The following is a 55696-nucleotide window of genomic DNA, read 5'->3' as shown; positions in this document are numbered from 1 at the left end:
CGCGGAAGCCCGAAGCGTGTGCGGCGGTGAGGATTCCGGACGACAGCACCGCCAGGGTGGTGTCATCGATGTCGTCGCCGTAGGAGTGCAGGGCGTCGGAGAGCATGTGCCAGCCGCGCGGGGTGGAGAAGGGCTGTTCGGTCTTGGGCGGCTGCGCCCACAGGTGGTCGGGCCGCTGCATGACGTACTCGATCACCCAGGCATGAATGTCATTGCCGGCGGCCCATTTCAGCCAGTCGTCGACGTCGGCGCGCAGGTGCACGTGCACCATGCGGTTGACCAGCGCGGAGGCCATGGGGCGGGCGAGGGCGTTGTCGGTGGCGCGGTTGCCCGCACCGATCACCACCGATCCGGCGGGCAGTTCGTAGGCGCCCACGCGCCGGTCGAGAATCAGTGAGTAGAACGACTTCTGGACTTCCGCGGGCGCGGCATTGAGTTCATCGAGGAACAGGCAGTACGGCTGCTCGCGGGCGATCATCTCGGGCGGCGCGAACCGGCTGCGGTTCTCGACGATCTGCGGCACGCCGATGAGGTCCTCGGGGGCCAGCTGCGTGCCCAGCAGGGTGACGCAGTCCAGGCCGAGGGCCTCGGCGAAACCGCGCACCAGCGAGCTCTTCCCGATTCCGGGCGCTCCCCACAGAAATACCGGACGCACCACCGCGACGTGCAGCAGCAGCTCCGGCAACTGGTCCGGAGTCACCGTGACAGTCGCTTCCAAATCGTCCTTTCGGGTCGGATGTGGACCCAGGTTAGGAGCGCACACCCGAAAGCGGCCAATGATTTTCGGCGTGAGACGACGTCGATGGAGCAGCGGGGCGAGTCAGTAGAGGAGCGGGCCCAGGCGGGCGGCGCAATCACGGGCCGGATCGCGGTGGGTCTCGAGCGCCGGAAGGCGGTTGCTGGGGCCGCTCAGGCACAGCGCACCCGCGAGGCTGCCCAGGGCGTTGTAGATGGGCAGGGCCAGACAGGCGACACCGGGCACGAGTTCGTCTGCGGCCCTGGCATATCCGGACTCGCGGACGGTCCGTAGATCCTCGGCGAGGGCGGTGTGATCGATCTTGGTGCGCGCCGCGATACGCACCGGGTGCGCGACCAGCGTGCGCCATTCGGTCCGTGCGGCGAGCAGTAGTTTGCCCGCGGCGGAGGCGTGCAGATGCCGTGACAGCTCCCGCTCGCCCGGAATCGGATGGTCCGGGTCCTCGCTGAGCACCTGGACCGCGGCCGGGCGGAAGTTCATGAGGTGCACCGCGAATCGGGTGGACGCACGGAATTCGCCGAGCAGCCTGTCCGCGGCCGCAGGCACCACCGGCATCCGGATGGCGGCCGCGAACCCGTGCAGCCGCGCACCCAGCGCGAAGCCGCGCAGATCGGCGGTGCGGACCAGATACTCGTCGGCGACAAGGGAATTCAGCAGCCGGTAGGTGGTGGCGGGGGCGATGCCGAGGCGTTCGGCGATCTCCTTGGCGGTGACGCCCACGCCGCAGTCGGCGACCGCCTCGAGAATGGCGATGGAGTTGGAGACGGTGGTGGTGCGGCGGGAGTCCTTCATCGCGCCTACCGGAAGGTCGCGGTGGGCAGCAGGTCCGCGCGCTGCGGTTCGTCATAGATGCCGAGGCCGCGCAACCGACCCGGCGCGCAGACCCGCAGCGCGACGGTGAAGAGCGCGGCGGCCGCAAGCACCGCGGCGTAGGCGATCACGACGGTGACATTGTCGCTGCGGGCCGATACCGCGGCGGCGACCATGAGGATTCCGAGCAGGGTCGCGGTGACCGTGCCGAGCAGCGCCATGCCACGGCTGGGTTCGCCGATGCGGCGCAGCAGCGCCGGAGTGGCCAGGCAGGCGGGCAGATACGAACCCAGATAGCCGAGCGCGCTCAGGGTGAGGAAGCTTCGAATCCCGTCCTGCGGTTCGGCTCCCGACAGCAGGTACCAGACCGCGCAGGCTGTCACCGCGCCGACCGCCGCGACGATCGCGGGCGCGGGCGTATGGAAGCGCGGGTGCGTGCGACCGGCCGCGGCCGGGGCGATGCCCTCGCGGCCCATGGTGAACAGCACACGGACCAGGGCATTGATCGAGGCGACCGTGCAGGCGAAGAACGATGCCGCCACCCCGAGATCCAGCAACGCGCTCAAAAATCGCGAATTGTCCTGCAGCACCAGGTCCGTCACCGGTGTGGAACCGGCGGCCAGGCCCGGCGGCGCGGCGGCCAGCGCCACCGCCTGCGCGGACACCGTGATCAGATAGATGACCGCGGCGGCGACCGGCGTCCACGCCAGCGTGCGCGGCACCGACCGGAACGGCCGGTAGGCCTCGGCGGACAGCGTTGTCGCACTCTCGAACCCGACGAAAGCGCTGATGGCCACCACCGCACTCATGGCGAGACCACCGGTGCCACCGTGCCATTCGAAGGCGCGGCCGGCCTGCGCGCCGACGCCGTCGCGGGTCAGCAGGTAGCCCATCAGAGCCAGGACCGTCACCACCGAGACGCATTCGATCAGCAGGGTCACCGAGGCGGACAGCCGGATCCCCCGCACCATGAGCACGGCCGCGGCCGAGGCCGCGATCAGCAGCAGCGCGACAATCGTTGCGGTCCCGCCGAATCCGCCGAGTCCGGCGGTTACCGCGACCTGGTCCAGATACGTGCCGACCGCGATCAGCCCCGCCACGCTGACGCTCGCGTACCCGGCGATCGCCGACCAGCCGACCGGTACGGCCACCGCGGGGCCGAGCCCCTTGGCCACATACGTGTACAGCCCACCGGTCACCGCCAGCCGCTGCGCCATCGGCCGGATCACCAGCGCCACACCCCAGGCCAGCAGCGCCGCCGCCAGGAACGCGGCCACGCTCGCCCCGCCCCCGGCCGCGCCGATCACGAACGCCGGGGTGACCACGGCCGTTCCCGACGGGGCGATGGCCGCGACCGACTGCGCGAACACCGGTACGAAAGGCAGTTCGCGCCGGGTCAATCCGCGCACCGGCGAACGTCCGGACACCGGGGGCCGACTCGGCGCAGCCGATCTCATACGTGCGCCTCTCTCTGGACCGGTTCCCTGACAACGGGTTGCCACAGCGTCGCCGATCCATATTGCACGGGCGTAAACACAGGTAACATCGGCTTGTCTCGAGGCGAGAGAAAAATCTTGCGCCTTTCCCGCCGACGGTCACCGTCGCACACCCGCCGCTGTTACAGACCGTCTATAGCGTTCCGCGCCATCGGAAAAGACCCCGCCACCCGGTGATTCCGGGGCGGGCGCAGCAGAGAGACGGATCCATGACGCAGCAGATCGAACGCGCCACCGCCGCGCCGCCCGGCGCCAATCCACCCGACGGGGTGCACCGCCTCAAAGCCAATGCCGTGGGTTTGCTCGGGGTGGTGTTCATGGCCATCGCCACCGCCGCGCCGATCACCGCCATGACCGGCAATGTGCCGTTCATGATCTCGGCCGGGACCGGGACGGGCACGCCCGCCGCGTTCCTGATCGCCATGGTGGTGCTCGCGGTGTTCTCGGTGGGCTTCACCACCATGTCCAAGCACATCACCGCGACCGGCGCGTTCTACGGGTTCATCTCGTTCGGACTGGGCCGCTCGGCCGGGCTGGCGGCGGGACTGCTGGCCACCTTCGCGTACATGGTGTTCGAGGGATCGCTGGTCGGGATCTTCTCCAGCTTCGGCACGAATACCGTTGCGGCACAGTTCGGCGTGCACGTGCCCTGGTGGGTGTTCGCGATCGTCATGCTGGCGATCAATGCCCTGGGCACCTGGTTCGGGGTGGCTGTCGCGGAGAAGTTCCTGGTCGTGCTGCTGGGCACCGAGTGCGCGGTGCTGGCCATCATGGGTATCGCGGTGGCGCTGCACGGCGGTGGGCCGCACGGATTCTCGTTCGCGCCGCTCAATCCGGTCAATGCCTTCACCGGGCCGTCGGCGGGCCTGGGCTTGTTCTTCGCGTTCTGGTCGTGGGTGGGATTCGAGTCGACGGCCATGTACGGCGAGGAATCCCGTGACCCCAAACGGATCATCCCCAAGGCCACCATGATCGCGGTCATCGGCGTGGGCGTGTTCTATGTACTCGTGTCGTGGATGGCCATGTCCGGCAACGGCAGCGGGGAATCGGCGGCGCTGGCGTCCTCCGACAACCCGATGGACCTGTTCTTCCACCCCACCCAGACCTACGTCGGGCATTGGGCGGTGAGCGCCATGCAGTGGCTCATGATGACCGGATCCCTGGCCTGCGGCATGGCATTCCACAACTGCGCCGCCCGCTACCTCTACGCGCTCGGCCGGGAAGGCGTCTTCCCCGTGCTCGAGCGCACCGTCGGCCGCACCCATCCTCGGCACGGGTCACCGCACATCGCGGGCGTGGTCCAGACGGTCATCGCCTGCGCGCTGGTCGCGGGATTCGGAATCGCGGGCAAGGATCCCTATTCCGGTACCTACACGCTGCTCGCGATCCTCGGCACCATGGCCATCCTGGTGGTCCAGGCCGCCTGTTCCTTCGCGGTACTCAATTACTTCCGCACCCATCACCCCGAGAGCCGGCACTGGTTCCGCACCGTGCTGGCTCCGCTGGTGGGCGGCCTCGCCATGGCCGGGGTGGTCGGGTTGCTGGTCCTCAATATGGGTACCGCCGCGGGCGCCGAATCCAGCTCCCTGGTCCTGAAGGCCACCCCGTGGCTGGTTGCCGCAATCGCCCTGGGCGGCTTCGGATTCGCCGAATATCTGAAGCGTCGCTCCCCCGCCCGGTACGCGCGGGTCGGCCGGACCGTCCTGGAGGAAACCCACGAACGCTGACCCGCCCTGATCGGGGCCATTCCGGAACTCGCGGCATGTGAGGTCCGGCGGCGTGGAAACGGCCCGGAGCCTTGCGGCTTCCGGGCCGTCTTCAGCTTCGAGTCGGCGTGCACGTATCCGACGCCCCGCGATAGCACCCTCGGAACCGTGCCATTGCGGTTCGCCCCACGACGGCCCGAACAGCCGAGCCGGATAACCCGAAATGATCACGAAACCCGGCCGACCACACCGAGTCTCACCGGTCGCAGGAGTGCACACGCACCACACCGGAACGGACGGCACGGTAGGTCGGCGGGTTGGCGCGTGTGGTCAGTACCCGGATCCGGCGGTGCGGCCCAGGCAGTCATGGTCCCGAGCTCGGCCGATAACCTGGCGGCATGCGCATTGTGATCGACGATCTGAGCGGGGACGAGGTGATCGGACTGCTCGAGGCCCACGTTGCCGAGATGCTGGCGAACTCGCCCGAGGACAGCATGCACGCGCTCGATGTGGCGGCGCTGCGCAAGCCGGAGATCACCTTCTGGTCCGCGTGGGAGGGCACGGAACTGGCCGGGTGCGGGGCGCTCAAGGAGCTGGATCCGGTGCACGGTGAGATCAAGTCCATGCGGACCGCGGCGAGTCACCGGGGGCGCGGGGTGGCGTCACAGTTGTTGCGGCACATCCTCGCCGAGGCCGCCGCGCGCGGATACGCGCGGTTGAGCCTGGAGACCGGGGCGTCGGAGTTCTATCGGCCCGCGGTGCGGCTGTACGAGCGCTATGGGTTCGAAGAGTGCGGGCCGTTCGCGGATTACGCGGCGGACCCGCACAGTGTCTTCATGACCCGGGCACTCTGAGCCGGAGTCAGCACCCGACGGCCCTGGGTACCAGCCCGTTCAGCGCCGCCGCGATCACGCCCAGGATGGCGAAGATCACGGCCATGGTCACCAGCCCGCCGGACAGCTGGGCGTAGCCCTGGCCGCGGGGGTCGATGAAGGGGTAGGGGTACCAATCGGCGAACGGCCCGCGCAACAGCGTGTAGGCGCCGTAGGCCAGCGGGTAGGCCAGCCAGCCCATGATGAGCCGGATGGTCGGCTTCAGACCGGCGGCCACCAGCAACCAGTCCGCGATCAGCACGATCGGGATCACCCGGTGCAGGGTGTCGTTGATCCACCGTTCGGTCAGCTGCACATCGATATCGGCCAGCAGCACCGCGTAGATGACGAAGGTGATGGTCAGGTAGAGGGTGGCCGCGCCGCGCAGCACCTGCCAGCGCCGGCCGGCCGGGTCACGCAGCCCGCCGACCAGCAGCACGATGATGCCCAGGATGTTGGACTGGATGGTGAAGTAGCTGAAGAAGTTGAGATACGAATAGTTCGGGTTGCCCACATTGCGCAGCGGAATCCAGACCAGCGCGACCAAGCCCAGGATTCCGAAGACGATGCGCAGCACCCGGATCCACGCGGGCGTTCCACCTCTGACTGCCATGGCCCGATGGTCGCATGCCGAACTGCCCGACCGCGGACGATACGCCGGTGCGGCACACTTCCGGCAAGCGCGAGATCGGGCCGCCGGATACCGCGCCGACCGGCCCGGACCGACTCTTCGCTATCGTTGACGATGCAATGACCAGGACCGCCGCCACCTCTCGCGAGCTTCGTTCCCGCCTGGCCGATCTCTCGATCCGCGACGAGCACCGGTTGCGTCGCAGGCTCGACAAGGCCCGCGGCGGCGATCTCACCGACCTCGAAACAGATATCGACGCCGCGCAACGCCGGGTGGACGCCCGCCGCGCCGCCGTCCCGACCATCCGGTATCCCGAGCAGCTACCGGTCTCCGCGCGCCGCGACGACATCGCCGACGCCATCGCCGCACACCAGGTCGTGATCGTGGCCGGTGAGACCGGCTCCGGCAAGACCACCCAGATCCCCAAGATCTGTCTCGAGCTCGGGCGCGGAATCCGCGGCACCGTCGGCCACACCCAGCCGCGGCGACTGGCCGCCCGCACCGTGGCCGAGCGCATCGCCGAGGAACTCGGCACCGAACTGGGCGACGTGGTCGGCTACACGGTCCGGTTCACCGATCAGGCGTCGGACCGCACGCTGGTCAAACTCATGACCGACGGCATCCTGCTCGCCGAGATCCAGCGCGACCGGCTGCTGCGCCGCTACGACACGATCATCATCGACGAGGCGCACGAGCGCAGCCTCAATATCGACTTCCTGCTCGGGTATCTCAAGCAGCTGCTACCCAAGCGGCCGGATCTGAAGATCATCATCACCTCCGCGACCATCGACCCGGAGCTGTTCGCACGGCACTTCAGTGACGAGAACGGCACGCCCGCACCGATTGTCGAGGTGTCGGGACGGTCGTATCCGGTAGAGGTCCGATACCGGCCGCTGTCGCTGGAGCTTCCGGTCACCTCCGAGGACCCCGACGACGAGGACACCCGGATCGTCGACCGCGACCCCACCGACGCCATCGGCGACGCGGTGCGGGAACTGCAGGCCGAGGGCGACGGCGACATTCTGGTCTTCCTCTCCGGCGAGCGCGAGATCCGCGATACCGCGGATTCGCTGCGGGACATGCGGCTGCCGCGCACCGAGATACTGCCGCTGTACGCGCGGCTGTCGGCGGCCGAGCAGCACCGGGTATTCGAATCGCACACCGGCCGGCGCGTGGTGCTCGCCACCAATGTGGCCGAGACCTCGCTCACGGTGCCGGGCATCCGCTACGTGATCGACCCTGGCACCGCACGCATTTCGCGCTACTCCATGCGCACGAAGGTGCAGCGGCTGCCCATCGAGTCCATCTCGCAGGCATCGGCGCGGCAGCGGTCCGGTCGCTGCGGCCGTGTCGCGGACGGTATCGCCATCCGGCTGTACTCCGAGGACGACTTCGAATCCCGGTCGCAGTTCACCGAACCCGAGATCCTGCGCACCAACCTGGCCGCCGTCATTCTCCAGATGACCGCGCTCGGACTCGGCGATATCGAGAGCTTCCCGTTCGTCGAGGCCCCTGACGCCCGCGCCATTCGCGACGGCATCGCGCTGCTCGAGGAGCTCGGCGCGCTGGCCCGGGCGGAGGCCGAAGCCGGTGCGCGCAAGGACATTCCCGACGCCGGTCTGATCCTCACCCCCATCGGCCGCGAAATGGCGCAGATCCCGGTCGATCCGCGCATGGCCCGCATGCTGGTCGAGGCCAACCGTGGCGGCTGCCTCGCCGAGGTCCTCATCATCGTCGCGGCCCTGTCCATCCAGGACGTCCGCGAACGGCCCGTCGAACACAAGCAGGCCGCCGACACCAAACACGCGCGCTTCACCGTCGAGGGCTCCGACTTCCTGGCCTACCTGCGCCTCTGGGACTACCTCCGCGAACAGCGGAACGCCCTCTCCTCCAACCAGTTCCGCCGCCTGTGCCGCGACGAGTTCCTGCACTACCTTCGCATTCGCGAATGGCAGGACCTGCACGGCCAGCTCCGCACCATCACCCGTGGCCTCGGCTGGAACACCGCGGGCTCGGACACCCAATTCGACCGCACCGCAACGCCTTCCGACGACGCCGGAAACAACCCGCGCAACCGCCGCGGCCGTAACCCAGGCCGTGGCAGCAGTGCCGAGCGCGACGGGAACGGCTCCGGAACCGAATCCGCCGAGCGCGGCGGTGCCGCCGCAAGCTCGGTGCAGGGCCGCAACATCAACGGCGGCAATGCCACTCAGCGCGGTGGGCAGAGCTCCGAGGCCGGGCGTGCGGAGTCGGCATCGGTCGCTGACGACACGCGCCGCAGCGGATCAGTGCGCGGCCGGGATTCGCGTAGCGCCGATGACAGTGGGCGCGGCAGTTCCAGCGGACGCGGCAACGATTCGGGCCGCCGGGGCGGCGCGGGATCGAGCGGGCAGTCCGGCCTGGCCGAATCGCTCGCGGCGAAGGCAGGGCTGGACAATGACTCGCTGCCGTGGGATGTGACGTCGATCCACCAGGCGTTGCTGGCCGGCATGCTGTCGCATATCGGCGTGCGGGAGGCGGAGACCCGGGAGTTCCTGGGCGCCCGCAATGCCAAGTTCATGATCTTCCCCGGATCGTCGCTGGCCAAGAAGCCGCCGCGGTGGGTGATGGCGGCGGAATTGGTCGAGACCTCGCGGTTGTGGGGGCGAACCGCGGCCAGAATCGAGCCGGAGTGGGCCGAGCGGCTGGCCGGGGACCTGGTGAAACGCACATACTCCGAACCGCACTGGTCGGCGAAACGGGGTGCGGCGGCGGCCTACGAGCGGGTGACGCTGTACGGCATTCCGCTGGTGACGCAGCGGCGGGTGGACTTCGGGCGGATCGATCCGGAGTTGTCGCGGGAGCTGTTCATCCGGCATGCGCTGGTGCAGGGCGAGTGGCAGACCAAGCACGACTTCTTCGCGCGGAATCGCGAATTGCTCGACGATGTCGCGGATCTGGAGCATCGGGCCCGACGGCGCGACATCCTGGTCGACGGCCAGGTGCTGTTCGGCTTCTACGACCAGCGCATCCCGTCGGACATCGTGTCGGTGCGGCACTTCGACAGCTGGTGGCGCAAGACCCAGCGCACCGATCCGAACCTGCTGGACTTCACCGCCTCCACGGTGGTGAACGAGGATGCGGCGCTGCTGGATCCGACCGCCTACCCCGACAGCTGGCGGCAGGGCGAGCTGACCTTCCCGCTCACCTACCAGTTCGAGCCCGGTCAGGCCGACGACGGTGTCACCGTGCACATACCGATCGCCCAGCTCGCGCACGTGCGCTCGGTCGGCTTCGACTGGCTGGTCCCCGGCATGCGTGAGGAGCTGGCCGCCGCGTTCATCAAGACGCTGCCGAAACAGCTGCGCCGCACCGTGGTTCCCGCACCCGACTTCGCCAAGGCCGCCCTGGACCGCCTCACCCCGCGCGCCGAACCACTGCGCACCGGGCTGGCCCGGGAACTGTCGAAGCTCGGCTCGGTGACCATCGCCGCCACCATGCTCGATCCGGCGGGCCTGCCCGACCACCTGCGCATGACCTTCGCCGCCACCGACCCGACCGGCGCCGTCGTGGCCCGCAGCAAGAGCCTCGCCGAACTGAAATCCACCCTGGCGGAACAGGTCTCGAAATCGGTGGCGCGCGCCAACAACGCCGCCGAGCGGGCCCCGTCCACGGTGTGGACCTCCGAATCCCTGGGCACCCTGCCGTCCTCGGTGAAGCGCCAGGTCAGCGGTCAGACCATTACCGGCTATCCGGCCCTGGTCGCGGAAGCGGACGGCGTGGCGGTACGCGTCCTCAGCTCCCCCGCCGCCCAGGCCACCGCCATGCGCACCGGCACCCGCGCCCTGCTGCTGGGCGCGATCACCACCAATACCCGCGCCGTCACCGCGGGCCTGCCGCCCACCGATCGCCTTGCGCTGAGCCAGAATCCGTACGGCACCCTCGACGCCCTGGTCGAGGACTGCCGCGCCTGCGCCGCCGACGAACTCATCGCCGCCAATGGCGGACCGGTGCGCAGCCCCGAGCAATTCCAGGCGCTGGTGGAGAAGGTCCGCCCGCAGTTCACCACGGCCGTCGTGACCATCGTCCGCTCGGTCGTCCCGGTTCTCGCCGAGGCGCACCGGCTGCGCGCCGCCCTCGCCGAATCCCGCGACCGCGACGCCATCGACGATGTCACGCACCAGCTCGACGACCTGATCTTCCCCGGATTCATCGCCGAGTGGGGCAGCGCCCGGCTGCGGGAACTCCCCCGCTATCTGGAAGCCGCCCGCCTGCGCCTGGAGGCGCTCCCCGCCTCCGCCAACCGCGACCGCGCCGGCCTGGCCGAACTCGACCGCGTCCACGCCGCCTACGACCGGCTCGTCGGCAATCTCCCCGAGGCGCGCCGGGGCGGCCGCGACATCGTCGAAATCTGGTGGATGATCGAGGAACTCCGGGTCAGCCTCTTCGCCCAGCAACTCGGCACCCCCTACCCGGTGTCGGCGAAGCGCATCGAGAAGGCGATCGACATCGCCCGCCGCCCACCCCAGCAAAAGCGCTGACGGGGCGCGATCTTCCGTGCGACACCATGGGCATGCACTGGCGCACAAGCCTTCTCGGAAACCGGTTGCGGGCCAGCGCATCGCCCCTCCACCGGGCATGAGGCGCCGGGAAAGGAAGCGGTCCGGCTCCGAATTGCTCGGGGCCGGACCGGGAATCGATGTGTGGTGACCGGTAGCGGTCGCCCGTTTATTTGGTTGCCGCGCCCACGGTGTGGTCGGCGCGGTGCTTGCGCAAGTCGGCGATCTCGCGTTCGAAATCCTCGGCGGAGCTGAAGGATCGGTAGACCGAGGCGAAGCGGAGGTAGGCGACCTCGTCGAGATCACGCAGCGGGCCGAGGATGGCGAGGCCGACCTCGTGGCTGGGCACCTCGGGGGAACCCTTGGCGCGCACCGCATCCTCCACCTGCTGCGCGAGCAGGTTCAGCGCATCGGAATCGACCTCGCGGCCCTGGCAGGCGCGGCTGACGCCGCGGATGACCTTCTCGCGGCTGAACGGCTCGGTGACACCGCTGCGCTTCACGACCGACAGGATCGCGGTTTCGACCGTGGTGAACCTGCGCCCACACTCCGGACAGGCACGTCGCCTCCTGATGGCGGTGCCTTCCTCGGCCTCACGCGAGTCGACCACCCTCGAATCGGGATGACGACAGTACGGGCAATGCATCCGGGATCCTTCGTCGATGCCTGGGCTTCCACAGCAACCTCGAGCAATCTCGAGGATACCGTGACGGACCCGATCGGCGGCGTCCGCCCGTGTCCGCAGGCCCGAATCAGGTGGTCACCTGCCACTGGGAGGTCAGGTCGGCGAGCAGATCCGGCAAGCGCTGCACCAGCCGCCCATTGGTCAGCATGACCGGGAACGGCACGGCCAGAACCGGTCTCGCGGCGCCCGGATTCGCACACAGTTCCAGGTAGCGCGGCAGCAGATCGTGGGTGATGTAGTTCCACCGCGTATCGCGGTCGGCCCAGTTGAAGTCGGGCAGCGGGGCCCGCAGCGACATCGCGCCCGTGGTGAGGGTGGTGGGAGCGAAGACGCCGGGCGCGCGGACGCCGGGAACGGCGGCCTTGCCCGCGATCGTGCTCACGTAGGTCATGACCCGGCCCATGTCGCCGCGGCCGTGCGAGGTGACATCCCACTGGTCGGCGATGATCTGGTTCTGTTCCCGGTCGGTCATGCGCAGCGCGGCGTCGGCCAGGCCGTCGGGAGTGCCCGCGCCGATCTCGCGCCAGGCGGTGATGGCGTTCTCGTCCAGCACGCCGGCCCGGTACATCTCCTCGACGCCGGCCAGGCCCGCGGCCGCGTAGGCCTCGTGCATGGGCACCTGGTCGATGAAGATGTGCTTCTGCATGATCATCAGCCGGGTCTGGTACCAGGCCAGATCGTCGGCGGTGAGCCGCTCGCCCGCGGTGCCGAGGGTCCGGATGTCGGCGGGCAGGATGTCCAGCAGCTGCGGCGGGGTGCCGCGCACTAGATCGGCCACCGAGTCACCGAGCTGATGGATGCCCGGCACAGTGAGAATCGCCGACATATCGCCCATGTCGAAGAAGCCCGACGCGAACGACCCGCCGGCCAGCCCGGCCAGACCGGTCCACCAGTAGTCCGGGTGAGCGTTGTTGAGCCGCAGGTAGTTCACGTAGACCTGGGTGAAGGTGCGGGTATTCGCCGCGACGCCGCGCCCGGGATCCCAGGCCGCCAGGTCGATATCGGCGTTCTGGGTCGCGGTGACCAGCCAGTACTGATGCAGCAGGGTCGCGTAGTGCCGCGGCTCGACACCCGCGGCGCGCGCGTCGTCGAGCGCGACACGCAGGGTATCCGGATCCAGCGGCAGTGCGGGATTCAATCCGCCGCCGCCCGCGCCGTCACCATTGACCGATGGCAGATCCAGATACGCGGCATAGGCGGACTCCGGATGCGCGGCCGGTGCGATCACCAGCCCGATCATCAGGCAGGTGAGGACACCGGCCACCCGGATCAGCCCTCGAACTCTCGGCATTGACGCCCCCTGTCGCTGTGCGCGCGGGCCGGAGCACGGCCCGCGCGGATGTAGCCTCTGTCACATCCAGGGGGACGCTAGCAACACGTTTCAGTTTTCAATCTGCATTTTCGGCCACGCCCATGGCCGTCGAGCTCTATCCCGAATAACGGCTATGACCGGGCAACTACCGCAGCAGCGGGCTCGCTATCGCACCGGCGCCTGGACCAGCTGGACCGAGGACGGGCTGGTCTGCGAATCGGAGTCACCGGAACGCAAGTGGGCCAGACCGATCAGACCGGCCACGGCCAGCGCGCTCATCAATGCGGTGATGGCCAGGGCCGCGAGACCGATCTGGGCGCGCTGCACCCGGTCCAGTGGATGCGCGCCACGGGCGCGCCGGGCCGCGTGTCGCACGACGACATGGTCGCGTCGAACACCTGCGCCGGCGACGGGCCGGACCCGCGCGCGGCAGGGGCGGCGGTCCAGGGCGGGACGGCCCGCAGCCGCGGGCGCCCCGGTCCGGAACCGATCCGAACGCAGCTCCAAGGGGATGCTGTCGAATCCCAGATCGCTTCCCAGAGTGTCGATTTCGCTGACCACGGCGCGCATCGAAGAAACCTCCAAAGTAGGGCGGACCGAATGATGCTGGACAACTGACTCGATCATGTGTTCGAAGAACTGATGTTCGAATTTCTACCACGGCCCACCGACAATGTCACTGATTTCCCCGACATGCGTCGAACAGATGTTTGATCACACGCGTCACACGGACTACAGTCGAGACACGAGTTCCCCGGACGCACGATGAACCGCATCCGGGAACGAATTCCGGTGAGCGACAGCAGTGAACGGAGGACGGCGGCGGTGAGCGAACACGGCGGCGCGGATGGTGAGAACGGACCCCTTGGTCCCGACGGTAACGGCCCCCTGTCCGAATCGTCCGGTGTCGGCGCCGATCTGACCGTGCGCCAGCGCAAGGTGCTGGAGGTCATCCGCACCTCGGTGCACGACCGCGGCTATCCACCCAGCATCCGCGAGATCGGCGATGCCGTCGGCCTCACCTCGACTTCCTCGGTGGCACACCAGCTCCGGGCGCTCGAGCGCAAGGGCTATCTACGCCGCGACCCCAATCGCCCACGTGCCGTGGATGTCCGGGGCCTGGACGAGACGGCGATGCGCGCCACCGCCGGCGTGTCGCAGCTACGCGCGGTCAATACCGAGGCCGACGCCTCCGACGAGCACCCCGCCCCGACCTACGTCCCGGTGCTGGGCCGGATCGCCGCCGGTGGTCCGATCCTGGCCGAGCAGGCGGTGGAGGATGTCTTCCCGCTGCCGCGCGAACTGGTCGGCGAGGGTTCGCTGTTCCTGCTGAAGGTCGTCGGTCAGTCCATGATCGACGCCGCTATCTGCGACGGCGACTGGGTGGTCGTGCGGCAGCAGAACGTGGCCGACAACGGGGACATCGTGGCCGCCATGATCGAGGGCGAGGCCACCGTGAAGACCTTCAAGCGCACCGGATCCCAGGTGTGGCTGATGCCGCACAACCCCCTGTTCGAGCCGATTCCGGGCAATGACGCCCAGATTCTCGGCAAGGTCGTCACGGTCATCCGCAAGATCTGACCGTGCCCGCACTGCCGTGGCCCGGCGACCGCCCCGCAGACCGGCCGCCGGGTCACGACAGTCGTCTCCCTCAGTGGTTGAGCACGCCGTTCCACACCGCGTGCGCCCCCGAGTCCCCGACCCGGTAGGTCTGCCACCCGGCCGCCGCGCCGCTCGCGATCACCAGCAGTGCGATCACCGCCGGCACCGCCCGGCCCAGCGGCTTCCCACGACCGCGCCGCAGGTGCACGAAGACCAGCAACACGGTCGAAACCAGCAGCGGCGCAACGAAATACAGCATCTGATGGCCGAGCCGCGCGTGCTCGTCCACCACCGGGGGATTACCGAGCTGCCGCTGGAACCACTCCCCCGCCTCCACGGTCACCGGCGTCAACGCCGTCACCAGTACCGCCAGGACGGCCGTCGGCCAGATCAACCGGCTGCGGGCCGCGGGCCACAGTGCGCACAGGATCAGCAGCCCCGCGGTCAGCGGAACCAGCACGACAATCACGTGCACCAGCAGGACATGGGCGGGTAGCCCATTGAATGTCGACATATATCGGCTCTTTCGAACTCGGCGAACGAAGCCCGGCGTATCAGAACAACGTAAGCCGGGCCCGGCCGGTTCGGTTCGGACCCACGGTCATCCGGCGAGTTCGGATCGGGACCGTGGGTCGCGCGAGCAGTCAGTCGGTTTCGGTGGGCACCACGATGCGAGAGATGAGCTGGGTGGGCGCCTCGTCGCGCCCGGGCATCGGCTGGGCGGCGACCGGCGCGGCGCCCTTCGGGGCGACGGTCTCGGGCGCCGCGGACGCGGAAGGCTCGAGCGCTGCGGGCTCGGGGGCGGCGACCGCCTCCGGCGCGGGAACCTGTAGCACATCCACGATCTGGGGTGCCGGCTTGTCCTGGGCGGGCGTCGCGGGCAGATCCGGCATGGAGGCCAGCGCAGCGGCCGGGTCCAGGTCGCGAGCCGCAGGTGCGTCGGAGTTCAGCGCGGCCAGGCGGCGGGCCCGCAGGTCGCCGCTGAGCGCCGTGGTCACCTGATCCGGCGATCCCGCGGGGGCCTGGACGATACGGCGGGTCGGGACGTCCTCGACCGGCGTGACCTCGGCCCCACTCGGCAGGCCGGCGACGAAGCCGAGCACCTCGTACTGCGTGCCAATGGTCATGACGGCCGAGTTCTTATCGTGCGCAATGTATCCCTGATTGGTGCCCATGACGCGGCGCAGCGACTCCAGCCAGCGATGGTCGAGGACGCGGCAGTCGGCCCAGGGGAAGTACTCCAGCCCGGTGCGTAGGTAGAAGCGGTCGCCGATGCGCGCACCGCGCAACAGCTCCAGCAGCCAGGCGTCGATGAGATTCGGCTGCGCATTGCGATAGATGCGGGACTGCGGGGGCACGGAACCGTTCGCGAATTCCCCGAAGGAGTTCAGCAACTCACCCGGAAACTCTTCTAACTTCCCAAAACCCACGACATCTAAACCAAGAAGTTGCTCTGGAAGTTGGGCGGCAATCCTGCGCTCGTCGTGCAGTTTGAACTTTCTATTGATGTTCTCAGTGCGCATTTGTCTCCGACTTCCCATTCCAACCTGACGGAACCCTAGCATGAACCCGACCGTTTCAAACCAGTTTGGTCGGCCGCCCAGAGCCGTGGTACGGACACTCCCGCAACCAATCCGCAACCAGCAGTTACGGCTATCACGACGCAACGAACCGCCCGTTCGGGATCATTGGCCATAGCGTCCGGCGATGATTTCCCCCTGATGCCGCAAGCCCGGATTCGCAGGCTCCCAGTAGTTTCCGTGTGACACGACATCGAACGGCAGGGCCCGCAACACGGGAAGGTCGATAGTGGCCCCGGAAGAAGTGAAAGCCGTTGCGCGAAATTCGCGATCGACCGGATCGACCCCATGGAGAAACTGTCCGAACTTGGGCACCGGATCAGCGGGGTCGGCGGTGGCATAGACATGCGCACCGTTGTGGCCCGCAGGAATACCCGTCAAATGCAATTCCGAAACATCATCAACACCTACCCCAGGACTTCCCACGAACACCACATCGTCGGCCGCCAGAGAGTTCGCTCCGCTGGCCGCCGCTCCGATCACGGCGCTCCCGTAGCTGTGCCCGACGACCGTCTGGTGGGCCGCGAGCCCCGGGTGGCCGGCCCGCAAGCCACTCTCGAACCGATCCAGCGCGGGCGCGCCCGCCCGAGCCCGGCGATCACGCGCCGCCTCGGCCAGATCCGGCGGTGCGTCGTACCCGTACCACGCGATGACCGACGTCCGCGCGGCCGGATCGGCTCGCTCGGCCGCATCGAGCAGCGCTCGCGCGCGGTCGACCCCGACACCGATACCGGTCAGCGACGATCCGGTACCGGGAACGAAGGTCGCGACATTGACGGCGAGATCCGGATTGTTCAGTGCGATCGCGCCGTGCCCGTTCCGGTCCACCGCCAGTACCAATCGGCCCGAGCCCGGATCCCCGGCCTGATTCGCGAGCGCCGCGTACCCGGCATCGCGCGTCTGCGCCTCCTCCCGCGCGGCTTCCCACTCCCGCAACCGAATCCAGCCCGCGCTGGTGGTCGGCAGGTTCTCGTGCTGCGTCCAGTCCCGGTGCCGGTCGGCCAGCCGCCGATCCTCCGCCGCGGCCTCGGACTGCAACCGCCGTAAGGTGATCCGGTTGTAGTGGTCGCGAGCCAATGCCGGTATCCCATCGCGGTCCCCGAGCAGCGGATCGGCCGCGAACAGCGCGTCCTGGTCCGCGGGCGTGAGCGACTTCCACAGCGCGCAGAGCGCTGTGGGATCTTCCGGAAGACTCGCGGTCCCGTCGAGAATCCCGGCGACCCGAGTGCTCGGCCCGCCACCCGTCGGATCCACGGCCAACCCCGCCAGCGCCTCCGCCACCGCGCCGAGGCGGGCCCCGACCCGCTCGTCGATCTCCCCCGCGAGATCCAGCAGGGGCACCAGCCGGGCCTGCACCTGCTTCGCCTTCGCGTCGAAGCCCGCCTGGAAGATCAAGTCCAGCGCCGAGTTCCCGGTCTCGGAGCGCGGCCCGCGGACCGTGCCGTCCTCCGCGATCCGGCAGCCGGTGGCCCGCGCCTCGTCCGCGAGCTGCCCGACCAGCGCGCACACCCGCTCGAGCGCGCCCGCCTCGGCGAACGCGTCGGCGATGTCGAGCAGTGCCGCACCGATATGGTTCGCCGCCAGCTGCGACTCCCATGCCCGCAGCGCGGCCGCCGTCCCCGCCGCCCCCTGCCACCCGGCGACCGTGACATCGGCCAGGCGCCCCACCCGTGTCATGGCCCCGGAGAACGCCGAATCAGCCACCGCCACATCCGAACTGGCGCGGATCGCAGCGCCCGGCTTCCACCCTCGCACTTGCGAAAACCCCGCTCGCACCATCGCGCCTCCCCACGCAATCCCTTCGTATTCGCGAAATCCGCACTGCCGCCCGGCGCAAGCGCCCCCGCGCCGGGCACCCGACCCGTCCAGCGCGCCACTGGTCACCCTCGGCGCGGAACGCCGCACGGTAGGTGCCAACGGCGAATACCGTTCAGCAGGAGGCGAGTTCGTTGTTGGTGCGGCCGCCGAACCGGGGGGCCGGTCAGGACGCGCCGTGCAGGTAGCCGTCCAGCTGGGTTTCGAGGGCTAGTTCGGTGGCCTCATAGGTGGTTGCGGTGTGGGCGGTGGTGCCGGCGAAGGTGTGGAGGTGGGTGGCCAGCCTGCGGAGGGCGGCGAGGAGTGGGTCGCCGACGGTGACGGCGGCGGCGGCGATCGCGGAATTCGGCATGGCCCGACCGACTTTCGCGATCAGGTCGACCGGGTCGATGGCCGAGATGGCCGCGGCTTCGTAGTGGATGCCCGCCGCCATGACTCGAAGCGCCGTGATGTCGGCGCGCAGCATGTCTGTCATGCCTCCCCCTTCGTGTGGACACACCCTAGCGGCGGCGGGACGGGAGGGCTCGGCGAAAAGGCGGGGGCTGTGGAGAGCGCGGTGGCTGTTCACATGGGTGGGTTCAGGTGGTCGCGGCGGGCGGCATCGCGGGCGAGCGCACGGTCGCGCTGCTCTTCGAACCGGACCACGTCCTTGCCGAGTTTGTCCAGGTACGTGGCCAGACTGTCCCGGATCCGCTCGCCGCGCGCGGTGAAGTCGGTGCGCTCGAAGATGTTCCATTTGCGCAGCACCGGGAGGATCACCTCGTCGAGATGCTGGCGCAGATCGTAGATGCCGTGCTTAGCGATAAGGACGCTGTTGCGGCGGAAGTCGGGCATGCCGGCACCGGGCATGCGGAAGTTCTCGATGACCGCGGTGATTGCCGCGAGGGCGTCGTCGGGGACCAGGTCCAGGGCCGCGCCGCAGATATTGCGGTAGAAGACCATGTGCAGGTTCTCGTCGGTGGCGATCCGGGCGAGCAGCCGATCGGCGACCGGATCGTGGCAGGCCTTGCCCGTATTGCGGTGCGAGACACGGGTGGCCAGCTCCTGGAACGTCACATAGGCCACGCCGTGCAGAACGGCGTGGTCACCGGTGCCGGTGGGGTCGTCGACGCCGGTCCCGACACAGATCATGCGGGCGTGCTCGAGCGCCACCGGATCGACGCCGCGGGTGACCACCAGGTAGTCGCGCATGGCGATCCCGTGCCGGTTCTCCTCGGCGGTCCAGCGGTCCACCCAGGTGCCCCAGGCACGCTCGCGGGTGAACGAGTCGGAGATGAGCCGGTGGTAGGAGGGCAGATTGTCCTCGGTGAGCAGATTGGTGATCATGGCGGCCCGCGCCGCCGGGCTGAGCCGGGACTGCCCGGGTTCCCAGTCGATTCCGCCCAGGGCGGCGAAGTTGCGCCCCTCGTCCCAGGGCACGTAGTCGTGCGGATGCCACTCCTTGGCCACTGAGAGGTGCCGGTTCAGATTCGCTTCCGCCACCGGTTCGAGTTCGGCAAGCACTGCGCTCGCGGTCATGGAATTCGCCACGTCGTGTCCCTGCCCTACGACTTGATCTCGGCACTCCCCATTGCCAGCGAGCCTACCCGGATCTGCGGTGAATCGCGCTGGCGCTCTTGGAAGACGACCGTTCTGTCGATTGGCGGAATCCGGGTGATCGATACCGATGGGCTGTAAAGATTTTCTCCGTCTGCAACACCGCACTCGTTTTCGATCTTCAAATCGTGTTCAATGAACCCGGCAATCCATTGCCTTCGGTTCGAATCACCGATGGGTCCGCGACCGCGGTCCGGACCAGGTAGTCCTCGCCCGCCAGGTGCCGGCTACACCCAACGCCAGCAGAACGACCAGCCCGATAGGAAGCGCCGGTCCGGCAGCGCCGTGATCAGGAGGCGGGTCCCCGGCAACACGCCACGGACCAATCGGGCGACGCGAGTCCACGCGCCACCGACCGCGTTGATGTTGATCTGCGCAAATGCGATTCACCGGCGAAAAAAGATATCTGCGATAGCTAGGAGGGCAGATGGCGGCCGTTCCCGCATCTGCGAGAAAGGCACTACCCACCATCGTCTTCACCGTGCTGGTGATGGCCGCGGCGTTCTGGCAGCGGGATGCGGTCCTGACCGGAGTCCACGCCCTCGCCGGAGCCGACCCGCGCTGGCTGCTCCTGGCCGCGCTCGCCACCCTCGCCCTCTGGCCCACCTCGGTTTTCATGCTGCGTGGTTCGATACCCGCCGACACCTCCGCCCGGCAGCTGTTCGCCCTCCAGCTCGCCGTGCCCGCCATCGGCTTGGTGCCCGCCGCCTCACTGCTGCTGCGGATGCGGTTTCTGCGCCGCACCGGACTCAGTCATGCCGGCGCGGTGGCGTCCATCGCGCTGATGGGATTCGCCGCGCTCGTGGTTCGGGTTCCGCTGGTGGTGATCGCGGCGCTGGCCGCGCCTGGCCTGATGAGCCGCAATGGCGCGCCACCCCCGTGGCACGACCTGGGTGCCCGCGCTTCGGCGTGGTGGCACCACCTGATCGGCGGAAATCTCTGGCACACAGCCGCCATCATGATCATCGCCGTCCTCGTGGGAGGCATCGTCCTGGCGGTGGCCGCCCGGGCGATGAACCGCCGGGTGCAGGCGCACGGCGGCTGGCGGCAGCTGCCCGGCCGCATGCGGCACGCGCGCTCGGACGCCGAACTGGCCTGGAAATCGGTGGCCGCCACCGCGGTCCGTCCCCGCCGCGCGGCGGCCCTGTGGATCTGTGCGCTGATCCAGCCGCTGCTCATGGTGGTGGCGCTGTGGGCGGTGCTGCACGCGGTCGGCGCGAACCTCAGCCTGCCCGACACGTTCGTGGTGGAACTGGTAACCGTGGCCCTGGCCCCGCTGCTGCCCTCCCCGAACGGGGTCGCCACCAAGGAGATCACCATCGCGGCCGGCCTCACCGCCGTCGCGGGCCTGACCGGCGGAGTGGCGGTCGGCGCGGCCCTGGGATTCCGGCTCCTCACCTTCTGGTGCCAGATCCCGCTGGGCCTCGCCTCCTTCGCCTATCTGAACCATCGCCGCGCCATCTGAGCGCGGGCTCGGATTCGGTTACCGATCGCGGGGTATCAGTTGCCGATCTTGCAATCGATGGTCGCGAACTTGGCGACCCCGCCCCACATGGTCTGTGCGACGCCCTGCGCCTGATACTTCCCGTGTTTGGCCTCGACCGTCACCGCGGGCAACTGCTCCCCCGCCCACGTCTGCGCGGTACAGGTGTAGGTCGGAACGGCGGCCTGGGCGGTCGCGGCATCGACGGCCGCCAGGGCCGGTGACATGGCGGCGACGGCCAGGGGCAGGCCGACCAGATACTTCTTGCTCACGGCGACTCCTTGTGCGATCTCGGGTGAGCTGGGCGAACAGCAGCCCAGATTCTCGCACGGTTGCGGCGAGCCCGCCGCCGAACCTGCCCGATCATGGTCGACGATGAGGGCACTTTCGCCGGCGTTGCAGCGTTGATCAGCCTGAGGGCGGCCACTACGAAGGAGTTCGCCATGTCATTCCTCGGTTCCCTGCTCGGGCTCGCCCTGACGCTGTTCATGCTGCTGCTGCTGGCCCGCCTCATCATTGACTGGATCGGCGTGCTCGGCGACACCCCGCCGGCCCTGCGGAAGGCCCGGGATGTCGTCCATCGCCTCACCGAGCCGGTGATCGCGCCGGTGCGCAGGGTCCTGAAACCGGTCCGGCTCGGCGGCGTCTCGATCGATCTCGCCTTCACCGTGGTGTTCATCGCGGTGCTCGTGCTGCGCGCGATCGCCTTCAGCTTGTAGCGGCGGCTACGGGTTCCGCGGCGGGGAGGTCGGGAAAACTGTTGGGGCGCAACAGCGGAATCGTGGCGAGCATGAGTAGTCCGGCGTGCGCGACGGCGGTGCGGGGGCCGGTGACGGCGGCGAGGAGGCCCCAGAGGGCCGTCATGGCCGCGGTATTCATGTTGCTGGTGATGGACCAGGCGGAGAGCATGCGGGTGGTGCGGTCGGCTGCGGCGCGTTCGAGGCGGAAGGTCGCGTAGACCGGGTTGAAGACTCCGCAGCAGGTGATGAGGCCGAATTCCACCACGATCACCACCAGCAGGCCGGCGAGGCCGGGGCCGATGCAGGCGAGGGCGGGCACCCAGCAGGCGCGCAGCATCCCGGCGGCGATGAGCACCCGGCGCTGACCGAACCGGCCGACCAGCGGTGTCGCCAGCCGCGAGCCGATCAGGCCGCCGAGGCAGGGAATGCCGAACGCGAGCCCGTACTGCCAGGGCGCGAAGCCGAGATCGCGCAGCATGATGACGGCCAGCAGCGGTTGGGTCGCCAGGATCAGGCCGTTGACCAGGATCGTGTTGACGAACAGCGGCCGCAGCGCGCGGTGGGTCAGGATGTAGCGCCAGCCCTCGACCAGGTCGCCCATCCGGAAGCCCCCGCTCCCGCTCGGCGCGGGCTGCGGCTCGCCGCCGCCGATGGCCCGGATTCCCAAGGCGGACAACAGGAAGCTGACGGCATTGGCCGCCACGGTGACCACCGGTCCGAAGATCCCGATCGCCGCGCCCCCGAGCGGCGGGCCCAGCACGGCCGCCGTTCACATGGTCGATTCGAATCACCCGTTCGCCAGGAGCAGGTCCTCCTTGGGCAGCAGGGTTTTCAGGTATGCCCCCGACGCCGCCCGGAATGCGATGTCCGAGGCCGCGACGATCACCGAAACCAGCACCAGCTGCGCGAAACTCAGCACGCCCGCCGCGAATGCCAGCGGCACGCTCAGTGACCGCCTGCCCGTCATACAGCCCGCCTCGTGCTGTCCCGCCGTCGTTGTCCGGCAAGATCGAAGCAGACCCGCGACCTCGGGATCAAACAACCGAGCCGCCCGCGAGCCACAACCGGACGTTGTGCGCATACTCTCGTCGCATGGATCTCGAGGCCGTGCGCACCTTCGTCGCGGTGGCGGACACGGAACGTTTCCAGGACGCCGCCACCGATCTGTCGATCAGCCAGCAGGCGGTCTCGAAACGCATTGCGGCCCTGGAGAAGACGTTGGGCGCCCGGTTGTTCACCCGCACGGCGCGCGGCGCCCGCCTGACCCTAGACGGGCAAGCCTTCCTCCCCCATGCCCGCACCCTGCTCCACGCCGCCGAACGCGCCCTGACCTCGGTGAGCCCGGGCCGGCGGGCGCTGCGCGTGGATGTGGTGGGTCGCCAGCTCGCCCCGGCCGGGCTGCTGCGCGACTTCCACCGCGCCCATCCCGATTTCGAACTGGACGTGGTGCGGCTCCCGCACGCGAGCGCGACCATGGAGGCGCTGCTGGAGGGCTCGGTCGACGCCGCGTTCCGCTGTGTACCCGCGCCGGGGCACGCGCTGCCCGAGGGCCTGCAGGCGACGCCGATCTTCGACGAACCACTGGAGTTGCTCGTCGGCCCGGCCCACCGGCTGGCCAAGGCGCGGACAGTGTCGCCGGAAGATCTGGCCGGCCATCGCATCTGGATGCCGAGCCTAGTGAGCGGTACCGAATGGTCGGCCTATTACGCGTCACTCGCCACGGCCTTCGATCTCACCATCGATTCGGTCGGCCCGAATTTCGGCCTGGAGCCGCTCCTGGACGCGGTCTCCGATTCCCCGGAGGTCGCAACGCTGGTCGGCGAGGACACCCGCTTCCTCTGGCCCGACACCCACGGCCTGCGGCGGGTGCCGCTGCGTGACCCCACGCCCGTCTACCCGCACTCCCTGCTCCAGCGCGCCGCGGACCCCCATCCCACGCTGGCCGCGCTGCACGGCCATCTGGCCGGCGCGGGCGTGGACCGCCCCGGCACCTGGGTTCCGGATTGGGCGCGCGCCTCGGAATAACCTCCGGCCCGTGGTGATTGGATGAGGGCATGACGAGCGCTGACTTGCTGGTGGACGCATTCGGACGGATCAAGGAGAACGTGCACGGCGCGGTGGACGGGCTCACCCCGGCGGAACTGGCCACGCGGCCGGACGGGGAAGCCAATTCCATCGCCTGGCTGATCTGGCATCTGACCCGCGTGCAGGACGATCACATCGCGGATGTCGCGGGCCTCGAACAGGTATGGACGGCGCAGGGCTGGGCGAAGCGATTCGACCTGCCGTTCGACGATTCCGCCACCGGATACGCGCACAGTTCGGCCGAAGTGGCGCGGCTGGACGGCGTTTCCCCCGACCTGCTGCTCGGCTACTTCGACGCGGTGCACGACCAGACCATCGGGTACGTGTCCGCGCTCACCGACGCCGATCTCCCCCGCATCGTCGACACCCGCTGGGATCCGCCGGTCACCCTGGGAGTCCGCCTGATCAGCGTGGTCGACGACGATATTCAGCATTCCGGCCAGGCGGCCTACATTCGCGGAATGCTGTTGCGCCGCCGTTGATCTCGCTGCGGGACGCACGGAGAATGCGGACATGGCATTCACCGTGGACCGTTTCGATCATGTGGTCATCAACTGTCTCGATCCGGTGGCGACAGCCGACTGGTACGCCCGTGTGCTGGGCATGAGCGTAGAGCGGTTCGGCCCCGCCGGGCGGCTCGCGCTCACCTTCGGGAATCAGAAGATCAATCTCCGGCCGGTCGGTGCGATGGCACCGACCCGAACTGGACCACCGGGGCCACCGAAGCCGCTGGGGCACAGGACCTCTGCTTCGTGACCACGGCCGCGCCCGAGGCGGTCGCGGAACACCTGACCGCGTGCGGGGTCGAGATCGTCAACGGCCCGGTGGTCAAGATCGGCGCGCTGGGCGAGATGGTTTCGCACTACTGCCGCGATCTCGACGGGAATCTCATCGAGATCGCGGTCTACCCGTCCTAGCTCCGGCCGCCGGTCAGGCCCACCGGTAGTCGACGCCGGTCAGCTCCGTGCTGAGCTCCCAGAGCTTACGGGCCTGGAATCGGCTGTAGGCGAGAGGATTTCGCAGGGTGCGGCGGGGATATCCGAAGGCCTCGAAGGCCGGGCCGCAGTAGGAGTTGCCCGCCAGGCCGGGCATGGTCGCCGCATACAGTTGCGGCAGCGCGCCCTTGGCGTCGGATTGCGCCAGCGAGAAGAGCATTCGCTGCTGGACGGCCGCGAAGGCCGCCGCCACGCCTTTTTCCGGGCCGGAATCGTAGAGATTCGTCGCCGACAGACCCGGGTGCGCGGCCACGGCGGTCAGCGTCGATCCAGCGGCGCGGGCCCGCCGCTGCAGTTCGGCGGTGAACAGGAGGTTGGCGAGTTTGGATTGGCTGTAGGCCAGCCAACGGCTGTACACCACACGCCAATTCGGATCCAGCCAGTTGATCAGGCCGCCCCAGGCGGCGATGGACGACACGGTCACCACGCGCGCTTCGGGTGCGCGCAGCAACTGGGGCAGCAGTAGTCCGGTCAATGCGTAGTGGCCCAGGTGATTGGTGCCGAACTGCGCGTCGAAGCCGTCGGCGGTGCGCTGATGCCGCGGCAGCGCCATCACGCCCGCATTGTTGACCAGGATGTCGATGGGTGTGCCGCGCACATCGAGGTGGTCGGCGGCGCGGCGGATGGAGGTCAGGTCGGCCAGATCCAGCGGCAGCACTTCGGGTTCGGGGCCGGTGGCCGCGGCACCCACCTGCTCCAGCGCGGTCGCGGCCTTGAGCTCGTTGCGGCAAGCGAGCAGGACGTGGGCGCCCTTGGCGGCCAGGGCTTCCGCGGTGCGCAGACCGAGTCCGCTGTTGGCGCCGGTGACCACGGCGGTCCGGCCGGTCTGATCGGGGATGTCGTCGATGGTCCAGCGGCGGGCGAGCAGGGGCGGGCTGGTCACGGTCGGCCGGTCGGGCAGCGCCTCGGTCATACGGTCGTTCTCCTCGCTCGAATTTCCGTCTGGGACAATGTACCTGGCGACGTGGGACCCCGCAGTTCCGCGAGCGGAGTCGACTAGCCGGGATCCGATCCCGTCCCTATCCTGTCTGAGACAATCCAGCGGAAGAGAGTCCGTCATGCTCGCCACCATCATCGTCATCGTCACAGTGGGAGCGATACCGTCCGGCGCGAATTCCCCTCCCCGCCGCACCAGGTGTGGGATGCCCTCCAAGTCGACGGCACATTTTCCTGGCTCCCGTTCATCAACGGCATCCGATACCGCGACGACTGTCGCCGCGAAGGCGCCGCCCGCGACTTCGACGGAATGCTGTTCGCCTGTGCGGAAAACCGAATACTGGCTGGTCTACCGGCTCACCCGCGCCTGCCCCGCATCTACTGGACCCTCATGGGGGTGACGAGCGGACCCGAGGTTGAGCGGGTGGCGCGTTTCCTCATCGACCACCCCGGTTTCCTCGGCGTGGCCAGGGAAGCGGCCGAGATAATGCCCCAACGTCGAGGACTCCAAACATATTGGGAGCCCCCGGAATACGATGGCCTCCACCACCCACATCGATGAGGAGACAGATCCATGACCGTCCATCCACCCGCCGAGCCACCCACCAAAGGCAACCGGGTGATCCTGGCGGTGCTAGCGCTGGCCATCATCGGCGCGCTCGTGGCGGCGGCCATGGCGACCGCCGTCTGATCAGGCGGACACGCTCTGCCGGTGCACCCCGGAACCCAGGCCCACACCCAGCAGTTCGTCGAATCTGGCCAGCACCTTCTCGTGGTACATGGCGAACAGATCCTCGAACAGCGCCAGCTGTGCCTGGGACGGACCGGCCGTGGATTCCCACACCGCCAGCAGCGCCCGCCACACCAGTACGTGCAGATCGGCGGAGGCCGCGAAGTACGCCTCCACCGCCTCCGGCACCTCGAACAGCATCTCCCCCACCGAATTGAGCACCGCACGCTGCATGGTGTGGCCCAGATCGGTCAGCACCAGGCGCACCAGGCCGACCTCGAGCTCGAGCATCCGGGTGTGATCGGGTTCGGCGCTGCGGGCCTGGGTTTCGAGTTGGTCGACCGCGGCGGTCAGCACCGCGGGTTCGATGCCGCGCTCGGCGGCGGTGTAGTCGAGCAGTGCCTCCAGCACGATGGCGCGCTCGGCCGCCACGATATTGCCGAACATCTCGGCGGCCACCCCGGGCGCGTGCATGGACAGCCGGAACAGCCGCCGGTACACATCCACCCCGCCCGCGCGGCGCACATCCCGGACGGTGAAACCGCGGCCGCGATGCGCGTCCACGAAGCCGTAGGACTCCAGCCGGCCCAGCACCAATTGCGCTGTGGCCCGGTTCATATCGAATTCCTCGGCGACCTGGCGGACCGACGGCATCAGATCACCGGGCGCGTACTCACCGGTCGCGACGCGGCGAGCGAGCTCGTCCGCGACATCGGACACGACCGTCTGGGCACCCATCCTGTCACCTTTCGACAACTTTCGGATACGTCCCAGACAGTTTAGACTTTCGTGTGCCAAACTGCACGTGCATGCGCCGGGGCGGGCCACTCATCGGACCTGGTGAGGGCCACACCGGACGCCGGCGCGGTGCCGCGCACACGACGAGGTGAGCAATGTCGATTCGGCGTATCGGGGAACGGTCGGGGGACGACGGGGGCAGGCCGCCGGTTCGCGGCGCGGTCCGCAATGCGCGAATCGCCAGTCTTCCGGTCGCATTCGCGGGCCGGCAGGCCGCCGGGGTCGGCAAGCGGGCCCTCGGCCGATCCGCGGCCGAGGTGGACTTCGAGATCCGGATGCGCACCGCCCAGCACATTTTCGAGGTACTCGGCGAATTGAAGGGCTGCGCCACCAAACTCGGGCAGTTGCTCTCACTCTACGAACTCGCGCTGCCCTCGGAGATCGCGTTGCCGTACCGGACCGCGCTCACCCAGCTGCAGGATGCCGTGCCCACCATGCTGCCCGGCACCGTGCACGAGGCCATGGTCGCGGGCATGGGCGAGAACTGGCGCTGGCACTTCACCGAATTCGACGATCGGCGGGCCGCGGCGGCCTCCATCGGACAGGTGCATCGCGCGGTGTGGCGCGACGGGCGGCCGGTGGCGGTCAAGGTCATGTATCCGGGCGCGCACCAGGCGGTGCTCGCGGATCTGGAACAGCTGCGCCGACTCTCGGTGCTGGCCACGGTGTTCGCGCCCGGCGCGGACGTACCCGCGGTGACCGAGGCCATCTGCACCTGTGTGGCCGACGAACTCGACTATGCGGCCGAGGCCGACCATCAGCGGCGCTTCGCCGAGGCGTACGCCGGCGATCCGGATTTCGCGGTGCCCGGCGTGATCACGCAGCGCGGCGATGTGATCGTGACCGAATGGCTCACCGGCACACCGGTTTCGCGGATCATCGAATCCGGTGCGCCCGAGGAGCGCAGCCGGGTCGGGATGCTCATCATCCGATTCCTGCTGTCGACCTGGTCGCGCACCGGCCTCCTGTACTGCGACCCGCACCCGGGCAATTTCCGGGTGCTGCCCGACGGGCGGCTGGGCGTGGTGGATTTCGGGGCCTGCACGCCCTGGCCGCCCCCGGGCTTCGAGGCGTTGGTGGGCGAGGTGATGGGGGCCGCGTTCAATGGCGGCATACCGGAATTGGACGCGGCGGTGCGGCGCCACGGCTTCGTGCGGCCCGGACGCAACTACGACGTGGCCGCCTTGGCCGAGGGGCTCGACGCGGTCGGCGAACCGCTCACCGTGCCCAGCTTCCGGCTCACCACCGCCTGGCTGCGCGGCCACGTCCGCTCGGTGCTGGCGCCGCGGTTGTCCAATGTCCACCGGCAACTGGACATGCCCGCCTACTTCACCCCCTTCGCGCGCTGCTTCCTGACCGCGCTGGGCGTGGTGTGCCAATTGGAGACCGAGGGGCCCATCCGAGCCGAATTCGCGCGCTGGTCACCGGAATTGGCCGCGGTCTTCGACCGCTACGACACCCGCCACGCCCAGCCCACCGACCTGGCCGTCGTCCGGCACCTGCGCCCGGTCCCGCCGGATCGCCGCGCCTCGATAGTCGGCTGAACTCCCCACCATCGCAACGGGTCTCGCGCATCGGCCGGCATGACCGCGACTCCTGGTCTGCGCTCATGCCGGCCTGCCCGCGGTTCAGCTGTTCGGGGTGAGCGCGGGCGGCCGCCAGCTTCCATTGGCGTCGTCGCGCGGTGCGTAGAGGCGCATGGCGAGATTGAACGTCCCGGAGGATGGGATCGGCAGCCAGTTGCCCTGGGGGACTTCGGGTCCGGGCTTGGCGGCCTGCAGGACGAGATCCACCGAACCATCGGGGTTGGGGGTCACGGCGGGCTGATGGCCGACGGAGTAGATGTTGTCCGGGTTGGGGACCAGGAAGTGGTCGGCGGTATAGGCGGTCAGCGACCAGAAGGCGTCCGCGAGCGGCAGCTGGCCTGCCGGAAAGTGGCATCGGTACGTGCGCGGGGTACCGCCGGAGTCGGCGGGAACAGTGCCCATCATCGGATAGATCGCGTCGGCGGGGAGATTCGCGCCGAGGGCGGTCGATGCCGTGTTGGCGCGCAACGGGTAATCGGTGCCGTAGGTGCCGAGGTTGGTGGCATAGCTCCAGCCGTTGACGTCCTTGGCACCCGGATTCTTGTAGTCGTGGATCCGCTGCTGGGCGTCGTGGACCGCGGCGTTCAGAGTGTCGGCGTCGATGCCGGTGACCGAGCCACCGGGCTTGATGCCCAGGCCGGCGAATCGGGCGAGCGCGTCGGCATCGGCGGGTGCGGGAGCATCGGCCGCCATCAGCTCATTGAGCTTGGCGAAAAAGGCTGCACCGTCCATGTTTTGGACCTGCTTGGCCGGGCTGCCGGACATGCTGCCCGGTGCACCATTGGGCGTGGGCGTGTCCGGGTTGGCGGTCCAGGCGCTCAGCGGCATGAGCTTGATCTGGTTCTGCAGAGCGATGACCGCGTCGTGGTCGTCCGGGCTGTTGAGAGCGAAACGAATGATGATCCACGTCGTACCGGTGGGCATGTCCAGGCGAGTGAGCCCATCGGGAAGCTGCCCGTTCCAGCCGGGGCCGGTGACGGCGTACATGGACGGGCCGGACCGACCGCCGCCGGATATCTGCGGGTGCACGCTGGAGGGGTTGTGGACGGTATTGGTCCAGGCGTCCATCATCTGGGCCAGCCAGTAGCGGTCGGGCATGACCGGAATCTGCAACACTTCTTCGCCGCGCCGAACCGGGGTGACGGGGGCGTGGGCGGGGACTCCCCGACATCCAGCCCGGGTGACCGCCGCGGCCGAACCGCGATACGGCACCGGGTCGTGCGATCAGGTGTTCCGAAAAGGGGTTGGGTGATGAGCGGTCTCGATACCATTCTCTGGGAGGTGCGCCATGACGAAGGTGCTCTTGATCACCGGGGATGCTGCCGAGGACCTCGAGGTGATGTATCCCTATCAGCGATTGCTGGAAGAGGGGTACGAGGTCGATATCGCGGCTCCGGCTCGGAAACAGTTGCAGTTCGTGGTCCACGACTTCACCGAGGGGTTCGACACCTATACCGAGAAGCTGGGACGGACCTGGCCCGCTGATCTGGCGTTCGCGGAGGTTGATCCGAGCCGGTATGTGGCGCTGGTGATTCCAGGTGGGCGGGCGCCGGAGTATCTGCGCGGGGACCAGGATTGCCGGCGGATCGTCCAGCACTTCGCGGAAACGGACAAGCCGATCGCGGCGCTGTGTCACGGACCGCTGATCCTGGCGGCCGCGGGCGTGCTGCGGGACCGGTCCTCGAGCAGTTACCCGGCGCTCGAACCCGATGTGGTGGCGGCCGGAGGGCAATGGGTCGACAGCCCGGACCATGTCGACGGCAATCTGATCACCGGGCGCGCCTGGCCCGACCATCCGCAATGGATGCGTGCCTTCCTCGACGTGCTGCGCAAATCCGCTCCGCCCACCGCCTGACGATCCCGCACATCGTGGCGGCATAGAACAGGACCGGGGTCGGGCATAGAACCGATCTATGCATCCATCGAATTGTGGGCGCTACCGGGGGAAGTGCCGGTACGCGAGGGTTGAGGCATGACCACCGTATCCTTCCGCCGAACCGCTGCCGCAGCTTCCGCCGCACAGGTGAGCACCCCGACGGCGGCGGGCGAGGGGTGGCAGCCGCTGCGGTACCTGGCGCCGAACTGGTTCGCCGCGGTGATGGGCACCGGCATCATCGCCAATGCCGCCGCCACCCTGCCGATGCAGTTTCCCGGATTGAAGGGTGTCGCCACCCTGGTGTGGGCGCTGGCCGCGCTGCTGCTGACCGTGCTGGCCGGGGCCTGGGTCCTGCACTGGCGGCGGTATCCGCAGGAGGCCCGTGGACACGGGCTGCACCCGATCATGATGCAGTTCTACGGCGCGCCGCCGATGGCCCTGCTGACCGTGGGCGCGGGCACCCTGCTGCTCGGCAAGGACATCATCGGCTCGACCGCCGCGGTGACCGTCGACTGGGTGTTGTGGTCGGCCGGAACGGTTTTCGGGCTGATGACCGCCGCCGCCATTCCCTACCGGATGATCACCCGGCACACTTTCGATCCCGACTCGGCCTTCGGCGGCTGGCTGATGCCCGTGGTGCCGCCGATGGTGTCCGCCGCGCTGGGCGCACTGCTGGTGCCGCACACTCCGGCCGGGCAGCTGCGGCTGACCATGTTCGTGGCCTGTCTGGCCATGTTCGGACTGAGCCTGATCGCCTCGCTGGTCACCATCACCTTGATCTGGTCGCGGCTGCTGCATCACGGCCTGCTGCCGGCCGGGATGGTCGCCACCGTCTGGCTGGTGCTCGGTCCCCTGGGTCAGTCGGTGACCGCCGCGGGCAGCCTGGCCAATGTCGCCCCCGGCGTCGTGGATGACCGCACTGCCGCCGGGCTCGATGTCTTCGCCGTCCTCTACGGCGTTCCCACCTGGGGATTCGCCATGCTGTGGCTGGCGCTGGCCATTGCCGTCACCCGGCACGCCCGCACCTCCATGCCGTTCAACCTGACCTGGTGGGGCTTCACCTTCCCGCTCGGCTGCTGCGTCACCGGCAGCACCGCGCTCTACCAGCACACCGGCGCCGATCTGTTCGCCGGCACCGCCGTTGGCCTGTACACCCTGCTGGTCGCCGCCTGGGCCGTGGTCGCCGCCAGGACCGTGCACGGCGTGCTGCGGGGCGATCTGCTGCGACCCGTGCGCTGACAGCGCGATCAGCGCACGTCCCGGGTGGATCCGGCCGGATCCACCCGGGACGAATTCGTTGCGATACCGCCGAAACGTCCCCGCTGTAACCCCGGGCGCTATCTACTGACAGACGTGAACACGCGTCGATGTATTCGTTGGATGCGGGAAGCGGCGGTTCATGGTGCGACGGGTCGAATCCGAGCACCGGACGCAGCCTGTCACGAGCTCGAGCTCGGGTCGGGAGTTGCGGCTGGTGTCCGGTGACAGCTACGCCAGCTGGGAAGCGGTGTACCGGGACAATGTCACCTGGGTGTACGCGTTGATGTTCGGCAAGGTCGGCAACCGGGCCGACGCCGAGGATCTCACCGCCGAGGTGTTCACGGCAGCGCTCAAACCGCTGCGCATCACGGCGAGCGCCCCGGAGGTGCGGGCCTACCTGCGCGCCACCGCGCGCACGGTGCTGGCCGCGCACTGGAAGGCGCGAATGGGCCGGGAGATCACCACCATCGAGGGCGATATCCCCGATGAACCGCCCGAGGAGTTCCACGACTCCGGGGCGGAGGCCCGCGCCAAGGCGGTGCTGGCCGAACTCCCGGACCGCTACCGCCGCATTCTGGAACTGCGCTTTCTCCAGGGGCTTTCGGTCCGGGAGTCGGCGCAGAGCCTCGGTGTCACGGTGGCGAATGCGAAGGTGTTGCAGCATCGGGCGTTGCAGATGGCGTCCCAGCTGAATGAGCGAGGTGTGCGGTGAGCGGGCGGGAAGTGCGGCGGTTCGTCGATGAACTACTGGCCGGCAAGAAGTCCACGGGCTTCCGGCCCGATGAGGCCGAGGCCGAGGAGATGCGCACGGCCATCGAACTGCGGGCCGCGCGCCTGGGCAGCGACGCGCCCAGCGAGGAGTTCCTGAGCAGTCTGCAGCGCCGGCTCGCAGCCGAGATGGACGAGGAGCCGACCCCCTTGCACCCGGCGAACGGTTACCGCCGCCGGAATCTGCTGATCGGCACCTCCGCGGCCGCGGCCGCCGCCACGGTCGGCGCGGTGGTGGATCGGACCCTGATCGGGCACGGGCAGCCGAGCTCCCCGCCCGCCGCCAAGCAGGCCCCGCTGTCCCCCAATACGGGCGCGTGGCTGCCGATCGCCCGCTCCACGGATCTGCCGGAGGGCTCGACGATCGCGTTCGATGTCGGCACCGTCAATGGATTCGTGCGCCGCGACAAGGGGAATCCGGTCGCGGTTTCCGGCGTGTGCACGCATCAGGGATGCAAGCTGTGGCTCGACGCCCCGGCCGAGCGCCTGCGGTGCCCGTGCCACTCCACCTCCTTCTCCATCCAGGGCGAGGTGGTCACCCATCAACTGCCGGTGGCGCCCGCGCCCTTGCCCACCATCCAGGTCCGCGAGAACAACGGCACCATCGAGGTTTTCGCGCCCACCGAACCCGCTTAGCCTCCAATAGTGCTGGTGCACAGCGGTTTCCGTCCCGTGTAACCCCCGCCCCTATCTATGGATGACCGGTTCGCAGCAGCGAACGGAACCATCCCGGATGGAGGCCCGGACCCCATGACACCCACCCGCAGCCGGCGGCGCGCAGCCGTCGCCGTCACCGTCGCCGCGGCAGCCCTGCTGACGGCGAGCGCGTGCAGCTCGAACGGCGGCGGCAAAGCCACGGACAATGCCGCCCCCGGCTTCACCTTCGCTTCCGGCACCGCTACGCCCGGCATGGTGCCGGACGGCAGCGGGCCGACCGGTATGCCCGGCATGTCCATGCCGGGCTCGTCCGCCCCGGCGGCGGCACCGGCCGGCCCGAATGCTGTCAACATCGACAATTTCGCCTTCGGGCCCAGCTCCCTGACCGTCAAGGTCGGCACCACGGTGACCTGGACCAACAAGGACGAGGAACCGCACACCGTGGTCGCCAACGACGGCAGCTTCCGCTCGCCGACGCTGGGCAACAACGCGACCTACACCTTCACCTTCTCGAAAGCAGGCAGCTTCGCCTATGTCTGCTCGATTCATCCCTTCATGCACGCGACCGTGGTGGTGACCCAATGAACACTCGCAACCCGGACGACCGGTACGCGGACTTCGAGGACGAGGACGCGGCCCGCGATCCGCAGAAGATGACCCGCCGCCAGCTCATGCGGCACTCCGCCTGGTTCGGCGCGGCCGTGGGCCTGGCAGTGGTGGGCGGCGAGGTGGTCTCGCATGTGGCCGGCACCGCGCTGGCCGCGCCGGCCCGGCCCACGCTGCGGTTCGCTCAGGTCAGTGACAGTCACATCGGTTTCACCGGTACCGCCAATACCAGCGTGACCGACACCTTCACCGAGGCCATCTCACAGGTGAATTCGCTGGGCTACGAGCCCGACTTCGTCATCCACACCGGCGATCTCACGCATCTGGCCACACAGGAGCAGTTCGATCAGGTCCATCAGATGATGCAGGGGTTCAAGACCCCGCACGTGTTCACCGTTCCGGGAGAACACGATTCGAGTGACGACGGCGGTTCCCGATACCGGTCGACGTTCGGGAAGGGTACGCGCGGGGGCGGCTGGTACAGCTTCGATATCGCCGGCGTCCACGTGATCGGGCTGGTGAATACGCTCAATCTCAAGGATCTCGGGCACCTCGGTCAGGACCAGCTGGACTTCGTGCAGAAGGACGTGGCCGGATTGTCCAGTGACACACCGATCATCGTGTTCAGCCACATTCCGCTGTTCGCCATGTACCCCCAATGGGGCTGGGGCACAGACGATGCCACCCAGGCGCTCAGCTATCTGAAGCGGTTCTCCTCGGTGACCTGCCTCAACGGCCATGTGCACCAACTGTTCACGAAGACCGAGGGCAATGTGACGTTCTACAGCGGCACCACCACGGCGTATCCACTGCCGAAACCCGGTGACGGGCCCGCACCGAAGCCGGTGACGCTGCCCGCGGGCAAGCTGCACGACGCCCTCGGCATCCGCGAAGTCACGTACCAGAAGGGTCAACAGCAACTCGCTATCAAAGAACAATCGCTGAAATGACCACTGCCCAACGGCGTGTCGCACGTGGGTCTCACATCGTTGTCATTTCGTCAGCATGACCTGGCGATGGAAGATCTAAAACGGAGGGTAATCTACTACGCTGGGCAGTAACAAGATGCTGTGCAGCAGTGCGGCGCACGGCGATTACAGGAGGGAAGCTATGCCACCCCGCCGTTTTCGGACGAACGCCGCAGCGAGCGTATTGATCACGTTGGTGCTGGTGCTGGCGGCCTGCTCGTCCAATCTCCCGAGCGGGAATGTCGGTCCGCGCACACCGGTCGCGCAGTCCATCACCATCACCCCCGCACCGGGCGCGGACAAGGTGGATCCGTCGGCGCCGGTGAAGGTGAGCACCTCCAGCGGCGTGCTGACCGATGTGTCGCTCACCAATGAGGACGGCAAGGTCATCGAGGGCACCTACACGCCGGACAAGACGGCATGGAAGCCGAACGATCAGCTGGGCTACAGCCGCACGTACACGCTGAAGGCCTCGGGCATGGACGTGACCGGTCCCACCGGTCCGGTCACCTCCAGCTTCACCACCATCGCCCCGAAGAACCAGACCAAGGTGTATCTGAACACCACGGGCGGGCAGGCGATCGTCGACGGCAACAGCTACGGCGTGGGCATGGTCATCGTCGCGCACTTCGACGAGGACATCCCCGACCGGGCCGCGGCGCAGAAGCGTCTGGTCGTCACCACCGATCCGCCGGTCGACGGCGCCTGGTACTGGATGGACAACCGCAATGCGCACTGGCGGCCCAAGGAGTACTGGAAGACCGGCACCAAGGTGAGCGTGGCGGCCAACCTCTACGGCGTCGAGGTCGGCAACGGCCTGTTCGGCCAGGAGGACTCCAAGGCCAACTTCGTGATCGGCCCGTCGCACGTGTCGATCGCCGACGACAACACCCATCAGGTGCAGGTGTTCGAGAACGGTCAGCTGATCCGCACCATGCCCACCTCCATGGGCCGCGGCGGCAGCGAGACCATCGCCGGCAAGACGTTCACGTTCTGGACCATGCCGGGCACGTACACGGTCATGGACAAGGCCAACCCGGTCATCATGGACTCCTCGACCTACGGCCTGCCCGTCAATTCACGGCTCGGATACAAGGAGGCCATCGGCTGGGCCACGCGCATCAGCACCGACGGCATCTATCTGCACCAGCTGGATTCCACGGTGTGGGCGCAGGGCAATACCGACACCTCGCACGGGTGCCTCAACCTCAATGCCGAGAACGCGCAGTGGTTCTTCAACTTCGCGCAGCCCGGCGACGTGGTGGAGGTGCACAACACCGGCGGTGCGCCGCTCGAGGTGTGGCAGAACGGCGACTGGACACTGAGCTGGGATCAGTGGCTGGCCGGTAGCGCCTGAACCCGCTCGCGTGCGGCCAGCTGACCGGTCCGCGCGAGATACCAGGCGGCGACACAGAATTCGGCGGCCACCGTGCCCCACACCAGCGTCCACACCGAGTGGGTGCGCAGGGTGAGGAGCAGCGCGGTGGCCGCCACCGCTGTTCCCACGACCGCGCCGATCATGATGCCGGCGGTGTCCTGACGCACCGGCAGGACGGCGGTGGTGACGAACGAAGTGGTAGCGGTGGCGACCAGGATGCAGACCTCAACGCGCAGGATCGGTACCACGGCGCGGAAATCGTCGGCGTATATGAGCTGCACGGCGAACGGGGCGGTCACCCAGATCCCGGCCGCCCCAACGGCCGCCACGATCACGCACGCCGCCAGGGCGCGCAGCTCGTGCCGCCAGAAGCTCGGATCGGTGCGTTCGCGTGCCATGCGTGGGAGCAGCGCCAGACCGATCGGATCCAGCAGCGACTGGACGGCGCGCACGAGTTTGTCACTGGCCGAATACAACCCGAGTGAGGCGGCGTCCAGGACCGAGGAGTAGACGGTGGCGGTGCCCTGCCCGTAGCTGGTCACCAGCAGCCGTGACGCGAGCACGGGTGCACCGGTGCGCAGGATCGTCACGACCTTGGTGGGACGCCCCGGGCGGCCGAACCGGGTGTGGGCGTCCCGCCAGGTCAGCGCAACGGTGACCACAGAAGACAGCAGCAGGCACAGCAGTACCACCTCGGCGTGCGGAAGTCGCGGCAGCACCGCGACCAGCAGGACGAGGTACACCACGCGGCCGGCGATCTGATAGGTCATCGAGGCCCCGAATCTGGCCTGCCCCACCAGCAGCCAGTCCTCGGACATGGACAGGAATCCGCCCACGAACAGCCCCAGCAGGATCATGCGCGGATGCGGGCCGACGCCGACGGCGAGCCCGGCCGTGAGCGCCACCGCGATGATGCTCAGCCCCGCGCCCCGCACCGCGAGGTAACTCCCCCGCAGCTCGTCGAGCCCCTCCTCGTTCAGCAGCGCGGCCAGAAACGTATTGATGCCGAGGTCCACCAGCAGCGAGCCCAGAAAATACGCCGACATCCCGATGGCAAGCAGCCCGACCCCGCTCACCCCGAGCGTCCGCGCGGTCAATGGCACGGTCACCGCGGTCACCAGGAACTGCCCGTACTTCCCGAGACTGACGAACCCGATGTCCCGCAACACCGACAGCAGCCCATCCTCGGCCACCTTCGCGCGCACCCGCCCGACCAGCGCCGTCCCCACCAGTCGCCGTCCCGCCATAGCGGTCCTCTTTCTCCCCGACCGCGCACTCCGGCCAGACCCCGAAATTCTCCTGCCCCCTCCCCACCCCCGCCACCCCAAACCCCCGACTCACCGCAAAACGTAACCCCGCATTCAAATCAACCGCCCAGTCACCCAACCTGATTCACTGCGGCCATCGAGTGCCGCACACCCAACCACCAACCTGTGCAACGGGTTCCAACGTAGGCTCGACCACGCACCGCCCAACCGAAAGGGTGACCCGATGTCCGACGACACCATGTTCAGCGTCTACGGCCGAATGACCGCCCTCCCCGGCTGCCGCGACGACCTGATCACCTTGCTCCTGAACGGATTCCGCGCCGGCGGCCCCACCAGCGGCCTGCTCACCTACACGATCAACACGGCCCCCGACGACCCCGACACCATCTGGCTCACCCAACTCTGGATCAACAAGCCCGCCCACGACGCCACCACCCGCTCCGAACCGGTAGCCGCCATCACCCGCCAACTCCCGCCACTCCTGGCCGGACAACCCGAAGGCTTCTACGGCAACACCGTCCACGCACAGGGCCACACCCCCGAGTAACAAGAATTCCCGCCGCCCCGGGAATCCGCCGTCACATCATGACGAGTTTCGATACCTGGCGCGCGGAACAGACCTGATGTGGGTCCACAATGTCCAGAATGAGGGGGTTGCCCATCGAAAGGTCGTTCCGACGATGAAGTCCACCCGTATAGTCCTGGCCTCCCGCCCGACCGGTATGCCGCAGCCGGAGAATTTCCGCACCGAGACGGTCGAACTGGACCCGCCGCAGCCGGGCGAGGCGCTGCTGCAAACGCTGTACCTGTCGCTCGACCCGTACATGCGCGGCCGCATGAGCGACGCGCCCTCCTACGCCCCACCGGTCGAAATCGACGAGACCATGTGCGGCGCGACCGTCTCCCGCGTCCTCGAATCCACCGATCCCGCACTGCGGCCCGGCGATATCGTGCTGGGCTGGGGCGGCTGGCAGACGCACTCGGTCGAGCATGTGCGGGCTCTGCAAAAACTGGACCCGAACGCCGCGCCGCTCACCACCGCCCTCGGCGTGCTGGGCATGCCGGGTCTGACCGCGTACTCCGGTCTGCTGACCATCGGGCAGCCGAAGCCGGGCGAGACCGTCGTGGTCGCCGCCGCCACCGGACCGGTCGGTTCGACCGTCGGCCAGATCGCCAGGATCAAGGGCGCGCGAGCCGTCGGCATCGCGGGCGGTCCGGAGAAGGTCGCCCTGCTGCGCGAGCGCTTCGGCTTCGACGCCGCCGTCGACCACCGCGCCCCCGACTTCGCCGAGCAGCTGGCCGCCGCCACCCCGGACGGCATCGACGTCTACTTCGAGAATGTCGGCGGCGCGGTCTTCGACGCCGTCCTGCCCCGGCTCAATCAATTCGCCCGAATTCCGGTGTGCGGCTTGATCGCCAACTACAACGACACCGACCTGCCGCCGGGCCCCGACCGGCTGCCGCTGCTCATGTCGAGCATCCTGCGCCGGAGCCTGACCGTGCGCGGCTTCATCGTGTCCGAGTTCGCGAGCCAGGCCGGTGAGTTCTATCCGGCTGCGGCGCAATGGATCGCGGAGGGCAAGCTCGTCTACCTCGAGGATGTGGTCGACGGCCTCGACCATGCCGTCACCGCGTTCCAGGGCCTGCTCACCGGCAAGAATCTCGGCAAGCTGGTCATCAAGGTCTCCGACTGACGACCGACCCCGGACCTCCGGGACTCCCGTAAGACGGCGGAAGTCCCGGAAGCCGTTCTCCTACTTCATGACCGCGATGTACGGCCGCAATCCCAGGGCGATGTCCACACAGACGCCCAGCAGCACGTCCCGCTCCACCGGGTCGAGCGGGTGCTCGAGCCAGAGCCGGGTGCCCAGGATCGGGACGGGAAGCGGCTGCCCGGCCCGATCCCACCAGAGGGACTCGTTGTAGAGATCGTTCGCGATACGGCGCAGGGTCCAGCCGCCGGCCGTGCGCACCACGTCGAGGCGGCCGGTCTCCTGTCCCATGCGGTCGAGCACCACGATGCGGAAGAGTTCCGGGGTCCGGGCCTCCTCCGGATCGGGTACGAAGTGGAAAAGCGTTCCCGCCGTGGATCCCACGGCGGTCGAGGTGTCGGCGCGATGCACGGTGGCCAGTGAGGTCCCGTCGCCCCGGCTGAGCACGGTCGGCGCGGAGTCCTTGGACTCCACCCACACCACCGACCCGTCGGCATAGGTGATGCGGTGCTTGCCGGTGCCGCCGTTCTTGAAGCCGAACAGGATGGCGGCCTTGGCCGCGAGACCATTGCCCGCGCCCTGCACTCCGGTGGCCAGCGGGTCACCGGGGCCGGCACTGAAGGTGATCTTCAGTGCGTTGCTCACCTTGTGCACGACCCGGCCCTCGATCATCGTCGAGGGCTCCTGCGGCGCTGACATCGTTCGATCGTAGGCCCGCGGGTTCGAGTCCAGCGGCGGTTTCGGCCCGGCACGCCGGACGCGACGCGCCCCTAGCTATTGGGGAAGCCGACCTTCGCCAGCGCCGTGGTCCAGTCGGTGGCGATCGCTACCTGGGCGTCGACCAGCGCCACCTTGCCATTGCAGATCAGGGTGTGCAGCTTGGTCTCCACGCCGTCCTTGGGATTGTTCGGCCCGGCGCCGGCCTGGTGGCCCGGGGACGGCGGTTCCACCCAGATATTGCGCGGATCGTTGGGATCGCCGCCCAGCTCCAGCGAGATCAGGTGGTCGTACTCGGCATCGCGGGGGTCGCCGGTGTAGTCGTAGGACTTGATATTGGCGGCCTTCTCCGGATTCGTGATCGACGTATTGGGCCGAATCGAGGCGGTATAGCCCGACTTACAGATGGTGTCGGCCAGATTCGCCGCTGTCACTTTGGGATTCGTCGCGCCCGGGGTGCAGTTCGGGTCGGGTAGCGGCTGGCCGTCGGCGGTCTTGCGGTAGTGGCAGCTGCCGGGCGCGGGCTGCGCCGCCACCGTGTACGTGCCCTGGGGACCGGGGCCGACCGGAATCGTGCCCTCCTTCTCCTTGGGCGCGGGCTGCGGAACCGCTTGTGCCGGTGCATTGGCCGGATGGGTGGCCTCCCCCTTCGAGCACGCGACCGTCAAACCCAGGACCAGCAGGGCCATGGCAAGCCCTTTGTGCGCCTTCATAACTTCCCCTGCTCGAGCCGGATAGCCGCCTAATTGTGCGCTATCCCTTGGCGATCGGCCACTCGCCACGACGACACTCCGAGCAGAGATGCGGAACCCGGTTACCCGCCGGGCAATACATACCGGCCGGTTATGCTGCAACGATGACAGCAGATCTGTCGCACTCCCCCGCGGCAATCCAACCGGTCGGCTCCAATGGCATTCGGGCCCGCGCCCTTGCGCTGGCCGCCCTGCTGCTCGGCTCGGGCGTCCTGCACTTCCTCATGCCCAAGCCCTACGACACCATGATCCCGCCCCAGCTCCCGGGCAAACCCCGTACCTACACCCAGGTTTCGGGCGTGGCCGAGCTGGCTGCGGGCGCGCTGCTCGTGGTCCCCCGCACCTGCGGTCTGGGCGCCCGCCTGGCCGCGCTGGTCTTCCTCGCCGTCTTCCCCGCCAACCTACAGCTGACCGCCGACTGGCTGCGCAGCAATCGCCCGCTGCCGCTGAAAATCGGCGCGCTACTGCGCCTCCCGCTCCAGATTCCGCTGATCACGACCGCCCGCAAGATCTACCGCGGCGTGTGACCGGGCGCGCGCCCACCCGGGCGGACCGCTGCCGCCCAGCATGAATCTGAACCGTAACGAGTCCACAGTTGCTGATGTGTTGTCGGAGAACTGAACACATCCGTTGCCATAGTCCGTGTCAGCATGCGCGAAAACCGGGACGATCACGAGCAGCACCCCGAAACCGAGCGTAGAGAGGCTCTTTACGAGGGCGTTTCGAGCAATCTCACGACTGGCACCCATCACTGTCTCCAGGGGGATGAATCCCGACTCAGAAATGATCTAGGTTCGCGGTAAAATAGCCAGTCAGCACCGTCTCCGGACCGAGATCCAATTGCGCTGCAGTTAACAGGAAATTGACAGCTTTCGGCTGGAAATGTCTCGAGGTTCGTGTCGATCTAATTGACTATGACCCCGATTCAGGCCCCTTCACCGCACGCACGGTGGTTCTGGATCGCGGCCGGCAGTTTCGTCGCCGTGATCTCCCTGGCAGCCCTCAGCGCTCCTACTGCGTTCGCCACGTCTCATGATCAGGCCGGTGTCGGCCAGGTACCCGAGATCACGGCACCCAGCGCGGCTGTGATTGCTCCGCACCCCATTTCGGTGACGGCCATCGCCCAGCAGATGCAGACCGCCATCCAGGCGGCCTCGCCCGGCACCAGTGTCGGCATCGACGTGGTGGACACCACCACCGGGGCGGCCATCGCCAGTCTCAATGCCGACGAGCAGTTCTACACCGCCTCGGTGGTCAAGCTGCTCATCGCTCTGGATGCGTTGAAAACCCAGAACTGGCAACCGGATCCGGACACCACGGCCCGGATCACCCGGATGCTGTCCACCAGTGACGACGACATCGCCGACGTGATGTGGGACAACGGCGGCAATAACGCCATCATCGATCGCATGGTCGCCGCCATCGGACTGTCCGCGACCACCGCACCGGACGACACCGCCCAGTGGGGCGAAACCCTCACCACGCCACGGGATGTGGTCTCCGTCTTCCACTACATCACCACCGCGATCCCGGCCCCGGCCCGGGACCTGATCGTCGGCGCGCTGCACAACGCCTCGGAGACCGCCGCCGACGGCACCGACCAGTACTTCGGCATCCCCGATGCCCTCACCGGTGCGACCTGGGCGGTCAAACAGGGCTGGATGGATCTGGACTCCTCGACCACCCTGGACACCACCGGCCTGGTCTCCCCCTCCCCCGATCAGCCCTATCGCTACGCCGTGGTGGTGCTGTCCACTCAGCCCGCGGGCACCAGCTGGTCGGTGGCGGGCGCGGCCCTCACCGCCGGGGTGACCCTGCTGCACGCCACCCTGAAGTGAGCCCGCCGCCGCCGTACCGAGCATCGTCACCGACCGAGGGTTAGGGTCGGCCGTCGGATTCGGGAGACGGAGGAGGAGCCGGAGTGGTCACGCTGTGGACGATCGCCCGCGAGTGGGGGCGCATCGGCTGCCTCGGCTTCGGCGGGCCGCCCGCACACATCGCCCTGCTCCGGGACCTGTGCGTACAGAGGCGCGGCTGGCTCGACGCGGCGGAGTTCGAGGACGCCATCGCCGCGACCAACCTGCTCCCCGGACCGGCCTCGACACAGCTGGCGATCTATACCGCCTGGCGACTGCGCGGCACCGCCGGGGCGCTCGTCGGCGGATGCTGTTTCATCGCACCGGGTTTGGCACTGATTCTGGTCCTGGCCGCGGTATTCCTGGCGGCGGGCAGCCCGGTGTGGGTGCGGGGCGCCGCGGCCGGGGCGGGCGCGGCGGTCGCCGCCGTCGCGGTGCATGCTGCGATGGGCCTGCTTCCGGCCGGCTGGAGGCGCGCGGGCAACGGCCGAGCCGCTCGGGCCCGCTGGATCTCCTATGCCGCACTGGGAATCGTCTCGGCCGCGGTCCTGGGACCGTGGCTGGTCCTGGTCTTGATCGGGGCCGGGCTGGTCGAGGTGGGGATACGCGGCGGCCGGTCCCCGAGCCGGGTATCCGCGTGGCCGCTGGCACCGGCGGCCGGACTGGCCACCGGCGGCCTGGCAGCGCTGTGCTGGGTGGCTTTCAAGGTGAGCGCGCTGTCCTACGGCGGGGGCTTCGTCATCATTCCGCTCATGCAGGCCGATGCGGTCGATCGCTACGGCTGGATGACCGGAGCGCAATTCCTCAATGCCGTTGCGCTCGGCCAGATCACGCCGGGCCCGGTGGTGCAGACGGTGGCGGTGGTCGGATACGCGGCCGCGGGTGTGCCGGGCGGATTGCTGGCCGCCGCAGTCGCTTTCGCGCCGTCGTTCGCCTTCGTGCTGGCCGGCGGCAAGTACTTCGACCGGCTGCGGGCCGATCAGCGCGTGCAGGCGTTCTTCACCGGCGCCGGACCTGCGGTCATCGGGGCGATCGCGGGCTCCGCGATCCCGCTCGGCCTTGCGCTGCACCACCTCTGGCAGTTCGCGGTGCTCGCGGCTGCCGCGGCGTGGCTATTGGCGGCGCGCCGTGGTGTGGTGAGCGCCCTGCTGGGCGCGGGTGCGCTCGGGGTGGCCGCGGCGCTGGCGGGCTGGCCCGTCGGCTGACGCGCGTCAGACCGTGATGCCGAGTGCTCCGGCGACCGCGCGGGTGAGGTGGTCGGTCACCTGGGCGGGGCTCCAGTGGCGGTGTTCGGTGAGGTCGTAGACCACGCGCTCGTCGAAGATGGTGATCCACAGCAGCACCGCGTAGGTGAGGTCGTATTCGGCGGTCTTGCCCTGCAGTGCAAGGGCATTGAGCACCTCGGCGAGTATGTCGTGCAGGGCGGTGATGGATTCGTCGCCGTCGGCCAGCCGTTCGATGAAGCCCCGGGAGCTGCGGATGTAGCGCACGGCCGGACCCCACTGCCCGGCCTGGTCCACCCAGGTGCGGCAGCAGCGGTGGAAGCGTTCCACCGGATCGGGGCCGGCGTCGACTGCGGCCAGCGCCTGCACCAGATGTTCGATGGCGCGGCGGTGGAAGGCCTGCAGGGCGTCCTGCGGGGTCGGGAAATGCCGGTACGCGGTGGCCACTCCGACACCCGCCGCGGCGGCGAGTTCCGGGATGGAGAAACCGATCCGGCCCGCCTCCAGCAGGCTCTGGACCGCGTCGACCAGCAGCACGCGGCTGCGCTGGGCGTCACTGCGGGTGTTCACGGGCACGCCTCCATCCTGCGCGAGCGCGACGCGGTATCAGTGCACGGCACTCGAGTAGAGAAGTTCTTCTCAATTTCGTATTCTCTAACAGAGAAGATCTCCTCACTTAGGAGGCCGGGATGCGGGCAGCCGCACCGGGGGCGCTGCTGGTGCTGATCATGGCGCAGCCGAACATGGCGACCGGGATGATGCCGTACTACCGGCACGCCTGGGCGCTCGCGCCCCTACTCATCACCGTGATCTTCGCCGCCTACCTGTTCGCGCTGACCCCCGCGCTCGCACTGGTGGGCACGCCGCCCACCCGGCGGGGCTGGTGGTGGCGCATCGGGGTGGGCGGCGGGTTCGGCATCGCCGCGGATGTAGCCATGGCCGTGGCACATTCACCGTGGCCGGCGGTCGCCGCGCGGGTCTGCGCGGGGCTGTCGGTGGGGTTGGTGACCGGCTCGCTGGCCGGATTGATCCTGGAACGCAAGGGCGAACGCGGGCGCACGGCCATGGCGGTGGCGACCGTGCTCGGCTCGGCACTGGGGACGATCGCGGCTGCGGTCGTGGCGCAGTATCTGCCCGCACCCGGGGTGACCGTCTATGCGGGGCACGCGATCCTGCTCGCGGTGACCGCGATGGCGGTGCTGAGCGATCGCGCGGCGCGCCCGGCGGCGATCGCCGGTCGCGCGGCCGCGGCTCCCGAGACCGTCGAACCGCGAATCGCCGGATACCTCAGCGGCATTGCCGCCTGGGTGTCGGCGGGACTGGTCGTCGCTCTGCTGCCGAGTTACGGTGCGGAGCTGCTGGGCACGACGAATCTCGCCCTGCTGGCGCTGCCCGTCACGCTGTATCTGGTGAGCGCCTGGCTGGCGCAACGCCTGATCGCGCCGGCCGGAATCGCCGCCGAACCCGTTGCGGCGCAGTGGATCATCATCGCCGGGGTCGCGCTCGCGGCGGCCGTGTCCTGGATGCCCAGCCTGGCGCTGCTGCTATGCGGCGGCGCGGTGGCCGGTTTCGGACAGGGCATCGCCTATCGCTCCGGAATCCGGATCGTCAGTGCCGCAACAGCTCCCGATCAGCACGCCCGAGCTGCCGCGCGCTTCGCGGGCGTGGCCTACGCGTGCGCGGCGGTCGCGACGGTGGGCTTCGGAGCCATCGCGACCGTGGCGTCCATGCGCGATGCGGTGCTCGCCGCCGCAGTCGTCCTCGTACTTGTAGCCATGACCACCGCAGTCGTCCGTCGGCACGCAACGGCGCGCGCCACGGACTCCGTTCCCACTCCGCAGATCTCGACAACCGCATAATTCTTCCGCCGCCATATTCGACGCATCGAATGGAACGGCACAATTGATCGCGCGCGAATTTCGATCGCGTGCAATTCCGCATGCTCACAATGCTTTACATTGCCGAATATCCGGAATTCGACGAAACGAAGTCGTTACGCGAGTTCACCGCCACATAAACTCCGGCCGTTTCACTGGAATACATCAGCTCCAAAGACATTCTCTCCGAATGGATTCCAGAAATGGCAGCACAAACTCGGGCCGGCGTGACTCCGGCAACCCCGGACGCCGACGGAACGCTCACCCGCAGTCTCGGCCGGGTGGACCTCATCGCCATGGGCGTCGGCACCATCGTGGGCGCGGGCATCTTCGTCACCACCGGCATTGCCGCCGCGACCAAGGCGGGACCGGCCATCGTCCTGTCGTTCGTGCTGGCCGGGGCCATCTGCGCACTGGTGGCGCTGTGCTACAGCGAACTCGCGTCCATGACGCCGCTGTCCGGCAGCGCGTACACCTATACCCGCGGCACGCTGGGCGAGGTGCCCGCGTTTCTGGTCGGCTGGAATCTGCTGCTCGAATACGCGGTGGCGGCATCGGCCATCGCCATCGGCTGGTCCGGATTGTTCGGGGCCGCCCTGGATTCCTTGTTCGGAGTGACACTGCCCAAGGCGATTTCCGCGGGCCCGAGTGATGGTGGCGTCATCAATCTTCCGGCGGTCCTCATTGTCGCGGCGCTGATCGGTGTGCTCGTGTTCGAGGTCAAACTCACCGCCGTCGTGGTGAAAACTCTGGTGGCCTTGACCATCGGCGTCCTCGTCCTGGTGATCGCGGTGGGCGCGCCCCATCTGCATCCCGGCAACTGGTCGCCGTTCCTGCCCTTCGGCGTGCACGGCATCGCGGCCGGCGCGGCGCTGGCGTTCTTCGCGTATCTCGGTTTCGATGTCGTCGCCACCTCCGCCGAGGAGACCCGCGATCCGCGCCGTGATCTGCCGTGGGGCATCATCGGCTCGGTCGTCATCGCCACCGCCCTCTACGTGGCCGTGAGCGCTGTATTGACCGGTGTCGCACCGTATTCCACCCTCGGCAATGCCGCGCCGGTGGCAACCGCACTGGCCGCCGTGGGCGCCGGGTGGATCGGCAAGGTGATCCTGGTGGCCTCGGTGGTCGCGCTCACCAAGGGACTGCTCATGGTGTGCTACGGCCCGACCCGCCTGGTGTTCGCCATGAGCCGCGACGGCATGGTTCCGAAGGCGCTGTGCCACACCGGTTCCCGGGGCACGCCCGTCCGGCTGAGCCTGCTGCTCGGCACGGTCGTCGCCGCGGTGGCCGGGCTGCTACCCATCGGCACGGTGGCGGAGCTGGTCAATATCGGCGCGCTGTTCGCGTTCGTGATCGTGGCCGTGGGCGTGCTCGTCCTGCGCCGCACCGCACCCGACCGCCCGCGTCCGTTCCGGGTGCCCTTCCTGCCCGTGGTGGCCGTCTGCGCCATCGCCGGATGCGTCTGGCTGGCAACCACATTCGAGGCGCTGACCTGGTTGCGGTTCGTGATCTGGAGCGCGGCGGGAGTCGCACTGTATCTGTTCTACGGTCGCAGCCACGCGACCGCCGTTCCCGGCCACACCGCCACCGCGCTCGATCCGACCCAGGTGCCCGCGACCATGGCCACCGGAGGTGCCGCGTGACCGCGCAGCTCGACAGCTTCTACCCGACCCGCGTCGACTTCGGGACCCTCGACGAGATCCATCGCGCGGCCGCGACCGCGCTCCCCGCCGACGTCCTGGATTTCGTGGAGGGCGGCGCGGGTAAGGAGATCACCCTGCGGGAGAACCGGCTCGCTTTCGACCGCTGGCGCATCCTGCCCGCACCGATGAGCGGGGTGGGCGCGCCCTCGACCCGCACCGAATTCCTCGGAATGCCCCTGGAGACACCGCTTCTCACCGCACCGTTCGGCGGTGACGCGCTGTTCCATCCGGACGGGCATCCGGCCGTGGCCCGGGCCGCCCAGGCGCGGGGAGCGCTGTCCGTCGTGCCGGAGGCGGGCAGCTTCTCCTATCAGCGGGTACGCGCCGACGCACCGCGTGCCGCCCGGATCGCGCAGGTGCATCCCTTCGGGCACGCGGCCACGGTCGCGGACCGGGTGGCGCGACTGGGCTACGACGCGCTGTGCGTCACCCTCGACTGCCCGGTCGGCGGCTTCCGCACCCGCAATATGGCCAATCGCTTCGACCCCGATCAGCGGCACTTCGCCGGGAATCTGACCGGCGAGGACGGCGCTCCAGGAGTGGCGGAGATCTTCGGGCAGCTGCTCAAACGCGGTGGCATGGTATGGGATTGGGCCGAGCTGGCCGGGGCCGCCACCGGGTTCGGGCTGCCGTGGATCGCCAAGGGCGTGCTCACCCCCGCCGCGGCCGAACGCGCCCTGGCCATCGGCGCGAGCGCCCTGGTCGTCTCCAATCACGGTGGCCGCCAAGTCGATCCGGCCCCGGCCAGCCTGGATATGCTGCCGCGCATCCGCGCGGCGGTGGGCCCGGAGACACCCATCCTGCTGGACAGCGGCATCCGCACCGGCAGCGATGTGTACCTGGCGCTCGCGCTGGGCGCGGACGCGGTGATCCTGGGCCGCGCGGCCATCTACGGCCTGGCCGCGGCCGGGGAGGCCGGAGTGGATCGGGTGCTGGAGCTGCTCACCGAGGAGCTGCGCACCCTGATGATCCTGTCCGGCGCGGCCACCCTCGCCGAGATCGACGCCACCCGGATCATGCGAGCCGCCCCGTGAGCGCATTCCCGTTGGCCCGCACCGCGTCCGGGCTCGTGTTCACCTCCGGCCTGGCCGCCGTCGACCCGGACACCCTGACCGTCACCACCTCATCCTTCGAGGGCCAGACCGCCGAGGTCTTCCGGCAGCTCGACGCCGCCCTCACTGCGGCGGGCAGCGGCCGCGCGCACGTGCTGCGGCTGGACTGCTACCTGTCCGATCGCCGCTGGTTCCCCGGCTGGAACTCCGCCTTCCGCACGCATTTCCCGACGGCCGCACCGGCGCGGATCACCACCGTCACCACCCTGCCCATCGACGGGCTGCTCATCGAAATCCAGGCGATCGCCGTCGCCACCGCTCAGGAAGATCGATCATGACCGCAGTCACCCCGCTCGTCCAACCGCACTCCGCCCTCGGCGATTTCACCATCCGAGACGTCATCGAGGGCCAGACCGCCGGCCAGCTCATCGTCGCCGCCGACGACTGGGGCTGGTGGGTCACCCTGCTGGGCGGCGACACCGTCGCGCCCACCACCGGCATCCAGCAGACCGTCGCCGAGGGGCTGGTGCGCGCCGGCTTCCTGCTGCGGCGCGGGCGCCGCTACCAGCTCACCCACACCGGCCACGATGTCGGCAAGAACCGCGGCTTCGTGCGGGTGGCGGTGCGCGGCTGGGAACCCACCTTCCGGCAGCTGTCGGACAGCCCCCACCGCGAATACATTCCCGCCGCCACCGAACCCGGCGAGGTGGCTCGCGGCTGCACCGATATCGCGCGGCGGCGGCCGGAGATCTTCGAGGCCATCGGGCACGCCATCGCGGCCGGAACACCCGGCTGCACCATAGATCTCGGCTGCGCCGACGCCGGGCGGGTGCTCGCGCTGGCCGGAATCGCCGAGCGGGAACGGTTCCTCGGTGTGGACATCGAGGACGGTGTGATCGCCTCGGCCACCGCCGAACTCACCGCGCGCGGGCTCGGCGACCGCATCACCCTGCTCGCCGGATCGGTGCAGCCCGAACCGGAACCGCCCGCCTGGCTGGCCACCGTCGACCGCGATGCCGTCACCACCGCCATGTCGTTCTTCCTGCTGCACCAATTGGCCAGCGACGGTGACGGCATCGCCGCCGTGCTGCGCGGCTGGATGGACTGGTTCCCCAACCTGCGGCGGCTGGTGATCGGCGACGGCTACCTGCTCGAGGCCCCGTATTGGACACAGCAGCCGTGGTTCTCGCCCACCTACGAGATCTATCACGCGGTCACCGGCGTGCGACTGTGGACGCGCCAGGAGTACGAGCAGGCCTTCGCCGAACTCGGCTGGACCGTGCAGCGGCGGCTCGAGGATCACACGATGCTGGTGACCAGCATTCTGGAACGCGACTGACCCGAATTCCCCGGCCAGAGCTCCGGTCGGCTTCGCACATGGCCGGGGCCGGCCCGGGGTAGGCTCGCCGGGTTCGTTCGATGTTGAAGGAGAGTTCGTGGGTAAGAAGAGCCGTCTCGCTTCGGGTTTCGGAGTGATGGCTGCAGGGGTCGCGTTGCTGGGGGCGGCCACGGGGGTGGCCGGGGCGGAGCGCGCACTGACCGCGCCGGAGCAGGTGTTCGTGAGTTACCTGCAGGAGCGCGGTGAGCTGCTGACCGATCAGGATCAGCAGCTCGCGGCCATCGATGTCGGCAAGGCAGACTGCGCGGCCATCGCTTCGGGCATGACCAAGGAGCAGCTGTCCGAACAGCTTCCGGGTGGGGCGGCCGAGAAGGAGGAGGCCGTGCTGTTCCTCGACGCGGCCACCGCGCCGGGGAGCCTGTGCGGCTGAGCTGAGCCGCGGACGTAACGAGCCTGCGGGCGCTGCCGGAAACGGCGGCGCCCGCAGGTTTTTCGGTCGCCGCCGCCGGCAATACCGAAGTGGTGCGGGCCAAGCTGCGCACCATCGAGCAGCTCGGGCTCAATGAGGAGATCGAGGACGTGCTCATCACCCTCAACAGTCAGTACCACCTGGTGCGGCCACTGCGCGGGCGGCGCTCGCGGGGGCTGTTCCTGTACGTCGCGCTGGACCGGACCCGCGGCAATCTGGCACTCGCCCGGCATCGGCTCCGCGACATCGAGGAGAACCTCGAGGTCTGAGCCGTCGGAAGATTTCCGCGGCGGTGTCGTGATCGCGGCAGCCCGTTCGTGTAGGGGGTGAGTCCGGCAATCTGGCCGGGCCGCAGCCAAGGAGCGAACATGGGCAGGATCACCGCGGTCGTCAACCTCACCCTCGACGGCGTCATGCAGGCGCCGGGCCGGGCCGACGAGGACACCCGGAACGGATTCACCGGCGGCGGCTGGGCACACCGGTACGCGGACCCGGTCCAGGGCCGCGTCATCGGTGCGCACATGGCCGCGCACGGCGACGGCGGCCTGCTGTTCGGCGGTCGCACCTATGAGGACTTCTTCGGATTCTGGCCGCACCAGACGGACAATCCGTTCACCGAGGTGCTGGACAAGGCGGAGAAGTTCGTCTGCTCCCGCACCCTCGCCGAGCCGTTGCCGTGGCAGAACTCGACCCTGCTGTCCGGTGACGGGGTCGCGGCCGTGCGTGCGCTCTGCGCCGGGCGGCCGGACCTGGATCTGGTGGTCCTCGGCAGCGGCGAGTTGCTGCGCTCCCTCATGCGCGCGGGCATGATCGACGAGTACCTGCTCTCGATCCACCCGTTGACGGTCGGTCCCGGCGCGCGCCTGTTCGACGGCGTCGACGTGGGGCCGCTGCGGCTGACCGACAGCGTCACCACGACGACCGGTGTCCTCATGGCCACCTATCGTCCCGCCGGAGAGGAGTCGCGTTGACCGAGTACCTGCTCAGCGTCTACCAGCCCGACGACACCGCGCCGCCGGACAACCTCGAGAAGATCATGAGCGAGCTGACGGCACTCGATACGGAGATGCGGGAGTCCGGGGCATGGGTGTTCGCGGCCGGGCTGCACGCGCCGAGTACCGCCACCATGCTGCGCGCGCAGGGCTCCGAGGTACTCGTCACCGACGGTCCCTTTGCCGAAAGCAAGGAGCACATCGGCGGTTTCACCGTCATCCGCGCCGCCGACCTGGACGAGGCGCTGGACTGGGGCCGCCGCATGGCACGCGTCATCGGACTGCCGATCGAGGTCCGGCCCATCCAGGACAGCTGACATGCCTTCCGGCACAGTCGATGTCGCGGCCGTCTTCGCCGAGCACTACGGCCGCGCGGTGGCCTCCCTGATCCGTGTCTTCGGCGATGTCGACATCGCCGAGGACGCGGTGCAGGACGCCTTCGCCACCGCCGTGCAGCGCTGGCCGCGCGATGGGCTGCCGCCGAGTCCACCCGGCTGGATCATCACCACGGCCCGCAATCGCGCGGTGGACCGGCTGCGCCGCGAGGCCGCCCGCGCGGACAAGTACGCCCAGGCCGCGCTGCTCCGGGCAGAGGGCGAACCGATCGAGGAGGGCGCGGTGCGCGACGACCGGCTGCGCTTGATATTCACCTGCTGCCATCCCGCGCTGTCCCGCCAGGCTCAGGTGGCGCTGACCCTCCGACTGCTGGGCGGGTTGTCCACGGTAGAGGTCGCCCGGGCCTTCCAGGTGCCGGAAACGACCATGGCGCAACGCCTCACCCGCGCGAAGGGCAAGATTCGCGATGCCCGGATCCCGTATCGGGTGCCGTCCGACGCCGAGCTGCCCGCCCGGCTCGACGCCGTGCTCGCGGTCGTCTACCTGATCTACACCGAGGGCCACACCGCCACCGCCGGCGCGCGCCTGACCCGCGCCGACCTGTGCGCCGAGGCCATCCGGCTGAGCCGGGTGCTCGCGGAGCTCATGCCGGACGAACCCGAGGTCCGCGGCCTGCTCGCTCTGCTCTTGCTCAGCGAATCACGCAGTGCCGCACGCACCTCCGGGACCGGAGAGCTCGTGCCCCTCCCGGAGCAGGATCGAAGTCTCTGGGACACAGCCCTGATCGCCGAGGGCCACGCTCTGGTCCGAGAATGCCTGCGGCGCAACCAGCCCGGCCCGTACCAGACCCAGGCCGCGATCAACGCCGTCCACACCGACGCCCGTACCGCCGCCGACACCGACTGGCCGCAGATTCTCCATCTCTACGACCAGCTCCTCGCCTTCACCCCGAGCCCGGTGGTGCAGCTCAACCGCGCGGTGGCCGTCGCCGAGGTCGCCGGACCCGCAGCCGCACTGACCGAACTGGACCAGTTGGACCTCGACGACCAGCATCTCTTCCATGCCGTCCGCGCCGATCTCCTGCACCGCCTCGGCCGGAATGCCGAAGCCGCACAGGCATACCGCGCCGCGATCGCCCACGCCCGCAACGACACCGAACGCGACTTCCTCATCGCCCGCGCCGAGGCGGCACGCCCCGCCTGACCCGATGGACCCGGCCTGTCCGCGACACACCCGGCCCGACCCGATGGACCGAGTCTGCCCACCCCGGCCGGGTGCAACTCGGTGCATCGCGCGCACTGTTCCCGGTGCATCAGGCTCGGCGTTCTCGGCGTGTCACCCTCAGCGCTTGGTCAGTCGCTCCACCGAGTCGTCCGGCAGCCCGAACTGCATGTCCGTCTCCGCCTTCAACGCCTCGGCGCGTCCGAGTTCCCGCGAATTCGCATAGAGCGACTTGTAGATTCGATTCGAACCGGCCGAGTTGGCGGTGATCTGCGCGGCCAGGTGCGCCACGAATTCGTCCAGCCCCTCGTCGGGCACCGCGTGGTTCACCAGGCCCATGTCCGCGGCCTCGACACCACTGAACTGGGTGGGCATGGACCGCGCCAAGGAACTCAGCTTCACCGCCCGGCGAGCACGAGCTCAGCGCTCATGAGAATTGCCTTTCCCTCGACCGAATCCGGCCGCCGACGCGCACGCCATCGGCCGGATACCGAATTCGACTGTCTCAGTCCGGCTTCAGGCTACGGCCGACTCTTCTGCTGCCGGAGACGGCGCGGTGGCGACCGTCTTGGTCGGGGCGAAGAACGCGGCAGTGACGACACAGACCGCCAGCAGGATCACTGTGAGGTACAGCGAGTCGGTCAGGGCTGAAGCGTAGGGCGCTTTGACGAGGTCGGGGAGGTGGCCGGTTTCGCCGGACGAGGCGGGCAGCGAATGCACCGCCATGCGCGCGGTGAGAAGCGCGCCGATGCCCGCGCTACCGAGCACCGAACCTACCTGGCGGGTGGTGTTGTAGATACCCGAGGCCGCCCCCATCTGCTGCAGCGGCAGGCTCCGCAATGCCGTCGCCGGGAGCGGCGCCCAAATGCAGGAGCTGCCGATACCGCAGAGCACCGACATCACGCACATCAGCGGGATGGACCCGTGCGGGGTGGCGAGGCTGATGAACCACAACACCGCCAGAGTGAACAGGGCGAAGCCGAATGTCAGCAGATAGCGCGGCGCCACCATGTCCGAGAGCTTGCCGACCACCGGCGACAGGATGGCGGAAACGACTGCCATCGGGGCGAATACCAGCGCCGCCTTCGTCGGGGACAAGTCGCGCACCACCTGCAGGTAGAAGTACGACGGCACCATCTGGGCCGTCATCGCCGCGCCCAGCGCACCGGTCGCCACATTGCCGAGAGAGAAGTTGCGGTTCCGGAACAGGCCCAGCGGCACCAGCGGTTCGATCTTCGTGCGGCCCTGGTACACCAGGAAGAGCGCGAGGACGACGAGACCGCCGAAGATCAGGCCCCACACCCAGCCCGCCCAGTGGTAGCTGTTGCCCTCTTGGATGCCGAACACCAACGCCGACATTCCGATCGCGACGACGATCACCCCTGGGATGTCGAAACGATGATCGTTCGTCGGCAGCGCCGGAACCAGCCACGCACCCAACGCGAATGCGAGCAAGCCGATCGGCACGTTGACATAGAAGATCCACTGCCAGCCGCCATTGTCGATGAGCGCACCGCCGAAGATCGGGCCGACCAGCGTCGCGATGCCCGCGACTCCACCCCACACTCCCATCGCCGCGCCACGCTTGTCCCACGGGAAGATTCGGCCGATCACCGCCATCGTCTGCGGCGCCATCAACGCCGCGCCGAGACCCTGCACAGCTCGGGCGGAGATCAGCGAGCCGATGCTGCCCGCCAGGCCACACCACAGCGACGCCAGCGTGAAGACCGCAAGTCCCCCTAGGTACAGGTATTTCGGTCCGAAACGGTCGCCGAGGCGGCCGGTGATGAGCAGCGGCACCGCAAAGGTGAGCAGGTAAGCACTGGTCACCCAGATCACCTTGGACATGTCGGTGTGCAGGCCGTTCATGATCGCCGGATTCGCCACCGCGACGATGGTCATGTCCAACAGGATCGTGAAGTAGCCCATGCACAGCGCGCCCAGTGCCCCCCAGGGGCTGCGTTCAGTTGTCATGTCCCCGCCCTCGATTTCTATGCTGATCGACACAGAAATAGGTAGCAGCGCTCCGGACGCCGGGTCAAGAGATATCTTTAGTGGGCGACACAGAATTCGTGGGACCACGGAAGGGTAAGTGGAGAATGGGAGAGCGTGGTCGTCCCCGCGGCTTCGACCGCGACGCCGTGCTGAGGCAGGCGATGGTTGCGTTCTGGAGCAACGGGTATGAAGGGACGTCGATGACAGACCTCACGGCCGCAATGGGTATCGCCTCGCCCAGTATCTATGCCTGCTTCGGCTCCAAGGAACAACTCTTCCGTGCGGCTGTCGAGCTTTACGACTCGATCGTGGGCAGTCCGGCGCGCCTCGCGCTCGACCACGCCCCCGTCGCCCGTGAGGCGGTACACGAGTTGCTATGCGCGAGTGCCGATTTCTACGCCGATCCCGCGACTCCGCCCGGATGCATGGTCACCCTGGCCGCCCGGACCGCGATAAATCAAGACGCCCAGGCATTCCTCGCCGACCTTCGTCGCGGCATGCAAGCCGCGATCGCGGCCCGGCTGCGCCGCGCGGTCGACGAGGGCGACCTTCCCGCCGAAGCAACCGTCGACATCATGGCCGCGTTCTACACCACGGTCCAACAAGGCATGTCGATACAGGCCCGCGATGGCGCCACCCGCACCGACTTGGAGGCCATCGTCACTGCCGCCATGTCCGCATGGGAACCGTTGGCAGGCCTACACTGACGCTTCCTTTCGTCGAAAACTACGCCGCCCCACCGTTCGTCGGCGAAATTCATGGCACAGCAGTGGTTTCGGTTGCCGGTATGGCGCCGCGCAAACCCTCGTCGACGGCGCCGACCAGAACGTCTCCGAGTTCGGCGGATAGCATGCCTTCGACGTAGCCGAGATTCAACCCTGCGGCACAACAGTATCCGCAGTCTTGCCATCAGGTGAC

At 68.6% G+C, this 55696-nt stretch carries 56 protein-coding genes and 2 pseudogenes (2 of these 58 running past the window's edge); 33 read left to right on the top strand and 25 right to left on the bottom strand.

Annotated elements, in window-relative coordinates:
• The 3 genes from ACFXHE_RS17365 to ACFXHE_RS17355 all read right to left on the bottom strand — a co-directional run.
• Positions 1–718, bottom strand: the 5' portion of a protein-coding gene (locus tag ACFXHE_RS17365; RefSeq protein WP_379384109.1) for an ATP-binding protein. The gene continues 341 nt to the left of window position 1, outside the view; only the first 718 of its 1059 coding nucleotides appear in the window; its start codon is at positions 716–718; its stop codon lies beyond the left edge, outside the window.
• Between the two features lie 102 nt (positions 719–820).
• Positions 821–1549, bottom strand: a complete 729-nt coding sequence (locus ACFXHE_RS17360; RefSeq protein WP_379384107.1) for an IclR family transcriptional regulator — start codon at positions 1547–1549, stop codon at positions 821–823.
• A 5-nt stretch (positions 1550–1554) separates the two neighbouring features.
• On the bottom strand, positions 1555–2994 hold the full coding sequence (locus tag ACFXHE_RS17355) for an APC family permease (RefSeq protein ID WP_379384105.1): 1440 nt from the start codon (positions 2992–2994) through the stop codon (positions 1555–1557).
• A gap of 278 nt (positions 2995–3272) precedes the next feature.
• Between ACFXHE_RS17355 and ACFXHE_RS17350 the strand changes: the two genes are divergently transcribed.
• A complete protein-coding gene (locus tag ACFXHE_RS17350) occupies positions 3273–4790 on the top strand; it encodes an APC family permease (protein ID WP_379384103.1) in 1518 nt (505 codons plus the stop codon).
• 377 nt (positions 4791–5167) lie between these two features.
• A complete protein-coding gene (locus ACFXHE_RS17345; protein ID WP_379384101.1) occupies positions 5168–5623 on the top strand; it encodes a GNAT family N-acetyltransferase in 456 nt (151 codons plus the stop codon).
• A gap of 7 nt (positions 5624–5630) precedes the next feature.
• Here the strand turns inward: ACFXHE_RS17345 and ACFXHE_RS17340 are convergent, their stop codons facing one another.
• Positions 5631–6254 carry a Pr6Pr family membrane protein gene (locus tag ACFXHE_RS17340; protein WP_379384099.1) on the bottom strand — a complete coding sequence of 208 codons (624 nt, stop codon included), beginning with the start codon at positions 6252–6254 and terminating at the stop codon, positions 5631–5633.
• Between the two features lie 137 nt (positions 6255–6391).
• Between ACFXHE_RS17340 and hrpA the strand changes: the two genes are divergently transcribed.
• Entirely contained in the window at positions 6392–10792 is a 4401-nt protein-coding gene (hrpA, locus tag ACFXHE_RS17335) for an ATP-dependent RNA helicase HrpA (RefSeq protein ID WP_379384097.1), read from the top strand.
• A 187-nt stretch (positions 10793–10979) separates the two neighbouring features.
• Here the strand turns inward: hrpA and nrdR are convergent, their stop codons facing one another.
• The 3 genes from nrdR to ACFXHE_RS17320 form a co-directional block, all read right to left on the bottom strand.
• Positions 10980–11456 (bottom strand): transcriptional regulator NrdR, encoded by a 477-nt coding sequence (gene nrdR, locus ACFXHE_RS17330; protein WP_354848181.1) that lies wholly within the window; start codon positions 11454–11456, stop codon positions 10980–10982.
• A 106-nt stretch (positions 11457–11562) separates the two neighbouring features.
• Positions 11563–12786: a hypothetical protein gene (locus ACFXHE_RS17325; protein WP_379384095.1), complete on the bottom strand. Its 1224-nt coding sequence runs from the start codon at positions 12784–12786 to the stop codon at positions 11563–11565.
• 186 nt (positions 12787–12972) lie between these two features.
• Positions 12973–13377 carry a hypothetical protein gene (locus ACFXHE_RS17320; RefSeq protein WP_379384094.1) on the bottom strand — a complete coding sequence of 135 codons (405 nt, stop codon included), beginning with the start codon at positions 13375–13377 and terminating at the stop codon, positions 12973–12975.
• A gap of 222 nt (positions 13378–13599) precedes the next feature.
• Between ACFXHE_RS17320 and lexA the strand changes: the two genes are divergently transcribed.
• Positions 13600–14388: a transcriptional repressor LexA gene (gene lexA, locus ACFXHE_RS17315; protein ID WP_379384092.1), complete on the top strand. Its 789-nt coding sequence runs from the start codon at positions 13600–13602 to the stop codon at positions 14386–14388.
• A gap of 70 nt (positions 14389–14458) precedes the next feature.
• On the opposite strand, the gene ACFXHE_RS17310 is transcribed toward lexA, so the two are convergent.
• The 5 genes from ACFXHE_RS17310 to ACFXHE_RS17290 all read right to left on the bottom strand — a co-directional run bounded on the left by ACFXHE_RS17310 (position 14459) and on the right by ACFXHE_RS17290 (position 19322).
• Positions 14459–14923 (bottom strand): DUF2231 domain-containing protein, encoded by a 465-nt coding sequence (locus ACFXHE_RS17310; RefSeq protein ID WP_379384090.1) that lies wholly within the window; start codon positions 14921–14923, stop codon positions 14459–14461.
• Positions 14924–15053: 130 nt separating this feature from the next.
• Positions 15054–15839, bottom strand: coding sequence for a hypothetical protein (locus tag ACFXHE_RS17305; protein ID WP_379384088.1), 786 nt, complete (start codon positions 15837–15839; stop codon positions 15054–15056).
• Positions 15840–16094: 255 nt separating this feature from the next.
• Entirely contained in the window at positions 16095–17693 is a 1599-nt protein-coding gene (locus ACFXHE_RS17300) for an alpha/beta hydrolase (protein WP_379384086.1), read from the bottom strand.
• Between the two features lie 277 nt (positions 17694–17970).
• Positions 17971–18279 carry a hypothetical protein gene (locus ACFXHE_RS17295; protein WP_379384084.1) on the bottom strand — a complete coding sequence of 103 codons (309 nt, stop codon included), beginning with the start codon at positions 18277–18279 and terminating at the stop codon, positions 17971–17973.
• 89 nt (positions 18280–18368) lie between these two features.
• Positions 18369–19322 carry an acyl-ACP desaturase gene (locus tag ACFXHE_RS17290; protein ID WP_379384082.1) on the bottom strand — a complete coding sequence of 318 codons (954 nt, stop codon included), beginning with the start codon at positions 19320–19322 and terminating at the stop codon, positions 18369–18371.
• Between the two features lie 505 nt (positions 19323–19827).
• Between ACFXHE_RS17290 and ACFXHE_RS17285 the strand changes: the two genes are divergently transcribed.
• Complete coding sequence (locus ACFXHE_RS17285; RefSeq protein ID WP_379384080.1) at positions 19828–20865, top strand: YbhN family protein; 1038 nt, start codon at positions 19828–19830, stop codon at positions 20863–20865.
• A gap of 35 nt (positions 20866–20900) precedes the next feature.
• Here the strand turns inward: ACFXHE_RS17285 and ACFXHE_RS17280 are convergent, their stop codons facing one another.
• Complete coding sequence (locus ACFXHE_RS17280) at positions 20901–21155, bottom strand: hypothetical protein (protein ID WP_379384078.1); 255 nt, start codon at positions 21153–21155, stop codon at positions 20901–20903.
• Positions 21156–21248: 93 nt separating this feature from the next.
• Between ACFXHE_RS17280 and ACFXHE_RS17275 the strand changes: the two genes are divergently transcribed.
• Entirely contained in the window at positions 21249–21602 is a 354-nt protein-coding gene (locus ACFXHE_RS17275; RefSeq protein ID WP_379384076.1) for a YggT family protein, read from the top strand.
• On the opposite strand, the gene ACFXHE_RS17270 is transcribed toward ACFXHE_RS17275, so the two are convergent.
• Complete coding sequence (locus ACFXHE_RS17270; protein WP_379384074.1) at positions 21592–22383, bottom strand: MFS transporter; 792 nt, start codon at positions 22381–22383, stop codon at positions 21592–21594. The two genes, ACFXHE_RS17275 and ACFXHE_RS17270, sit on opposite strands and share 11 nt — an antisense overlap.
• 27 nt (positions 22384–22410) lie before the next feature.
• The gene (locus ACFXHE_RS17265; RefSeq protein WP_379384072.1) at positions 22411–22590 is read right to left on the bottom strand and encodes a hypothetical protein; all 180 of its coding nucleotides are present in this window, start codon (positions 22588–22590) and stop codon (positions 22411–22413) included.
• Positions 22591–22715: 125 nt separating this feature from the next.
• Between ACFXHE_RS17265 and ACFXHE_RS17260 the strand changes: the two genes are divergently transcribed.
• The 3 genes and pseudogenes from ACFXHE_RS17260 (at position 22716) to ACFXHE_RS17250 (ending at position 24625) form a co-directional block, all read left to right on the top strand.
• Positions 22716–23648, top strand: a complete 933-nt coding sequence (locus tag ACFXHE_RS17260; protein ID WP_379384070.1) for a LysR family transcriptional regulator — start codon at positions 22716–22718, stop codon at positions 23646–23648.
• Positions 23649–23677: 29 nt separating this feature from the next.
• A complete protein-coding gene (locus ACFXHE_RS17255; protein WP_379384068.1) occupies positions 23678–24190 on the top strand; it encodes a DUF664 domain-containing protein in 513 nt (170 codons plus the stop codon).
• Between the two features lie 31 nt (positions 24191–24221).
• Positions 24222–24625 (top strand): annotated as a pseudogene (locus tag ACFXHE_RS17250) (VOC family protein).
• Between the two features lie 13 nt (positions 24626–24638).
• Here ACFXHE_RS17250 and ACFXHE_RS17245 read toward each other — a convergent pair.
• Entirely contained in the window at positions 24639–25616 is a 978-nt protein-coding gene (locus tag ACFXHE_RS17245; RefSeq protein WP_379384066.1) for an oxidoreductase, read from the bottom strand.
• A gap of 714 nt (positions 25617–26330) precedes the next feature.
• Entirely contained in the window at positions 26331–27107 is a 777-nt protein-coding gene (locus ACFXHE_RS17240; RefSeq protein ID WP_379384064.1) for a GntR family transcriptional regulator, read from the bottom strand.
• A 155-nt stretch (positions 27108–27262) separates the two neighbouring features.
• On the opposite strand from ACFXHE_RS17240, the gene ACFXHE_RS17235 reads away from it, so the two are divergent.
• On the top strand, positions 27263–28711 hold the full coding sequence (locus tag ACFXHE_RS17235) for an ABC1 kinase family protein (protein ID WP_379384062.1): 1449 nt from the start codon (positions 27263–27265) through the stop codon (positions 28709–28711).
• Between the two features lie 84 nt (positions 28712–28795).
• Here the strand turns inward: ACFXHE_RS17235 and ACFXHE_RS17230 are convergent, their stop codons facing one another.
• Entirely contained in the window at positions 28796–29965 is a 1170-nt protein-coding gene (locus tag ACFXHE_RS17230; RefSeq protein WP_379384060.1) for a DUF1254 domain-containing protein, read from the bottom strand.
• Between the two features lie 76 nt (positions 29966–30041).
• Here ACFXHE_RS17230 and ACFXHE_RS17225 point away from each other — a divergent pair, with 76 nt between their 5' ends.
• The 7 genes from ACFXHE_RS17225 to ACFXHE_RS17195 all read left to right on the top strand — a co-directional run bounded on the left by ACFXHE_RS17225 (position 30042) and on the right by ACFXHE_RS17195 (position 36245).
• The gene (locus ACFXHE_RS17225) at positions 30042–30608 is read left to right on the top strand and encodes a DJ-1/PfpI family protein (RefSeq protein WP_379384058.1); all 567 of its coding nucleotides are present in this window, start codon (positions 30042–30044) and stop codon (positions 30606–30608) included.
• 117 nt (positions 30609–30725) lie between these two features.
• Complete coding sequence (locus ACFXHE_RS17220; RefSeq protein ID WP_379384056.1) at positions 30726–31868, top strand: TDT family transporter; 1143 nt, start codon at positions 30726–30728, stop codon at positions 31866–31868.
• 160 nt (positions 31869–32028) lie between these two features.
• Positions 32029–32601, top strand: coding sequence for an RNA polymerase sigma factor (locus ACFXHE_RS17215; protein WP_379384054.1), 573 nt, complete (start codon positions 32029–32031; stop codon positions 32599–32601).
• Positions 32598–33293 carry a Rieske (2Fe-2S) protein gene (locus tag ACFXHE_RS17210; RefSeq protein WP_379384052.1) on the top strand — a complete coding sequence of 232 codons (696 nt, stop codon included), beginning with the start codon at positions 32598–32600 and terminating at the stop codon, positions 33291–33293. The genes ACFXHE_RS17215 and ACFXHE_RS17210 overlap by 4 nt, the downstream gene beginning before the upstream one ends.
• 114 nt (positions 33294–33407) lie before the next feature.
• The gene (locus tag ACFXHE_RS17205) at positions 33408–33899 is read left to right on the top strand and encodes a cupredoxin family copper-binding protein (protein WP_379384050.1); all 492 of its coding nucleotides are present in this window, start codon (positions 33408–33410) and stop codon (positions 33897–33899) included.
• 68 nt (positions 33900–33967) lie between these two features.
• Positions 33968–34870, top strand: coding sequence for a metallophosphoesterase family protein (locus ACFXHE_RS17200; RefSeq protein ID WP_379384194.1), 903 nt, complete (start codon positions 33968–33970; stop codon positions 34868–34870).
• 160 nt (positions 34871–35030) lie between these two features.
• Positions 35031–36245: an Ig-like domain-containing protein gene (locus ACFXHE_RS17195; protein WP_379384048.1), complete on the top strand. Its 1215-nt coding sequence runs from the start codon at positions 35031–35033 to the stop codon at positions 36243–36245.
• Here the strand turns inward: ACFXHE_RS17195 and ACFXHE_RS17190 are convergent.
• Complete coding sequence (locus ACFXHE_RS17190) at positions 36221–37513, bottom strand: lipopolysaccharide biosynthesis protein (protein ID WP_379384046.1); 1293 nt, start codon at positions 37511–37513, stop codon at positions 36221–36223. The two genes, ACFXHE_RS17195 and ACFXHE_RS17190, sit on opposite strands and share 25 nt — an antisense overlap.
• 244 nt (positions 37514–37757) lie before the next feature.
• On the opposite strand from ACFXHE_RS17190, the gene ACFXHE_RS17185 reads away from it, so the two are divergent.
• Positions 37758–38081 (top strand): putative quinol monooxygenase, encoded by a 324-nt coding sequence (locus tag ACFXHE_RS17185; RefSeq protein ID WP_379384044.1) that lies wholly within the window; start codon positions 37758–37760, stop codon positions 38079–38081.
• Positions 38082–38214: 133 nt separating this feature from the next.
• Complete coding sequence (locus tag ACFXHE_RS17180) at positions 38215–39228, top strand: NADP-dependent oxidoreductase (protein WP_379384042.1); 1014 nt, start codon at positions 38215–38217, stop codon at positions 39226–39228.
• 60 nt (positions 39229–39288) lie between these two features.
• Here the strand turns inward: ACFXHE_RS17180 and ACFXHE_RS17175 are convergent, their stop codons facing one another.
• Positions 39289–39945, bottom strand: a complete 657-nt coding sequence (locus ACFXHE_RS17175; protein ID WP_379384040.1) for a hypothetical protein — start codon at positions 39943–39945, stop codon at positions 39289–39291.
• 71 nt (positions 39946–40016) lie between these two features.
• Positions 40017–40676 (bottom strand): hypothetical protein, encoded by a 660-nt coding sequence (locus ACFXHE_RS17170; RefSeq protein WP_379384038.1) that lies wholly within the window; start codon positions 40674–40676, stop codon positions 40017–40019.
• A 143-nt stretch (positions 40677–40819) separates the two neighbouring features.
• Here ACFXHE_RS17170 and ACFXHE_RS17165 point away from each other — a divergent pair, with 143 nt between their 5' ends.
• The 3 genes from ACFXHE_RS17165 (at position 40820) to chrA (ending at position 43776) form a co-directional block, all read left to right on the top strand.
• On the top strand, positions 40820–41242 hold the full coding sequence (locus ACFXHE_RS17165; RefSeq protein WP_379384036.1) for a hypothetical protein: 423 nt from the start codon (positions 40820–40822) through the stop codon (positions 41240–41242).
• Positions 41243–41629: 387 nt separating this feature from the next.
• Positions 41630–42553: a hypothetical protein gene (locus ACFXHE_RS17160; RefSeq protein WP_379384034.1), complete on the top strand. Its 924-nt coding sequence runs from the start codon at positions 41630–41632 to the stop codon at positions 42551–42553.
• A gap of 83 nt (positions 42554–42636) precedes the next feature.
• Positions 42637–43776: a chromate efflux transporter gene (gene chrA / locus ACFXHE_RS17155; RefSeq protein WP_379384032.1), complete on the top strand. Its 1140-nt coding sequence runs from the start codon at positions 42637–42639 to the stop codon at positions 43774–43776.
• Positions 43777–43782: 6 nt separating this feature from the next.
• Here the strand turns inward: chrA and ACFXHE_RS17150 are convergent, their stop codons facing one another.
• The gene (locus ACFXHE_RS17150; RefSeq protein WP_379384030.1) at positions 43783–44370 is read right to left on the bottom strand and encodes a TetR/AcrR family transcriptional regulator; all 588 of its coding nucleotides are present in this window, start codon (positions 44368–44370) and stop codon (positions 43783–43785) included.
• Between the two features lie 113 nt (positions 44371–44483).
• On the opposite strand from ACFXHE_RS17150, the gene ACFXHE_RS17145 reads away from it, so the two are divergent.
• From ACFXHE_RS17145 to ACFXHE_RS17100, 10 genes and pseudogenes are all read left to right on the top strand, one after another.
• A complete protein-coding gene (locus tag ACFXHE_RS17145) occupies positions 44484–45653 on the top strand; it encodes a hypothetical protein (protein ID WP_379384028.1) in 1170 nt (389 codons plus the stop codon).
• 221 nt (positions 45654–45874) lie between these two features.
• Positions 45875–47314 carry an amino acid permease gene (locus tag ACFXHE_RS17140; protein WP_379384026.1) on the top strand — a complete coding sequence of 480 codons (1440 nt, stop codon included), beginning with the start codon at positions 45875–45877 and terminating at the stop codon, positions 47312–47314.
• On the top strand, positions 47311–48408 hold the full coding sequence (locus tag ACFXHE_RS17135) for an alpha-hydroxy acid oxidase (RefSeq protein ID WP_379384024.1): 1098 nt from the start codon (positions 47311–47313) through the stop codon (positions 48406–48408). Before ACFXHE_RS17140 ends, ACFXHE_RS17135 begins: the two co-directional genes overlap by 4 nt.
• On the top strand, positions 48405–48764 hold the full coding sequence (locus ACFXHE_RS17130; RefSeq protein WP_379384022.1) for a RidA family protein: 360 nt from the start codon (positions 48405–48407) through the stop codon (positions 48762–48764). Before ACFXHE_RS17135 ends, ACFXHE_RS17130 begins: the two co-directional genes overlap by 4 nt.
• On the top strand, positions 48761–49765 hold the full coding sequence (locus ACFXHE_RS17125) for a hypothetical protein (RefSeq protein WP_379384020.1): 1005 nt from the start codon (positions 48761–48763) through the stop codon (positions 49763–49765). The genes ACFXHE_RS17130 and ACFXHE_RS17125 overlap by 4 nt, the downstream gene beginning before the upstream one ends.
• Before the next feature lie 97 nt (positions 49766–49862).
• Complete coding sequence (locus tag ACFXHE_RS17120; RefSeq protein WP_379384018.1) at positions 49863–50195, top strand: DUF732 domain-containing protein; 333 nt, start codon at positions 49863–49865, stop codon at positions 50193–50195.
• Positions 50196–50260: 65 nt separating this feature from the next.
• Positions 50261–50503 (top strand): annotated as a pseudogene (locus tag ACFXHE_RS17115) (hypothetical protein); the annotation flags it as partial.
• 99 nt (positions 50504–50602) lie between these two features.
• On the top strand, positions 50603–51205 hold the full coding sequence (locus ACFXHE_RS17110; RefSeq protein WP_379384016.1) for a dihydrofolate reductase family protein: 603 nt from the start codon (positions 50603–50605) through the stop codon (positions 51203–51205).
• Positions 51202–51543 carry a YciI family protein gene (locus tag ACFXHE_RS17105; RefSeq protein ID WP_379384014.1) on the top strand — a complete coding sequence of 114 codons (342 nt, stop codon included), beginning with the start codon at positions 51202–51204 and terminating at the stop codon, positions 51541–51543. Before ACFXHE_RS17110 ends, ACFXHE_RS17105 begins: the two co-directional genes overlap by 4 nt.
• Before the next feature lies 1 nt (position 51544).
• Positions 51545–52765, top strand: coding sequence for an RNA polymerase sigma factor (locus tag ACFXHE_RS17100; protein WP_379384012.1), 1221 nt, complete (start codon positions 51545–51547; stop codon positions 52763–52765).
• Positions 52766–52903: 138 nt separating this feature from the next.
• On the opposite strand, the gene ACFXHE_RS17095 is transcribed toward ACFXHE_RS17100, so the two are convergent.
• The gene (locus tag ACFXHE_RS17095) at positions 52904–53158 is read right to left on the bottom strand and encodes an enoyl-CoA hydratase/isomerase family protein (protein ID WP_379384010.1); all 255 of its coding nucleotides are present in this window, start codon (positions 53156–53158) and stop codon (positions 52904–52906) included.
• A 141-nt stretch (positions 53159–53299) separates the two neighbouring features.
• Entirely contained in the window at positions 53300–54757 is a 1458-nt protein-coding gene (locus tag ACFXHE_RS17090) for an MFS transporter (RefSeq protein WP_379384192.1), read from the bottom strand.
• 125 nt (positions 54758–54882) lie between these two features.
• Between ACFXHE_RS17090 and ACFXHE_RS17085 the strand changes: the two genes are divergently transcribed.
• Positions 54883–55485 carry a TetR/AcrR family transcriptional regulator gene (locus ACFXHE_RS17085; protein ID WP_379384008.1) on the top strand — a complete coding sequence of 201 codons (603 nt, stop codon included), beginning with the start codon at positions 54883–54885 and terminating at the stop codon, positions 55483–55485.
• A 202-nt stretch (positions 55486–55687) separates the two neighbouring features.
• On the opposite strand, the gene ACFXHE_RS17080 is transcribed toward ACFXHE_RS17085, so the two are convergent.
• A protein-coding gene (locus tag ACFXHE_RS17080) for a VWA domain-containing protein (RefSeq protein ID WP_379384006.1) crosses the window boundary here: on the bottom strand, positions 55688–55696 show its end. It continues 1188 nt past the right edge of the window; 9 of the gene's 1197 nt are visible here — the last part of the coding sequence; the start codon falls outside the window, past its right edge; the stop codon is at positions 55688–55690.

Origin of the sequence: Nocardia sp. NPDC059229 (assembly GCF_042754165.1) — a bacterium.
GTDB lineage: Bacteria > Actinomycetota > Actinomycetes > Mycobacteriales > Mycobacteriaceae > Nocardia.
Note: the sequence above shows the minus strand (reverse complement) of the source record. Positions and strands in the feature narration are given on the sequence as shown.

Bases quoted from the DNA above. Each gene is read 5' to 3' on its own strand.
- ACFXHE_RS17185 (WP_379384044.1), top strand. From the start codon at position 37,758: ATGTCCGACGACACCATGTTCAGCGTCTACGGCCGAATGACCGCCCTC.
- ACFXHE_RS17240 (WP_379384064.1), bottom strand. From the start codon at position 27,107: ATGGGTGCCCAGACGGTCGTGTCCGATGTCGCGGACGAGCTCGCTCGC.
- ACFXHE_RS17195 (WP_379384048.1), top strand. From the start codon at position 35,031: ATGCCACCCCGCCGTTTTCGGACGAACGCCGCAGCGAGCGTATTGATC.
- ACFXHE_RS17140 (WP_379384026.1), top strand. From the start codon at position 45,875: ATGGCAGCACAAACTCGGGCCGGCGTGACTCCGGCAACCCCGGACGCC.
- ACFXHE_RS17180 (WP_379384042.1), top strand. From the start codon at position 38,215: ATGAAGTCCACCCGTATAGTCCTGGCCTCCCGCCCGACCGGTATGCCG.
- ACFXHE_RS17225 (WP_379384058.1), top strand. From the start codon at position 30,042: ATGACGAAGGTGCTCTTGATCACCGGGGATGCTGCCGAGGACCTCGAG.
- ACFXHE_RS17090 (WP_379384192.1), bottom strand. From the start codon at position 54,757: ATGACAACTGAACGCAGCCCCTGGGGGGCACTGGGCGCGCTGTGCATG.
- ACFXHE_RS17205 (WP_379384050.1), top strand. From the start codon at position 33,408: ATGACACCCACCCGCAGCCGGCGGCGCGCAGCCGTCGCCGTCACCGTC.
- ACFXHE_RS17360 (WP_379384107.1), bottom strand. From the start codon at position 1,549: ATGAAGGACTCCCGCCGCACCACCACCGTCTCCAACTCCATCGCCATT.
- ACFXHE_RS17310 (WP_379384090.1), bottom strand. From the start codon at position 14,923: ATGTCGACATTCAATGGGCTACCCGCCCATGTCCTGCTGGTGCACGTG.
- ACFXHE_RS17215 (WP_379384054.1), top strand. From the start codon at position 32,029: ATGGTGCGACGGGTCGAATCCGAGCACCGGACGCAGCCTGTCACGAGC.
- ACFXHE_RS17220 (WP_379384056.1), top strand. From the start codon at position 30,726: ATGACCACCGTATCCTTCCGCCGAACCGCTGCCGCAGCTTCCGCCGCA.
- ACFXHE_RS17340 (WP_379384099.1), bottom strand. From the start codon at position 6,254: ATGGCAGTCAGAGGTGGAACGCCCGCGTGGATCCGGGTGCTGCGCATC.
- ACFXHE_RS17085 (WP_379384008.1), top strand. From the start codon at position 54,883: ATGGGAGAGCGTGGTCGTCCCCGCGGCTTCGACCGCGACGCCGTGCTG.
- ACFXHE_RS17110 (WP_379384016.1), top strand. From the start codon at position 50,603: ATGGGCAGGATCACCGCGGTCGTCAACCTCACCCTCGACGGCGTCATG.
- ACFXHE_RS17345 (WP_379384101.1), top strand. From the start codon at position 5,168: ATGCGCATTGTGATCGACGATCTGAGCGGGGACGAGGTGATCGGACTG.
- ACFXHE_RS17255 (WP_379384068.1), top strand. From the start codon at position 23,678: ATGACGAGCGCTGACTTGCTGGTGGACGCATTCGGACGGATCAAGGAG.
- ACFXHE_RS17275 (WP_379384076.1), top strand. From the start codon at position 21,249: ATGGTCGACGATGAGGGCACTTTCGCCGGCGTTGCAGCGTTGATCAGC.
- ACFXHE_RS17100 (WP_379384012.1), top strand. From the start codon at position 51,545: ATGCCTTCCGGCACAGTCGATGTCGCGGCCGTCTTCGCCGAGCACTAC.
- ACFXHE_RS17170 (WP_379384038.1), bottom strand. From the start codon at position 40,676: ATGAAGGCGCACAAAGGGCTTGCCATGGCCCTGCTGGTCCTGGGTTTG.
- ACFXHE_RS17125 (WP_379384020.1), top strand. From the start codon at position 48,761: ATGACCGCAGTCACCCCGCTCGTCCAACCGCACTCCGCCCTCGGCGAT.
- ACFXHE_RS17165 (WP_379384036.1), top strand. From the start codon at position 40,820: ATGACAGCAGATCTGTCGCACTCCCCCGCGGCAATCCAACCGGTCGGC.
- ACFXHE_RS17325 (WP_379384095.1), bottom strand. From the start codon at position 12,786: ATGCCGAGAGTTCGAGGGCTGATCCGGGTGGCCGGTGTCCTCACCTGC.
- ACFXHE_RS17350 (WP_379384103.1), top strand. From the start codon at position 3,273: ATGACGCAGCAGATCGAACGCGCCACCGCCGCGCCGCCCGGCGCCAAT.
- ACFXHE_RS17235 (WP_379384062.1), top strand. From the start codon at position 27,263: ATGTCGATTCGGCGTATCGGGGAACGGTCGGGGGACGACGGGGGCAGG.
- ACFXHE_RS17190 (WP_379384046.1), bottom strand. From the start codon at position 37,513: ATGGCGGGACGGCGACTGGTGGGGACGGCGCTGGTCGGGCGGGTGCGC.
- ACFXHE_RS17095 (WP_379384010.1), bottom strand. From the start codon at position 53,158: ATGCCCACCCAGTTCAGTGGTGTCGAGGCCGCGGACATGGGCCTGGTG.
- ACFXHE_RS17175 (WP_379384040.1), bottom strand. From the start codon at position 39,945: ATGTCAGCGCCGCAGGAGCCCTCGACGATGATCGAGGGCCGGGTCGTG.
- ACFXHE_RS17200 (WP_379384194.1), top strand. From the start codon at position 33,968: ATGACCCGCCGCCAGCTCATGCGGCACTCCGCCTGGTTCGGCGCGGCC.
- ACFXHE_RS17245 (WP_379384066.1), bottom strand. From the start codon at position 25,616: ATGACCGAGGCGCTGCCCGACCGGCCGACCGTGACCAGCCCGCCCCTG.
- hrpA (WP_379384097.1), top strand. From the start codon at position 6,392: ATGACCAGGACCGCCGCCACCTCTCGCGAGCTTCGTTCCCGCCTGGCC.
- ACFXHE_RS17160 (WP_379384034.1), top strand. From the start codon at position 41,630: ATGACCCCGATTCAGGCCCCTTCACCGCACGCACGGTGGTTCTGGATC.
- ACFXHE_RS17145 (WP_379384028.1), top strand. From the start codon at position 44,484: ATGCGGGCAGCCGCACCGGGGGCGCTGCTGGTGCTGATCATGGCGCAG.
- ACFXHE_RS17295 (WP_379384084.1), bottom strand. From the start codon at position 18,279: ATGACAGACATGCTGCGCGCCGACATCACGGCGCTTCGAGTCATGGCG.
- ACFXHE_RS17260 (WP_379384070.1), top strand. From the start codon at position 22,716: ATGGATCTCGAGGCCGTGCGCACCTTCGTCGCGGTGGCGGACACGGAA.
- nrdR (WP_354848181.1), bottom strand. From the start codon at position 11,456: ATGCATTGCCCGTACTGTCGTCATCCCGATTCGAGGGTGGTCGACTCG.
- ACFXHE_RS17290 (WP_379384082.1), bottom strand. From the start codon at position 19,322: ATGACCGCGAGCGCAGTGCTTGCCGAACTCGAACCGGTGGCGGAAGCG.
- ACFXHE_RS17320 (WP_379384094.1), bottom strand. From the start codon at position 13,377: ATGCGCGCCGTGGTCAGCGAAATCGACACTCTGGGAAGCGATCTGGGA.
- ACFXHE_RS17285 (WP_379384080.1), top strand. From the start codon at position 19,828: ATGGCGGCCGTTCCCGCATCTGCGAGAAAGGCACTACCCACCATCGTC.
- ACFXHE_RS17265 (WP_379384072.1), bottom strand. From the start codon at position 22,590: ATGACGGGCAGGCGGTCACTGAGCGTGCCGCTGGCATTCGCGGCGGGC.